Origin of the sequence: Microcoleus sp. AT3-A2, from assembly GCF_036705685.1 — a bacterium.
Taxonomy (GTDB): domain Bacteria; phylum Cyanobacteriota; class Cyanobacteriia; order Cyanobacteriales; family Microcoleaceae; genus Microcoleus.
Window position 1 is genome coordinate 1 of record NZ_JAUBVF010000048.1, and the last position, 49,003, is coordinate 49,003.

The 49,003-nt window shown below is 44.5% G+C and carries 44 protein-coding genes, 1 tRNA gene and 1 pseudogene; 24 read left to right on the top strand and 22 right to left on the bottom strand.

Annotated features, from left to right (window positions below; genetic code table 11):
* Nucleotides 1-74 precede the first annotated feature (74 nt).
* From QUB37_RS21850 to QUB37_RS21860, 3 genes are all read right to left on the bottom strand, one after another.
* Nucleotides 75-1,598: a CHASE domain-containing protein gene (locus QUB37_RS21850; protein ID WP_333166029.1), complete on the bottom strand. Its 1,524-nt coding sequence runs from the start codon at nt 1,596-1,598 to the stop codon at nt 75-77.
* 215 nt (nt 1,599-1,813) lie between these two features.
* Nucleotides 1,814-2,845 carry a sulfate/molybdate ABC transporter ATP-binding protein gene (locus QUB37_RS21855; RefSeq protein ID WP_333166031.1) on the bottom strand — a complete coding sequence of 344 codons (1,032 nt, stop codon included), beginning with the start codon at nt 2,843-2,845 and terminating at the stop codon, nt 1,814-1,816.
* 173 nt (nt 2,846-3,018) lie between these two features.
* The gene (locus tag QUB37_RS21860) at nt 3,019-3,276 is read right to left on the bottom strand and encodes a hypothetical protein (protein WP_333166033.1); all 258 of its coding nucleotides are present in this window, start codon (nt 3,274-3,276) and stop codon (nt 3,019-3,021) included.
* 86 nt (nt 3,277-3,362) lie between these two features.
* Between QUB37_RS21860 and gltD the strand changes: the two genes are divergently transcribed.
* From gltD to QUB37_RS21875, 3 genes are all read left to right on the top strand, one after another.
* The gene (gene gltD / locus QUB37_RS21865) at nt 3,363-4,847 is read left to right on the top strand and encodes a glutamate synthase small subunit (protein ID WP_333166037.1); all 1,485 of its coding nucleotides are present in this window, start codon (nt 3,363-3,365) and stop codon (nt 4,845-4,847) included.
* 471 nt (nt 4,848-5,318) lie between these two features.
* Nucleotides 5,319-6,686: a P-loop NTPase fold protein gene (locus QUB37_RS21870; RefSeq protein ID WP_333166039.1), complete on the top strand. Its 1,368-nt coding sequence runs from the start codon at nt 5,319-5,321 to the stop codon at nt 6,684-6,686.
* Nucleotides 6,622-8,568: a tetratricopeptide repeat protein gene (locus tag QUB37_RS21875; RefSeq protein ID WP_333166041.1), complete on the top strand. Its 1,947-nt coding sequence runs from the start codon at nt 6,622-6,624 to the stop codon at nt 8,566-8,568. The genes QUB37_RS21870 and QUB37_RS21875 overlap by 65 nt, the downstream gene beginning before the upstream one ends.
* 205 nt (nt 8,569-8,773) lie before the next feature.
* Here the strand turns inward: QUB37_RS21875 and priA are convergent, their stop codons facing one another.
* Entirely contained in the window at nt 8,774-11,335 is a 2,562-nt protein-coding gene (gene priA, locus QUB37_RS21880) for a primosomal protein N' (RefSeq protein ID WP_333166043.1), read from the bottom strand.
* Nucleotides 11,336-11,414: 79 nt separating this feature from the next.
* A complete protein-coding gene (locus tag QUB37_RS21885; protein WP_333166045.1) occupies nt 11,415-12,485 on the bottom strand; it encodes an ATP-binding protein in 1,071 nt (356 codons plus the stop codon).
* A 354-nt stretch (nt 12,486-12,839) separates the two neighbouring features.
* Between QUB37_RS21885 and QUB37_RS21890 the strand changes: the two genes are divergently transcribed.
* From QUB37_RS21890 to QUB37_RS21900, 3 genes are read left to right on the top strand one after another with little or no spacing between them, the layout of a single operon-like run.
* Nucleotides 12,840-13,109, top strand: a complete 270-nt coding sequence (locus tag QUB37_RS21890) for a hypothetical protein (protein WP_333166047.1) — start codon at nt 12,840-12,842, stop codon at nt 13,107-13,109.
* Complete coding sequence (locus QUB37_RS21895) at nt 13,099-14,043, top strand: fused MFS/spermidine synthase (RefSeq protein WP_333166049.1); 945 nt, start codon at nt 13,099-13,101, stop codon at nt 14,041-14,043. Before QUB37_RS21890 ends, QUB37_RS21895 begins: the two co-directional genes overlap by 11 nt.
* Before the next feature lie 39 nt (nt 14,044-14,082).
* Nucleotides 14,083-14,253, top strand: a complete 171-nt coding sequence (locus QUB37_RS21900) for a YqaE/Pmp3 family membrane protein (protein WP_333166052.1) — start codon at nt 14,083-14,085, stop codon at nt 14,251-14,253.
* Nucleotides 14,254-14,395: 142 nt separating this feature from the next.
* Here the strand turns inward: QUB37_RS21900 and QUB37_RS21905 are convergent, their stop codons facing one another.
* Nucleotides 14,396-15,682 (bottom strand): lipid-A-disaccharide synthase, encoded by a 1,287-nt coding sequence (locus QUB37_RS21905; RefSeq protein WP_333166054.1) that lies wholly within the window; start codon nt 15,680-15,682, stop codon nt 14,396-14,398.
* Nucleotides 15,683-15,718: 36 nt separating this feature from the next.
* On the opposite strand from QUB37_RS21905, the gene QUB37_RS21910 reads away from it, so the two are divergent.
* Nucleotides 15,719-16,195 carry an ankyrin repeat domain-containing protein gene (locus QUB37_RS21910; protein WP_333166057.1) on the top strand — a complete coding sequence of 159 codons (477 nt, stop codon included), beginning with the start codon at nt 15,719-15,721 and terminating at the stop codon, nt 16,193-16,195.
* A gap of 106 nt (nt 16,196-16,301) precedes the next feature.
* On the opposite strand, the gene QUB37_RS21915 is transcribed toward QUB37_RS21910, so the two are convergent.
* The 4 genes from QUB37_RS21915 to QUB37_RS21930 all read right to left on the bottom strand — a co-directional run bounded on the left by QUB37_RS21915 (nt 16,302) and on the right by QUB37_RS21930 (nt 20,776).
* Entirely contained in the window at nt 16,302-17,351 is a 1,050-nt protein-coding gene (locus tag QUB37_RS21915) for a calcium-binding protein (protein WP_333166060.1), read from the bottom strand.
* A 120-nt stretch (nt 17,352-17,471) separates the two neighbouring features.
* Nucleotides 17,472-18,521 (bottom strand): calcium-binding protein, encoded by a 1,050-nt coding sequence (locus QUB37_RS21920; protein ID WP_333166063.1) that lies wholly within the window; start codon nt 18,519-18,521, stop codon nt 17,472-17,474.
* 130 nt (nt 18,522-18,651) lie between these two features.
* Nucleotides 18,652-19,638: a calcium-binding protein gene (locus QUB37_RS21925; RefSeq protein WP_333166066.1), complete on the bottom strand. Its 987-nt coding sequence runs from the start codon at nt 19,636-19,638 to the stop codon at nt 18,652-18,654.
* Between the two features lie 154 nt (nt 19,639-19,792).
* A complete protein-coding gene (locus tag QUB37_RS21930; protein ID WP_333166069.1) occupies nt 19,793-20,776 on the bottom strand; it encodes a calcium-binding protein in 984 nt (327 codons plus the stop codon).
* 534 nt (nt 20,777-21,310) lie between these two features.
* Between QUB37_RS21930 and QUB37_RS21935 the strand changes: the two genes are divergently transcribed.
* Entirely contained in the window at nt 21,311-25,306 is a 3,996-nt protein-coding gene (locus QUB37_RS21935; RefSeq protein WP_333166071.1) for a magnesium chelatase subunit H, read from the top strand.
* A 53-nt stretch (nt 25,307-25,359) separates the two neighbouring features.
* Here the strand turns inward: QUB37_RS21935 and QUB37_RS21940 are convergent, their stop codons facing one another.
* On the bottom strand, nt 25,360-27,174 hold the full coding sequence (locus QUB37_RS21940; RefSeq protein ID WP_333166074.1) for a DUF262 domain-containing HNH endonuclease family protein: 1,815 nt from the start codon (nt 27,172-27,174) through the stop codon (nt 25,360-25,362).
* A gap of 139 nt (nt 27,175-27,313) precedes the next feature.
* Here QUB37_RS21940 and QUB37_RS21945 point away from each other — a divergent pair, with 139 nt between their 5' ends.
* Together QUB37_RS21945 and QUB37_RS21950 are read left to right on the top strand one after the other, a co-directional pair.
* Nucleotides 27,314-27,517, top strand: coding sequence for a type II toxin-antitoxin system HicB family antitoxin (locus QUB37_RS21945; RefSeq protein WP_333166077.1), 204 nt, complete (start codon nt 27,314-27,316; stop codon nt 27,515-27,517).
* Between the two features lie 18 nt (nt 27,518-27,535).
* Entirely contained in the window at nt 27,536-27,742 is a 207-nt protein-coding gene (locus QUB37_RS21950) for a type II toxin-antitoxin system HicB family antitoxin (RefSeq protein ID WP_333166080.1), read from the top strand.
* 57 nt (nt 27,743-27,799) lie between these two features.
* On the opposite strand, the gene QUB37_RS21955 is transcribed toward QUB37_RS21950, so the two are convergent.
* The 3 genes from QUB37_RS21955 to QUB37_RS21965 all read right to left on the bottom strand — a co-directional run bounded on the left by QUB37_RS21955 (nt 27,800) and on the right by QUB37_RS21965 (nt 28,561).
* On the bottom strand, nt 27,800-28,060 hold the full coding sequence (locus QUB37_RS21955) for a type II toxin-antitoxin system RelE family toxin (protein WP_333054057.1): 261 nt from the start codon (nt 28,058-28,060) through the stop codon (nt 27,800-27,802).
* Nucleotides 28,060-28,275, bottom strand: coding sequence for a hypothetical protein (locus tag QUB37_RS21960; protein WP_333166082.1), 216 nt, complete (start codon nt 28,273-28,275; stop codon nt 28,060-28,062). The genes QUB37_RS21955 and QUB37_RS21960 overlap by 1 nt, the downstream gene beginning before the upstream one ends.
* A gap of 70 nt (nt 28,276-28,345) precedes the next feature.
* A complete protein-coding gene (locus QUB37_RS21965) occupies nt 28,346-28,561 on the bottom strand; it encodes a hypothetical protein (protein ID WP_333166084.1) in 216 nt (71 codons plus the stop codon).
* A gap of 139 nt (nt 28,562-28,700) precedes the next feature.
* On the opposite strand from QUB37_RS21965, the gene QUB37_RS21970 reads away from it, so the two are divergent.
* Nucleotides 28,701-28,985 carry a BrnT family toxin gene (locus QUB37_RS21970; RefSeq protein WP_332945908.1) on the top strand — a complete coding sequence of 95 codons (285 nt, stop codon included), beginning with the start codon at nt 28,701-28,703 and terminating at the stop codon, nt 28,983-28,985.
* Nucleotides 28,960-29,217 (top strand): BrnA antitoxin family protein, encoded by a 258-nt coding sequence (locus QUB37_RS21975; RefSeq protein WP_333166088.1) that lies wholly within the window; start codon nt 28,960-28,962, stop codon nt 29,215-29,217. The genes QUB37_RS21970 and QUB37_RS21975 overlap by 26 nt, the downstream gene beginning before the upstream one ends.
* 38 nt (nt 29,218-29,255) lie before the next feature.
* Here QUB37_RS21975 and QUB37_RS21980 read toward each other — a convergent pair whose 3' ends face one another.
* Genes QUB37_RS21980 through QUB37_RS21995 form a run of 4 tightly spaced genes read right to left on the bottom strand, consistent with a single transcriptional unit; the run spans nt 29,256 to nt 31,183 of the window.
* Nucleotides 29,256-29,552 (bottom strand): type II toxin-antitoxin system RelE family toxin, encoded by a 297-nt coding sequence (locus QUB37_RS21980; RefSeq protein ID WP_242719033.1) that lies wholly within the window; start codon nt 29,550-29,552, stop codon nt 29,256-29,258.
* Nucleotides 29,527-29,757 carry a hypothetical protein gene (locus QUB37_RS21985; protein WP_333166091.1) on the bottom strand — a complete coding sequence of 77 codons (231 nt, stop codon included), beginning with the start codon at nt 29,755-29,757 and terminating at the stop codon, nt 29,527-29,529. Before QUB37_RS21985 ends, QUB37_RS21980 begins: the two co-directional genes overlap by 26 nt.
* A gap of 9 nt (nt 29,758-29,766) precedes the next feature.
* Nucleotides 29,767-29,928: a hypothetical protein gene (locus QUB37_RS21990; RefSeq protein ID WP_333166094.1), complete on the bottom strand. Its 162-nt coding sequence runs from the start codon at nt 29,926-29,928 to the stop codon at nt 29,767-29,769.
* Nucleotides 29,929-29,971: 43 nt separating this feature from the next.
* Entirely contained in the window at nt 29,972-31,183 is a 1,212-nt protein-coding gene (locus QUB37_RS21995; protein WP_333166096.1) for a glycosyltransferase family 2 protein, read from the bottom strand.
* Between the two features lie 123 nt (nt 31,184-31,306).
* On the opposite strand from QUB37_RS21995, the gene QUB37_RS22000 reads away from it, so the two are divergent.
* The 3 genes from QUB37_RS22000 to glcD all read left to right on the top strand — a co-directional run bounded on the left by QUB37_RS22000 (nt 31,307) and on the right by glcD (nt 34,221).
* A complete protein-coding gene (locus tag QUB37_RS22000; RefSeq protein WP_333166099.1) occupies nt 31,307-31,699 on the top strand; it encodes a transporter in 393 nt (130 codons plus the stop codon).
* Nucleotides 31,700-31,791: 92 nt separating this feature from the next.
* A complete protein-coding gene (locus tag QUB37_RS22005; protein WP_333166101.1) occupies nt 31,792-32,676 on the top strand; it encodes a DUF6671 family protein in 885 nt (294 codons plus the stop codon).
* Between the two features lie 69 nt (nt 32,677-32,745).
* On the top strand, nt 32,746-34,221 hold the full coding sequence (gene glcD, locus QUB37_RS22010) for a glycolate oxidase subunit GlcD (RefSeq protein WP_333166104.1): 1,476 nt from the start codon (nt 32,746-32,748) through the stop codon (nt 34,219-34,221).
* A 200-nt stretch (nt 34,222-34,421) separates the two neighbouring features.
* Here the strand turns inward: glcD and QUB37_RS22015 are convergent, their stop codons facing one another.
* A complete protein-coding gene (locus tag QUB37_RS22015; RefSeq protein ID WP_333166107.1) occupies nt 34,422-36,239 on the bottom strand; it encodes a PAS domain S-box protein in 1,818 nt (605 codons plus the stop codon).
* Nucleotides 36,240-36,789: 550 nt separating this feature from the next.
* Here QUB37_RS22015 and purH point away from each other — a divergent pair.
* Together purH and QUB37_RS22025 are read left to right on the top strand one after the other, a co-directional pair.
* Nucleotides 36,790-38,337: a bifunctional phosphoribosylaminoimidazolecarboxamide formyltransferase/IMP cyclohydrolase gene (gene purH / locus QUB37_RS22020; RefSeq protein ID WP_333166109.1), complete on the top strand. Its 1,548-nt coding sequence runs from the start codon at nt 36,790-36,792 to the stop codon at nt 38,335-38,337.
* 300 nt (nt 38,338-38,637) lie between these two features.
* Nucleotides 38,638-39,579, top strand: a complete 942-nt coding sequence (locus QUB37_RS22025) for a 2OG-Fe(II) oxygenase (RefSeq protein WP_333166112.1) — start codon at nt 38,638-38,640, stop codon at nt 39,577-39,579.
* Nucleotides 39,580-39,927: 348 nt separating this feature from the next.
* On the opposite strand, the gene QUB37_RS22030 is transcribed toward QUB37_RS22025, so the two are convergent.
* On the bottom strand, nt 39,928-41,409 hold the full coding sequence (locus QUB37_RS22030; protein ID WP_333166114.1) for an ankyrin repeat domain-containing protein: 1,482 nt from the start codon (nt 41,407-41,409) through the stop codon (nt 39,928-39,930).
* Nucleotides 41,410-41,505: 96 nt separating this feature from the next.
* Here QUB37_RS22030 and QUB37_RS22035 point away from each other — a divergent pair, with 96 nt between their 5' ends.
* From QUB37_RS22035 to QUB37_RS22045, 3 genes are all read left to right on the top strand, one after another.
* Nucleotides 41,506-41,976: a DUF4079 domain-containing protein gene (locus QUB37_RS22035; RefSeq protein ID WP_333166116.1), complete on the top strand. Its 471-nt coding sequence runs from the start codon at nt 41,506-41,508 to the stop codon at nt 41,974-41,976.
* 315 nt (nt 41,977-42,291) lie between these two features.
* The gene (locus QUB37_RS22040; protein ID WP_333166118.1) at nt 42,292-42,765 is read left to right on the top strand and encodes a hypothetical protein; all 474 of its coding nucleotides are present in this window, start codon (nt 42,292-42,294) and stop codon (nt 42,763-42,765) included.
* Nucleotides 42,766-42,778: 13 nt separating this feature from the next.
* Nucleotides 42,779-43,555, top strand: a complete 777-nt coding sequence (locus QUB37_RS22045; protein WP_333166120.1) for a DUF1828 domain-containing protein — start codon at nt 42,779-42,781, stop codon at nt 43,553-43,555.
* Nucleotides 43,556-43,586: 31 nt separating this feature from the next.
* Here QUB37_RS22045 and QUB37_RS22050 read toward each other — a convergent pair.
* Nucleotides 43,587-43,657: transfer RNA gene (locus QUB37_RS22050), tRNA-Cys, on the bottom strand.
* A 201-nt stretch (nt 43,658-43,858) separates the two neighbouring features.
* Between QUB37_RS22050 and cpdA the strand changes: the two genes are divergently transcribed.
* The 3 genes from cpdA to QUB37_RS22065 all read left to right on the top strand — a co-directional run bounded on the left by cpdA (nt 43,859) and on the right by QUB37_RS22065 (nt 47,259).
* On the top strand, nt 43,859-44,638 hold the full coding sequence (gene cpdA / locus QUB37_RS22055; RefSeq protein ID WP_333166122.1) for a 3',5'-cyclic-AMP phosphodiesterase: 780 nt from the start codon (nt 43,859-43,861) through the stop codon (nt 44,636-44,638).
* A 191-nt stretch (nt 44,639-44,829) separates the two neighbouring features.
* Nucleotides 44,830-46,308 carry an alpha-amylase gene (locus QUB37_RS22060; RefSeq protein ID WP_333166124.1) on the top strand — a complete coding sequence of 493 codons (1,479 nt, stop codon included), beginning with the start codon at nt 44,830-44,832 and terminating at the stop codon, nt 46,306-46,308.
* Nucleotides 46,309-46,482: 174 nt separating this feature from the next.
* Nucleotides 46,483-47,259 (top strand): SDR family NAD(P)-dependent oxidoreductase, encoded by a 777-nt coding sequence (locus QUB37_RS22065; protein ID WP_333166126.1) that lies wholly within the window; start codon nt 46,483-46,485, stop codon nt 47,257-47,259.
* 91 nt (nt 47,260-47,350) lie between these two features.
* On the opposite strand, the gene cofG is transcribed toward QUB37_RS22065, so the two are convergent.
* Nucleotides 47,351-48,301 carry a 7,8-didemethyl-8-hydroxy-5-deazariboflavin synthase subunit CofG gene (gene cofG / locus QUB37_RS22070; protein ID WP_333166129.1) on the bottom strand — a complete coding sequence of 317 codons (951 nt, stop codon included), beginning with the start codon at nt 48,299-48,301 and terminating at the stop codon, nt 47,351-47,353.
* 361 nt (nt 48,302-48,662) lie between these two features.
* On the opposite strand from cofG, the pseudogene QUB37_RS22075 reads away from it, so the two are divergent.
* A pseudogene (locus tag QUB37_RS22075) lies at nt 48,663-49,003 on the top strand (photosystem II q(b) protein); the annotation flags it as partial.

Sequence of the window (49,003 nt, forward strand, 5' to 3'; positions counted from 1 at the left end):
TTTAGCAGGCATTCACTTTTTCTGAATATCATTATGTTATATTATACCAATATGCGTTTTAAATGCACAACAGCTTAGCACTCTACTAAAGGTAAATGGCTGTAGTTTTTAACAATTTCGATCGCAGGGCGGTGGGCTGTAGCTTTCAGGCGACTTTGCAGAATTAGCAGAGTGCTGTCAATGCCTTCATGGATGTTGACAGGTTTCATTTCGCTTTCATCTAAGCGAGAGAAATTACGCAAAGATTTGACAATTTGAACAATGCGATCGGCTCCTATTTTCATCGATGACAGCAGTTGCGGCAAATCTTTGCTGAGAAAGTCAAAGTCAATATTTTCTAAATACTTTGAAATTTCCGATGGAGGGTATGAATAGTGTTTTTGGTAGAGTTTTACCAACTCCAACAAATCCCTACTATATGCGCTGGCGTGTTGAATATTGCCGTAAATAAAACTAATAGGATTGTTAACTTCGTGGGCGACACCAGCAACTAATAAACCCAAACTAGACATTTTTTCCTGCTGAATTAGTTGAGTTTGAGTTTGCTGCAACTCTTGCAACGTTTGCTCTAGCTGTTGAGATTTAGCCGTGCGTTCTGCTGCTACTTGTTCAAGTTTATCTGTATAATTCAACAAGCTCATTAGATAAAGTGTCACAGCCAAGCTTAAGATGATCCCTAATATTAAAACAGTCAAAGAACGCCAAAATCTTAGAGGATTAATGTACTCTGGCGTTAGCCGCAGTTGCAGCAGCCACCTGCGATTTTCAATATTGAGAATGCGGGTGCAACTGCTGCCGTCCGGGCAGTAAGCTCTTTCGCCAATATCGAGTGTATTTTTAATGTTTTCGTCAGTAACTATTCTTTTAGTCTTCGCTTCGTAAAAAGCGAGAAATCTTTCGGCTTCAGGAGCCATAGCATCTTGAAGATATACGTTAACAAAGTTAAGTTGAGTTTCCTGTAAAGCCGACTTAAAAATAGCATCAATGAGCAAAATTCCCATAGTAAAACCTTTCAAATTTTCTGTTCTTTTAGCAGGTAAGTTTTCTGAAAATGGTGCGGTGTCGCCAGGAGACGTTTGACTAAAAATTGGCAGAAAGACGAAGAAACTTGGGGGATTTTGTGATGGCAATTTTTGGCGGTCAGTCGCGATAATTTCTTGTCTTTTGGTGGCGTTTTCTAAGGCTACTCGATTGGCAGTTAAATCTAAACTTAAATCTATTTCCTCTGTCAGGAATTGCGGATAGTCAGAAACACGGGGCAGCCAAGCGATCGCCTTCAGGCTCGGATGGCGGTAGAGGGCAGGGCCAACAAATGTCTTCATTTCTGGTTTTTTAACGCCGTCAAATACGCTGTAAAATGCTCCTGCAGCCCGAATTATTTCTAAATTGCCGCTAACATCTCTCTGAATGTCTGTAGCTATTTTGTCCAGCCGATCTTGCAGTTCGGCTTGCATGAATTTGTATTCCCAATTGTACGCAACTGAAGAGGCGATTGCAGACAGTCCAAATCCTGCACAAAGTGTTAATCCTGCTTGGATGTAACGGCGATAAACAAGTAAAGCGCTAGTTGCTAAATTCAATAATTTGTTAGGATTCATATTCTTCGCTGACCTTTTTTTATCGTTCCCACTCAAAATTTCATGAGGAAGCTTTTTCCCCTTCCCAGGCAGAGCCTAGGAATGAATTTCAGGAGGCTCTGCCTCCGATTTAGAGCCACGAGACAGCATTACCAGGCTCGTGCCTGGTAACGATGTGGGAGCAGTGTTTTGCAGAAGCTCCCCGATAGTATTTTGAGTAAGATGCAGTCGCTGATTTAAATTGAATAAGCAGGAAAAGTCATGGCGTGTTTGGGCTTGACGTAAACCTGCTGATCTCGCGTTAACTGTAGAGAATCGAAGCGCTCGCGGCTAACGTAAGCTGTTACTACCTGCTGCGATTCTAATAGTAACTCGGTTTGAATTTCGCGTCCTAAATGAATGATGCGGCTGACTGTTGCTAATGCAAAACCAGACTCCGGCTTAGTTTTAATTTCCACATCGTGGGGGCGCAAAAACACTAAATCAGAATGGGCGGCTCCATTATTGTGAGCCGTTGTGCCGTTGCTGGCGAACAAACCCGCAGCATTCGGCAGCACATTGACAGGCCCAATAAAACTCATCACAAAAGCTGTTGCGGGTTTGTCGTAAATTTCAGCAGGAGTGCCAACTTGTTCGACTCTACCTTTGTTCATCACCACAATTTCATCGGCTACTTCCATAGCTTCTTCTTGGTCGTGAGTCACAAAAACTGTGGTGATGTTAACTTCTTTGTGAAGGTTGTGCAGCCACGATCGCAATTCTTTGCGGACTTTAGCATCTAATGCTCCAAAAGGTTCGTCTAGCAGCAGCACTTTCGGTTGAACTGCGAGAGCTCTGGCCAAAGCAACCCGCTGTCGCTGGCCCCCGGAAAGTTGTGAAGGATAGCGATCGCCCAAACCTGTCAACTGCACTAAATCCAAAAGTTCATCAACCCGCCTACTAATTGAGCCTTTAGGAACTTTGCGAATTTCCATCGCAAAAGCAATATTTTTCCGAATACTCATGTGTTTGAACAAAGCGTAGTGCTGAAACACAAAACCGATATGCCGTTCCTGCACCGACTGATGAGTAGCATCTTCACCGATCAGGTAAATATGACCGCTGTCCGGCGGTTCTAGCCCCGCGATCATCCTCAGCAGAGTCGATTTCCCGGAACCAGAAGGCCCCAACAGCGCGACTAAAGAACCCCTTTTAATTTCCAAATTCACGTTGTCAATTGCGTGGAAGGAGCCGAAGTGTTTCGATACGTTCTGAACTGTAATGCTCATGAGTTTATTTACCTATTTTAGGAGTTAAAAAAGTAAACTCCGCTTATCTGACAGATTTACAGTAGTATATCCTGAAAATATTATTTTGCAAGGTCTGTAACTTTTTGTATAGGATCTCGATGCTCTCCAGATGGGGACTGCGTTTCAAAGTTGAGGCTGGCGGGCCGTCGGAGTTAAGCTGTCAGCGTTTCGAGATGTGGCTGTAGCGGTAAATGCGATCGTCCCAGAGTAAGCAATGCTGAAATTACGCAGAAACCGGGTTTGATGGACGAAAATACTGCATCAAAACCTTTAAAACCTTTAACCCCCGTAAAAAACCCGGTTTCTTGGCTGTCGCTGTATATTTTACGGCTGCCGACAATTCCCCGACTCCCGGCGATATTGAAGATTTCACGTAGGAATTGCTCAATCTGAGGTGCGATCGCACACAATTTAGATCACAATAGTTAATTCAGAAGCCAGCCAGCTTCACCTTTGAGAAACTGACAGAATAGTAAATTCTAACCAGAACACCACTATGGGAAAACCAACAGGCTTTATCGAATTCTTGCGCGAATTGCCCTCCGAACTCTCACCCGTCGAGAGAGTCCACAACTGGGACGAATTTCACCTGCCGATGGATGAGGACAAACTCCGCACCCAAGGCGCGCGCTGCATGGATTGCGGCATTCCGTTTTGCCACACGGGTACCCTCATCAGCGGCATGGCAAGCGGCTGCCCGATTAATAACCTCATCCCCGAATGGAACGACCTCGTATATCGTGGACTGTGGAAAGAAGCCCTAGACAGACTCCACAAAACCAACAACTTCCCTGAATTCACCGGCCGCGTCTGTCCCGCACCCTGCGAAGGCGCTTGCGTACTCGGCATCAACAACCCGCCAGTCACGATTAAAAACATCGAAGCCTCGATTATCGACAAAGGCTGGGATGAAGGCTGGATTACTGCCGAACCACCCGCCAAACGCACCGGCAAAAAAATCGCCGTCATCGGTTCCGGGCCCGCAGGTTTGTCCGCCGCCGCGCAACTAAATAAAGCCGGTCATTGGGTAACAGTATACGAAAGAGCCGATCGACCAGGCGGCCTGCTAATGTATGGCATCCCCAACATGAAGCTAGACAAAGAACAAGTCGTAATGCGCCGCCTGAAAGTCCTCGAAGACGAAGGCGTGACATTCGTCTGCAACACCGAAGTCGGCAAAGACTTACCAGCAGAACAACTGCTAAAAGAATACGACTCCGTTGTGCTCTGTACCGGCGCCACCAAACCCCGCGACTTGGGCATCCCCGGCCGGGAATTAAAAGGCATCCACTTCGCAATGGACTTCCTGACAGCCAACACCAAAGCAGTTTTAGACAAGAGCACAAACGATAACTTCATCTCCGCCGAAGGCAAAGATATCGTGATCATCGGCGGCGGCGACACCGGTACCGACTGCGTGGGCACATCCATCCGCCACGGCTGCAAAAGCCTGGTACAGCTAGAAATCCTGCCCAAACCGCCCTCAGAACGCGCCGCCAACAATCCCTGGCCGGAATGGCCGAAAGTCTACCGCCTCGACTACGGCCAAGAAGAAGCAGCAGCCAAATTCGGCGACGACCCCCGCGGCTATCTCACCACGGCGACAAAGTTCGAGGGCGACGAAAACGGCAATGTCAAAGCTGTGCACACCGTTGAAGTGGAATGGGCGAAAAACGAGAAAGGGCAGTTCATTCCGAACCACATCCCCGGCACCGAAAAAGTGTTGCCCGCACAGCTTGTCTTGCTAGCGATGGGCTTCCTCGGCCCGGAACAGCCCTTGCTGGATGCGCTGGGATTGGAACGCGACGCGCGCAGCAACGTGAAAGCCGAACACGAAAAATATACAACCAGCATTCCGGGAGTTTTCGCGGCTGGTGACTGTCGCCGGGGACAAAGTTTGGTGGTTTGGGCAATTAATGAAGGGCGCGGCGTGGCCCGGGAGTGCGACCTTTATCTCATGGGGAGCACTGATTTGCCTTAGTTGGTAGGATTTACAGTACGGACACGGCGCCGTGCCCATTGGTGTCAACTTAAGCTTTTCGTCCGCCAGTCCTCCCGCCTACCCGGCAGTCCGCCAGGGAATGAATTCCCTGTCTAATAGCGAAAGTCCTCTGAAGAGGACTAATCAGTTTACAAGTCTTTTTGTCAGTCCTCTTAAGAGGACTTTCGCTTTGAGGCAGGGGTTTCAACCCCTGCCGGACTGAGGGTTTAACGCCCTTGTTGACAGCATCGAGGACACGGCAGTGCCGTTTCCCTACCGTTGAATCTATACTTCACTCGGCTGAAAACTGGTATATTACCCATTAGTTTGTAGTAAGGACTTCGATCCTTTCTTTTCTCACGACTAAAGTCCTGACTGCGAACCTATTTTGCTACAATACAAGTACATAAAAAACTTAACTTTGATACATTGTTCAGGTTTCCTGCAACAAATCTACTAAATTAAAAACTTATGACTACTCATCCTATCAACCGCGCAACTACCCTCAAAACTGCCTATCAAGTCTGTAATCCTCTCCAATCCTTAGAAGGTGCAGATCTTGATCGCTATTATGTTGATTTATCGGATGTTCGCAAAACCGAAGCGATCGCAGGTGTCAGTAATATTTTAGACTGTCAAGAACCCGAACAGTTTACCACAATCCTGTTTACCGGACATCGCGGCTCTGGCAAAAGTACCGAATTAAAGCGAATTCAAAAAGAGTGGGAAAAAGATTATCGCGTCATTTATCTGGAAGTCAACGAGGAGACAGATATTAATGATGTCGGTTATACAGATTTCTATTTAATTGCCATTAAGCGAGTTGAGTTTGAAATGCGCAGGCTGGGGCTGAAATTAGATTCTCGGCTGATGGATAATTTTGAGGCTTGGTTTAAGGATGTCACCGAAGAAACAGAACGAACCGTTGAAAGTTCCATCAGCATCGAAGGAGAAGCAACTTTAGGGCCGGAAGCTCCATTTTTAGCGAAGTTGTTGGTAAAATTACTGGCACAAATCAAAGGTTCTGATAAGCAGAAAAAAACAATTCGCCAAACTTTAGAAAAAGATATTTCTAGATTGAAAGCCGATATCAACTTGCTGTTAAATGATGCTGTCAAAAAGCTGCGTAAAAAGTTTCCCAACTATAAAGGTTTTTTAATTATATTTGATAATTTAGACCGCGTTCCTCCCAAGGTGGCAAACCATTTATTTTTTGACTATGCCGCTCAACTTCAAGAACTGAACTGTACGATGATTTATACAGTTCCGCTGGGAGCTCTGTACTCGTCTCAAAATGCCGTCAAGAATTTTGACTGTCCTCACATTGTCCCGATGGTCAATATTTATGAATTTAATCGAGATAGCTGTGACTTAAACTATAATGAACATAGCTTAAAGGCTATGGCTAGTTTAATCGAACGCCGAGTTGAAGTTGACACAATCTTTGAGTCTCGCGAACAATTGCTGGAAGTGGCAAAAGCCAGTGGTGGTCATGTTCGCCAACTCATCCAGATTATGCGAACTGCTTCCATAACAGCTAGAGGTCGCGGTCACGATAAAATAATGGCTGAAGATGTTACCTATGCAATCAAACAAGAACAATTTAATTTTGAACGGATTATCCCGCAAAATCATTATCCACTTTTAGCTCAAGTTTGTTTGACAAAAAATATTAATAAAGATGAAATCAGTGAGTTGATGTTATTCAATCTTTCGGTTTTGGAATACAACGGCAAAAATCGATGGAACTATCCGAATCCGGTGGTGAAGCAAAATGAAGAATTCCAAAAAGCTCTCCGAGATGCCAGAGAATCCAATGTTAACCCAGAACGATCGTAATTCACAAATTGGGCGATTTTTAGCTGTCAATCAGCAAGCATTTACTCAACTTTTGACGTTTGTTGATTTTTCGGAGAATTTGACTATCGGGTTTGCAGAAGTTAATTTTAATGCGGAAGCGGATTTGTTAATTGAGGGATTGAAAAATCATCCTATTTCTCAAGAAACTCAATTTGAAGTTGTGAGTTGTGAGGAAGATTTGCGTTTTCTCCGAGATAAAATTATCAAGATTTTACCTACTATTAAGCGAGAGCCAAATAAAAAATTAGTTTTAATTGTGCGGGGATTGGAAAAGTCGATCGGCAAATTTGACGAATATCCTCCAGTATTACAAGACCTTAATTGGGTGCGAGATGCTTATAAAACCAGCGTTTCACATCCGATCCTGTTTGTTTTGCCGGACTATGCAATTACTCGTTTGGCGAAGTTTGCACCGGATTTTTGGGCGTGGAAATCTGGCGTGTTTCTATTTAAAACGACTCAATTTACTAGAGATGATGCCGTTGCTAGGACTCTGGATTCGGAAAGGAGTTTTAGAACATTAGAAACGCCTGAAAAGCAAGAACGAATTGAACTTTTAGAGTCTTTGTTGATGGAATACAGTCCGAGTCATTCTGGAACTGAAAAAAATCCTAGTGCTTGCAGCAATATTTTACATCAATTAGGAGTTGCTTATCTCAGCCAAGGAAAGCCCGTTAAAGCGAGAGAGTATTTAGAAAAAGCCTTGGAGTTGACAAAGGAAAGTGAAAATTTATCGCTGCAAGCTGATGTTTACAATGAATTGGGTAAGGCTTACAAGCAAGAGCGACAATTTCAGGCGGCAATGAGTGCTTATCAAGCATCGCTGGCAATTGCTCGCCAACAGGGAAACCGTCGCGGGGAAGCTAATGCTTTGTATTATTTGGGGAATGTCTGTCAGGATTTGCGAGAGTGGGAAAAGGCAACTGTTTTTTATCAGGAATGTTTAGAAATTGAACAAGCAATAGGAGATATCTACTCTCAAGCCAGCACCTACCAGCACTTAGGATGGGTGGCGCAGGAAATGTGGAAATTGACTGAAGCTGAGCGTTATTATCGACAAGCTTTGGAGATTTTCAGCGAATACGGCGATCGCTCAGGTATGGCAACGAGTTGGGGAGTATTGGGATATATCGAGCAATGTCGCGGCAATTGGGATGAAGCTGAGAGATTGTACCGGCAATCTTTGGAATTAAGGACAGAATTGGGCGATCGCTCTGGTATGGCAACGAGTTGGGGAGTATTGGGATATATCGAGCAATGTCGCGGCAATTGGGATGAAGCAGAGAGATTGTACCGGCAATCTTTGGAAGTAGAGACAGAATTGGGCGATCGCTCTGGTATGGCAAGTAGTTGGGGAGTATTGGGAGATATCGAGCGAAATCGCGGCAATTGGGATGAAGCTGAGAGATTGTATCGGCAATCTTTGGAATTAAGGACAGAATTGGGCGATCGCTCTGGTATGGCAAGTAGTTGGGGAGTATTGGGAGATATCGAGCGGATGCGTGGTAATTTCGATGCTGCTGAACAGTTTAAGCGACAGTCTTTTCAGTTGCGAGAACAATTAGGCGATCGTGAAGGTATGGCGAGTTCTTTAGGTGCATGGGGAGATATTGAACTAGATCGTGGTAAATTAGATTTTGCTGAACAATTATATGGGCAATGCTTAAAAATAAGCGAAGAACTGGGTATGACGCATAAAATTGCAGACACTCACTACGATTTAGCACGACTTGAACGCAAACGCAAAAACCCAGAGCTTGCCCAACAACATTACAACACAGCCCATCAAATCTTTCAACAATTGGGAGCCGCGAAGGATTTAGAGAGAATCGAGCGAGAGTGGGACAACCCGGATTTTTAAGTAATATCAAATCCGCCCTTCATCGGAATTATTCATCTCTCTCTTCTCTTCCTCTGCGTTCTCTGCGTTCTCTGCGGTTAAATAATTCCGATGCAACCGGAATTGATATAACGGAGGACACCGCAATGCCGTTTCCCTAGCCCAAAATAATCCTAGGGGCCTTGCCCGCCCTCTCCTGTGCCCGATCGCATTTCTGCACAACCAATCAACCAAAATTCAACGGATCGACATCAATAGTTAAACTAACAGAACGCGGCGTGCGATCGCGCAATCCGATCAAATCCGACAAATCCACCGACTCATCCAAAGGCAACTTCAGCAAAATCTGCCATCGATAGCGATTTGCCACCCGCATAATCGCCGCAGGTGCAGGCCCCAACAACTCACACCCCGGTACAGACAATCGCTCAATATACTCCTGACAAACAGACGCCAATTGTACCGCCGTCACCGCCACTTCCGCCGCATCTACACTGCTCAACCGCAACAAAACCAGCCGCCCCGAAGGAGGATAATTCAGCGCCGCTCTTTCTGCTAATTCTGTTTCCACAAAACCTGCATATTCATGCCGCCTAACTGCTTGAATAACCCGGTGTTCGGGAGTGTAAGTTTGAATAATTACCCGCCCCGGATCGTCGCCTCTGCCCGCACGACCCGCGACTTGAGTTAATGTTTGAAAAGCTCGTTCGCTGGCCCGATAATCTGATAAGTTCAGCAACCCGTCAGCAGACACAACTCCCACCAATGTTACTCCAGCTAAATCTAACCCTTTCGTCAGCATTTGCGTACCCAACAAAATGTCAGCTTCCCCATTGGCAAATTGCGTTAACAATCTGCGGTGATCGCCCTTATTTCTAGTCGTATCGCTGTCAAACCGGATTGCCCGCAATTCGGGAAACAATCTCGTTAATTCCTGTTCGACTCGCTGAGTGCCGCTACCAAAGTTTTTGAAGTAAGGAGAACTGCATTCCGGGCAGTTTTGGGGGTGTCGTTCCGTATGGTTGCAGTAGTGACATCGCAATATTTCTGCGGTTCCTTCGCCGACGTGGTGATAAGACAGGGAAACATCGCAATTCGGGCATTCCATCACATAGCCGCAACTCCGACAAGAGACAAAGGTACTGTGTCCTCTTCTGTGAATAAACAGGATACCTTGCTGTTGTCTTGCTTGCAATTGTTCCAGCGCGTTTTGCAGGGAAGCACTGAAAATTGAGCGGTTTCCTTGCCGCAATTCTTGGCGCATATCGACTATTTCCACAGGCGGCATCGGGCGGGAATAAATGCGATCGGGCAATGATAAATAATGGATATTTGGTAAGGAGTAATAATCTCGGCGCGTCCCCACCAAAGTCTCTAATGCTGGAGTTGCGGAACCTAAAATTAAGGGACAATTTTCTAATTCGGCGCGCCATTTGGCAACGGTGCGGGCATGGTAGCAGGGGGCTGGTTGGTCTTGTTTGAAGCTGCTGTCGTGTTCTTCATCGAGGATAATTAAGCCGAGGTGAGGTAAAGGTGCGAAAATGGCCGATCGCGTGCCGATGACAATTTGCGGCGTTCCAGTCAGCATCTGACGCCATGTATCGTAACGTTCGCCGTCGGATAGGGCGCTGTGGTACACGCAAATTTGCTCGCCAAAACGGGCGCGGAATCTGTCTGTAAGTTGCGGTGTGAGGCCGATTTCGGGAACGAGTACGAGGGCGGATTTGCCGCTGGCTAAGATTGGGGCGATCGCCTGCAAATACACTTCGGTTTTCCCGGAACCTGTAACGCCGTGCAGCAGCACTTGACGGAATCCCGAAAAAGAGTTAATAAACGCTAAAGCTTCTGCTTGAAAATGAGTTAAAGTTTTCGGTGAATCGGGCAATTGAGAAATTCCGCGATCGCCCCTGAGAACTTCCCTTTGATCGATGACAACGCTACCTTTTTGTTCCAAATTTTTGACAACAGAAGAACTCGCGCTGCAAATTCTCAGCAAATCGTTCATCCACATTTCACCGCCGCCACGCCGCAAAACTTCCAATACTTCTTGTTGCCGCTTGGTTAAATCTGTGACAAATGCACTAGCAATTAATGTCACTGCCGGTTTTAGTTGTGGTTTGGGAGGATGGGGAGGTTCTAAATAACTTTCTACCCAACCGCGTTTCAATAAATCTTTCAATCCCCGATAACTTCCCTTAACTTGGCGCTGAAGGTATTGCCAAGTGTAATCGCCGTTTTTTTGAGCTTGCAACAATTGCAAAATTTGACTAGCTGCAGGATTGAGAAATGTTTCGGCATTCGGAGAAATTGCGTCCTTAATTAAGCGAATTCGGCGCACGGAACGGCTTAACAAACCGGGCGGCAGCGAGGCTCTAATTACTTGAATTAAAGGTGTGCAATAATAGGTGGCAGTGCGATGGAGTAATTCCCAGTAAGTCGGTGGGAAAAAACCTGTACTGACAACATCTTCGACATCTTTAACCCGCGTCGGATCTAAGTCTGGCGGCAGTTGAGAAATGAACCGAATCGCGATCGCCCCTACCTGCTGACTGCCAAAGGGTACACTCAAAATATCCCCTGGTTGCACAGTAAGTTCCGCAGGTAAACGATAGGTAAATAACTTGTTTTCCTCCCCAGACGAGTCCCCCGCAACCCTGAAAGGAGAGTCCACCAATACCTCGATCCACTCTGCCCGCACGGTGGGGCGCTGTGGCGGTTCGCTGCTGCCGTAGGATGCCCCGGCCTCTGCCGCTATAGGGGTTGACAAACCAAAAGTGACAGTAGACATAGGGTTGCACATCAAACTAGGAGGAGCCGCGGTCAAAGGGAGTTTTCATTATCCCTCAGTTTAGCTCGATCGATCGCTCTTAGCTGCGGGAATTGGCGATCGGAATCTCGATCACGAATTCAGTCCCTTCTCCAATTGCGGATATGCACTCCAACCTCCCGCCGTGTTTGTCCACAACAATCTGATAGCTAATTGATAATCCCAAACCCGTCCCGTGACCAACTTGTTTGGTGGTGAAAAAGGGATCGAAAATTTTGGTTTTTACAGATTCATTCATTCCCAGACCATTATCTTTGATGCTAATTCTTGCCCAATTTTCGGAAATACTAGAAGTAGTAATGGTCATCTCGATAGGGTTAGCTTCTATCTCGTCCAGTGAAGACTTTTGCTCTCGCTCTCGCAGGGCATCAACAGCATTATTAATGATGTTCATAAACACCTGATTTAATTGACCCGCATAACACTCCACCTTTGGCAAATCTCCATAATTCTTAATAAGACTAATAGCCGAATGACCGGGTTTTTCTTTAGTTAAATGTTGCAAGATTAACAAGGTGCTGTCAATTCCTTCGTGAATGTTAACTGGTTTCTTTTCACCTTCATCTACCCGCGCAAAGTTGCGTAAAGTCAGCACTATTTCGCGGATGCGCTCGGAGCCAACTTTCATTGACGAAAGAGTTTTCAACAAATCTTCGCGCAAGAAGTTGATGTCAATTTTTTCCAGGAAAGCTTCAATCTCTGCATCTGTTTCGGGATACCTATCCTGGTACATTGCTAGCAATGTTAAAATGTCGCCAGCGTAGTCATTGACATAGGTAATATTGCCGTAGATGAAGTTGACGGGATTGTTGATTTCGTGGGCGATACCAGCTACCAAAATGCCCAAAGCCGACATTTTTTCGGCTTCGATCAATTTGAGCTGCGTTGTTTGCTGGTTTAAGAGAGCTTTTTCTAGTGTAGACATTCTTGCTTTTAAAATATTTTCGGAATCTCTAAATTCCTCCGTTAGTGTTTTTAGCAAAGATTCTTTTTTTTGATTAATGGCTTGTAATTGGCTGCGTTCGGTTTCCGAAGTTTCAAGTTTTTCCCGCAGGATTCGATTTTCCTTTTCCAGCTCTTTGATTCTGTTGTCCCAGTCTGTTGGTTCCATCGGCTATTATTTTGAACCTAAAAATAGTGTCAGAGCATTTTTATTAGAAAATTTATTTACACCTTTACATAGTTAGAATCTGGGTGTACATCGCCTGGCCAATTTTGTCCGAAAATTTCAACACTTCCTTTATTTGGGTCGATATAAAAATCTTATCTAAGATACATTCACAATGTCAACATATTAATAATAACTTTGGTTAAAACCGATCGCTAGTTTTATTCCCCCCTCTCGCATTTGCGGGTTTTTCATCGGATTGTTGATAAATAAGCTGGCCGATCGCAAACTTATCAAGGCGGGCCCAGTGCGAAAAATTGCCCGATTCAGACAACGTTTGTCCAAAACCCCTAGGTAATGCAAAGCGAAAATATTAAATGTGAGTGCGATCGACCGGGGGCGTCGGGAAAAGTGCGATCGACTGGTCGCGCGATCGCCCACAAGCAATCTCAAGTACCAAGCCACTTGCTCTATCCCAGAACGCAATCACACTATACCATTGCTGAAAAATCTCACTTTAATGTGTCGATCGTACTCACACACCCGCACCATTGTGTGCTAATAACTACTACTTGTGACAACATCGACACAGCAGTTTATATTTGGAGAGTAATTGATGTCAGGTAGCGAAGTTCGTGCAGACTTTTGGATGAGCGAGTACATTACCCCTTGGGATATTTACGTTCACGGCATCATCGCGGTGCTCGCTTACAAGAAAACTGCCTATCAAGAAATGTACGTAGTTCAGACCGGTACCTACGGCAAAGGCTTAGTTTTGGACGGCAAATGGCAATCTTGTACAGGCGACGAGTTTCTGTACCACGAACCCCTGGTGCACCCAGCCATGATTTGTCACGGTTCACCCAAAAAAGTCCTCGTTCTCGGCGGCGGAGAAGGAGCTACAATTAGAGAAGTGCTGCGCTGGAAAACAGTTGAAAAAGTCGTGATGATCGACATTGACGGCGAAGTAGTAGAAGCTTGCCGCGAACACCTGCCTGAAATGCACCAAAACGCCTTTGACGACCCCCGCTGCGAAGTCGTAATCGGCGATGCTTTGGACTATTTAGATAAAACTGACAATGATTGGGATATTGTCATTTCTGACTTGTCCGATCCCATTGAAGAAGGCCCATCTTTCCAGTTGTTTACCAAGGAGTATTTTGAGAAAGTTCGCAAGGTAATGTCGCCTAACGGATATTTCGTAGTGCAAGCGGGCCCAGTTTCTCCAGCAGAAATGAAAATGCACGCTCGCATTGTAAATACCCTGAAATCTGTTTTCCCCAACGTTCAATCCTGCACCAGCTTTATTTCTACTTATGGAGCTCCTTGGGGTTTTGCCGTAGCTTCAACTCAAGAAATAAATACGCGGCCAGAACCCGAAGCTACTGACAAATTACTCGCCGAGAAAACAACTGGCGGGTTGCGGATGTTAGACGGAATTACACTGTTGGGGTTGATGCAGCTTCCCGGTCACTTACGACAGGTAATCGCCGCTGAAACCGAAGTTTACACTATGGCAGCACCGCCTAAATTTTTCGGGAAAGGTTCGGTTGGTCAGTGAAGTTAAATTGGAAGAGAAAACTCATTTGGAGTAACCGAGATGAGCAATTTAATTCGCATACTCGCTGCAATTTTTGTTCCCCCTTTGGGCGTATTTATGACTGTCGGCATCGGTCGGGATTTTTGGATCAACCTGGTTCTAAGCTGTTTTTTCTTGTTCCCCGGTACAATCCACGCTGTTTGGGTGATTGCTAAGCACGATCGAGCTTAACTTGAAAGCAAATCCAGTTTTGGGATAATAAACAGGCAAGAGAAAATAAAATTTCTTTTGCCTGTTTTTACCAATTAATCTGGATTAAATCAGCGTTCATCCGCGTTCATCTGCATACATCTGCGGTTAAAAATAAAAAAATCTAATTCATCTCAGATTTAGATTGCACCTCAATTTCTTCACAAACCAATTCAGCAATTTTTTTCGCCGCCCCTGATTCTCCTCGAACCGCACGCAAACGATCGCCCATTTGTGCTAATTTATCAGGATGGCTCAAATAGTCGATCGCCAATTGAGCAATTACTTCTGGTTCCAGCTTCCCAATCAACTCCGGCACAATCTCCTCCTGTGCCCAAATATTCGGCCAAGCATAAAGTTTTCCCTTCCCCAATTGCCAGATTGCCCAATTAATCGCCGTCGCAAAAACAGAACCGACTAACGGCAAATTTGCCAGCAATCCCGGCAATCCGTCCCAAGCTTTCATCGCATCCAATTGCTGCGTCGGAATCAAAACAATCATCGGTACAGCTAACGAACCCAATTCGGCAGTATTCGCTCCCACAGTAGTTAAACACAGGTTGCATTCTGATAGCAAATCGTAGGCGGGCGTCTGCGTCCAAAGTTCTACCTGCAAGTTATTTGCTGTCTGCAAAAACGGTGGTTCTGTTAACTGAAGTTCGGCGCTAGCGTTCTCAAATAAATGCAGGCAAGGATTTTGTTCAGGGTTGGCAAAACGTGCTAGAGTTTGCACATCTATGGTAGGAGCAACGGGAATTACAAAGCGAGTTTGAGGGCGGAGGCGATGGATAGATTGGGCGATCGACAAACATAACGGTACACCTAAAGCTAATTTGGCGGCTTTAGAACCGGGCAACAATCCAATTAATTCTATTTTTGTACGAGGCAGAGCCTCTGGATATGCGTTTCCAGGCACAGCCTGGGAACGAGCTACTTCCGCAATTAAATCTCCGACAACTGTAAATTTCTTAGCATATTTTTGGGGAATTTTAGCAAAAACTTCTGGTTTCATCGCCGCAAATTTATCAATCCAGCGATACCACCGCGCGTCCCATTCAGCATAAATAACAGTGCGATATTTAAGTCTTTTACCAATAACAACCGTAAAAAATTGATCGCCGCCTAAAAATAAAACAACTCCTATTTCGTGCCAATCCCAATTTTCAGCAGTTTTGCCAGATAATAGGAATGGAAAAAAATGCTCCGGCGCCTGCACTCTGTCAACTTCTGGGTAGGAACAGGCTATTTCTGCTTCTTTCCCGGTGGCGTGCGGACAGGGGGACAGCACCACAGAGATGCGCGCTTGAGTGCCCGCGTTTGCCAATTGCTGGCGCAAAGCTTGCACGGCGGGACGCACCCAAGTTGCTAATTCTCCGGGCCCGTTGGAGAGGATTAAAATATCGACTGCCATAGCATTTAATATTTGAAAGGATACAACGGAGAATTTATGACCGATTTAATTGATGCCGTCAAGATGGGTGATGTTGCGGCTGTAGAATGTGCGATCGAACAACGTGCAGATATCAATGCCAAAGATGCCGAAGGCGCGACGGCTTTGACCGCTGCGGCTGAGGCTGGCAATGCTGAAATTGTCAAAAAAATCCTCGCAGCAAGCGCGGATGCTAACAGTCAGGATAATGACGGGTGGACGCCGTTAATGAGTGCCGCTGCTGCCGGACATACGGAGATTGTACAGCTTTTGCTGGAGGCGGGGGCGGATGTGAATGCTAAAACTAATTTTGGTTTGACGGCTTTGATGAGTGCGGCGGGTAGCGGGCGCGCTGATGTTGTGCAGGTTTTGCTGGAGGCGGGTGCTGATATCAAAGCTAAGGATAATAATACTTGGACTGCTTTAATTTGGGCATCTTCGGAACATCATCAAGATGTGGTTGAGGTTTTGAAGCTGGCGCGCGATCGCCATTAAAGACTTAGCAACCGGGTTTATTAGAGAAACCCGGTTTCTGGAGCGTACAATTAATTATCGTACTCCCCAGTAGCAATCAGGCAAATCCCCAATAGCTTCGATATTTCTACCCAAGTAAAAATCTAGTAACTCTAGATTCTGGTAATAAATTCAACTTGAGATTTCCGCCGCCTTCAATAACAGCGATCGTGTCAAACGGAGCCGTTCCGGGAACAGCCAGGAGTGAAGCATTGTATTGGATAGCTAAATCTCGATTGTTGTTGATGGGCAATATCAAGTATTGATCTGAGAAAGGTAAAAAGCCATCTCCTAGCACGATGCTATCCTGACCTTTTGTAAAATTCCGAATTGTCGCAAAACCCGGCCCGATATAGAATTTTTCGGTTCCGGGCGCAGAACTTTTACCGCCTTCTATAAGGTCTCCGAGTACGAATATATCGCGGCCGCTACCGCCAATGAGAGTATCGAATTCATTGCTGCCGTCACCTTCATACACTCGGCCTTCGCCAAAGCCATTACCTGTACGTAAACCTACTTCAACTCCAATTAATTCGCTATTCCCCACCCCAGGACCGGTAATGATGTCATTCCCAGGAGTTCCGACAAAAGTCGCAGAGCGGCTTGGATCGTTTTTGCCAAAATTGAAGTAGTGTTCGCGACCGGTTTTCAATGCTCCCGATTCGACAAAAGGCCGAACATCGGGATTTTTTTGTAAGTATTCTGTTTCAAAGAATGAAGTCCCAAACTGACCGTCTTTGAGACCGAATTGAATGAAATGCTGGTAGCCGTTTTTAAAAGTTCCATTCTGAATAAACGGCTGCAACTGTTGGTTATTTGCTACATAAAACGCTTCGTCATACTCAGGCGATACGCGAGTGCGACCTTCTTCGTAACCATATTGGATAAAGTGGTCTAGTCCGGTCGCAAAAGGTGCATTTGGGTTGTTGGGGGTGCGGACTAAGGCAGCGATGTCTGGGTTGCCAGCGAGGTAAGTAGCTTCGTCAAAATACCGCGATACTTTAGTTAAGCCGCCGGCTTGACCGTATTTTTCAAAGTGTTCTTGTCCAGATTTGATAACTCCTGTGTCAATTGCTGGCTTGACCCAAGGATATTGAGAAAGGTAGTATTTTTCGTCAAAAATTGCGTAACTAGCCATGTTTTATTCCTGCGGCTTTAATGAGCTGTTTAGGCAATTTATCAATAATCCAGAACTGAGACAATTACCTGATCGGGTGATTTTACCCAACAGTCAAATCTCACTTAAGCTTTATGCTTTCTAGCCGAGGAAAGTGAGACCGACTGGAGGACTAAATGGATTTATCATCCCAGTCGGTTGCAGAGTTAGACTTGCTCCGCCCTGAATTCTGGCAAGTGTATCTCCAGATTTTTGAATTAATAAGTCCGCCCCTGATGGAAATATACTCAGTTCATTAACGGTTTCCACCAACTGAATAAAATCTTTTCCTTTTTCAAAATTGACAATCCTGGCCTCCCCACTGCCCGTATAGAAATCTACCCGGCTGAGCAAACTACGTCGGTTGTTGGGAACACCATCTCCGATCACGAAGTAATCAATGCCAGAAGTGCCAATCAATGTATCGAATTCAGTAGTAGTCAGGAAAGGTTCTCTCGTGATGTCATCCAATTTCAAAGCGTCATACTTATTCTTATTAATGCCAAAAGGTGGATTGGGGCCGGCGAAAGCTACTTGCATTCCGATAATTTGATTTTTTCCCGCTGTAAATCCCGTGACGATATCATTACCGTTGGTTCCTGTAAAAAATCCGTATCGATTTGACTCAAATTGCCCAAATTTTAGATAGTGTTCTCGACCAGTTTTTAAACCTCCAGCCTCCACAACTGCCGCCACATCTGGGTTATCTCCCAAGTAACGTGGTTCAAAGAAACTTGTCCCGTACCTACCTTCTGTTTTTCCGAATTGGATAAAGTGTTGAAAGCCGGATTTAAAAATTCCGTTCTGCACGAAGGGAGTTATTTCCGGGTGGCGCTTTAAATAAAAAACTTCGTCGTAGTCAGGCGATACTCGCGTGCAGCCTTCTTCGTAACCAAACTGGATAAAGTGGTCTAAACCTGAAGCAAAGGGTCGGTTTTGGTTGTTGGCGGTGCGAACAAATGGTGTAATATCTTGATTTTGAGCTAGATATGTATCTTCGTCAAAATACCGCGATATTTTGGTGAGGCCGGCGGCTTGACCAAATTTTTCAAAGTGTTCTCTTCCAGATTTGATGATTCCTGCATCAATGGCTGGTTTCAGCCACGGATATTGCGAAAGGTAGTATTGTTCGTCGAAGATATCGTAATTCATAGTTTGCTGTTTAAAGTAAAGTGCGATCGTACTTTTTTATAGAACCATCGCCCACCACCAATAAAAAATCATTAATCATCAGTATTAGCTCATGACTAATGACTAATGACTAATGACTAATGACCAATGACTATCCAATCAAGAAAGTACCGTTACCGTTAGATTGTTGGAAGCTCAAATTCAAACTAGCTCCTCCTTCAATCACGCCGAGCACAAATTCAAAAGCCTCGATTGATAAATTATTGCCAATGGGAATCAAGTCGTAGCTGGTTAAAGAAGTTCCTTGCAGTAGAATCAAGTCCTGTCCTGCTTTGAAGTTCCGAATAGTAGCTTCACCGTTACCCAAATAGAGCGGGAACGAGCTGAAATTCTCGCCTGTAGGAAGAGGAGGTGTGAGTACGAATGTATCAACTCCCGGGCCACCAATCAAGACATCAAACTCATTGAGTCCAGAGCTTTCAAACTGCCGATTGCCTCGGGGATCGATACCTACATCCACTCCAATCAGTTCCGTATTCCCCACGCCAATGCCTGTGATAACATCGTTGCCGGAAGTTCCGACAAAAGTAGCAGACCGGCTTGGCTCATTTTTACCAAAATTGAAGTAGTGTTCCCGGCCCGTTCTCAAGGCTCCAGAGTTGACAAAGGGTACAATGTCAGGGTTTTTCTTTAAGTATTCGGGTTCAAAAAAAGAAGTCCCAAACCGACCTTCTTTGACGCCGAATTGAATGAAATGCTGGTATCCAGATTTGAAAGTTCCGTTCAGAACGAAAGGACGAAGGTCTGAATTATTTGCTAAATAAAAATTTTCGTTGTACTCAGGCGATACTTGGGTGTGGCGAGTTCCTTCATCGTAACCGAACTGAATAAAGTGATCTAAGCCTGTAGCAAAAGGAGCGTTTGGATTGCTAGGAGTGCGGACAAAGGGTTGGATGTCTGGATTTCCATCAAGGTAAGTATCTTCGTCAAAATACCGCGATATTTTGGTGAGGCCGGCGGCTTGACCAAATTTTTCAAAGTGTTCTCTTCCATATTTGATGATTCCTGCATCAATGGCCGGTTTCAGCCACGGATATTGCGAAAGGTAGTATTGTTCGTCGAAGATATCGTAATTCATCGTTGCTGTTTTAATAATGTAAAGTACGATCGTACTTTTTTATAGAACCATCGCCCACCACCAATAAAAAATCATTAATCATCAGCATTAGCTAATGACTAATGACTAATGACTAATGACTAATGACTAATGACTAATGACCAATGACCAATGACTATCCAATCAAGAAAGTACCGTTACCATTAGATTCTTGGAAAGTCAAACCCAAGGTTGCTCCTCCTTCAATCACGCCGAGCACATCTCCAAAACGCTGGATTGACAAATTGTTGCCAACCGGAGTCAGGCTGTAGCCGTTTAAAGAAGTTCCTTGCAGTTGGATAAAATCGCTTTCGATATCGAAGTTGCGAATCGTAGCTTGACCGTTACCCAAATACAGCGGTGTCGGGGTGACATTCCCGGCTGTAGTAGGAACTCCGAGTACAAATGTATTAGTTCCCGGGGCGCCAATCAGGACATCGAATTCATTGGTGCCAAAGCTTTCATACTGCCGGTTGCCTTGGGGATCTATTCCTACTTCCACTCCCACAAGTTCGACATCGCCCACGCCAACACCAGTTAAAACATCGTTGGTACGGGTGCCGACAAAAGTCGCGTCGCGGGCCGGCTCAAATTGTCCAAAATTGAAGAAGTGTTCGCGGCCGGTTCTCAAGTTTCCAGAGTTGACAAACGGCACGATGTCGGGATTTTCTTTTAAGTATTCCGGCTCAAAAAATGAAGTCCCAAACCGACCTTCTTTGGACCCGAATTGAATGAAATGGTCGAAGCCGGATTTGAAAGTTCCGTTTTGAATAAACGGTTGAAGTTCAGAGTTGTTTGCTAAATAAAAGCTTTCGTTGTATTCGGGTGATACTTGGGTGCGGCGCTGTCCTTCATCGTAACCGAACTGGATAAAGTGATCGAGGCCTGTCGCAAAAGGTGCGTTTGGGTTGACTGTACGGACGAAGGGTGCGAGGTCTGGATTCCCAGCAAGGTAAGCATTTTCGTCAAAATAACGCGATACTTTAGTTAGACCGCCTTCTCGCCCAAATTTTTCAAAGTGCTCTCTCCCAGATGAGATGACTCCTGCGTCAATGGCTGGTTTGACCCAAGGATATGAGGCGAGGTAGAATTGTTCGTCGAAAATTGCGTAGTTAGCCATGTTTTCCCCCTAAAGTTTTGATGAGTTTGAGATTCTATAGCAATTAGTTTTCCATGAACTCGATCGCCGATCAGGAATTTACACAAAACAGACTTTATGAAATGGTTTTAAGTTCCTGGTAAAATATCAATTTTTGTGACTCAGCAATTATCGAAGGCTCGATTCTGCCTTCCGAAATTATGCCTTTTTCCCCTCAGTTAATTGAGCGATAGCCAGTTTGATCAATTATACAAAACTTGGAACTTTTTTCAGGACTTCTTTTTCAATTGTTGATTAATTTTTAATTATTTTTACGCAACCCATTAATCGTATACATACAAACAGACTTATGTCAAGTAAAATTTTGTAAATAAAATATGGAGTATTTGCTCAAGGAATTTATAAAAAAATGTAACGAAAATTTGACCTAAATTTGTCGAATTGTGTCATGTGCAGGCTCAAATCACCTAATGGCAAGCGTTTTCTGGTAAAAATGCTTATGGGATAAAAAAATTCCCGATTCCCGAAAACAGCATCTTAAAGGAGCCTAACCGGATGTTCACTCACGTCAAGCCCACCATTCGCCACGTTGTGCCGGAAAACTTGCAGGGGCGATCGCTCATGAAGGTGGTCTATGTCGTACTGGAACCGCAGTATCAAAGCGCCCTGTCGGCAGCGGTTCGATCGATAAACCAGAAAAATCCGAATTTGGCAATAGAAATCAGCGGCTACCTGATCGAGGAACTCCGCAGCCCGGAAAATTACGAGGCCTTCAAGCGGGATGTGGCGGATGCCAATGTATTTATTGCTTCTCTAATTTTCATTGAAGATTTGGCAGAAAAAGTGGTATCGGCGGTGGAACCGCTGCGCGACAGATTGGATGTCGCCGTCGTCTTCCCGTCGATGCCAGGGGTGATGCGACTCAATAAAATGGGCAGTTTCTCGATGGCACAGTTGGGACAAAGCAAAAGTGCGATCGGCGAATTCATGAAAAAACGGAAGGAAAAATCCGGGAGTTCCTTCCAAGACGGAATGCTGAAACTGCTGCAAACTTTGCCGAAAGTGCTGAAATATTTGCCCATCGACAAAGCCCAAGATGCCCGCAACTTCATGCTGAGTTTCCAGTATTGGCTAGGCGGTTCCCAAGAAAACTTGGAAAACTTCTTGCTGATGCTGTCACATAAATATGTCTTCAAAGGCCAGTCACAGCCGACTTTCCAAGAACCTGTTGTCTACCCAGACATGGGAATTTGGCATCCTTTGGCATCGTCGATGTTTGAAGATGTAAAAGCATATCTGACTTGGTTTAATGCCCGTACAGATATTTCTGCAGATCTCAAAGATCCCCTCGCACCTTGCATTGGTTTAGTGTTGCAACGCACTCACTTAGTCACGGGAGATGACGCGCACTATGTAGCAATGGTGCAGGAATTGGAGGCAATGGGGGCGCGGGTGGTGCCGATTTTTGCCGGCGGTTTGGACTTCTCTAAACCTGTGGAGACTTTTTTCTTGGAAGTCGGGGCAAAAGGTGTGACACCTCTGCCGATTGTTGATGCGGTGGTTTCTCTGACTGGTTTTGCTTTGGTGGGCGGCCCGGCGAAACAAGATCACCCGAAGGCGATCGAATCTTTGAAAAAATTAAATTGCCCTTACATGGTGGCTTTGCCGCTGGTTTTCCAAACGACAGAAGAATGGGAAGATAGCGATTTAGGCTTGCACCCGATTCAAGTTGCCCTGCAAGTTGCGATTCCTGAGTTGGATGGTGCGATCGAACCGATTATTGTGTCGGGACGCGATGGTGCAACTGGCAAGGCGATCGCCCTGCAAGATAGAATCGAAGCAATTTCCCAGCGCGCTATGAAATGGGCAATGCTGCGCCGCAAACCCAAATTAGATAAAAAAGTTGCGATCACAGTTTTCAGTTTTCCTCCTGATAAAGGCAACGTCGGAACAGCCGCTTACTTGGACGTTTTCGGCTCGATTTACGAAGTATTGAAAGCCTTAAAAGGTAACGGTTACGACTTGCCAGAATTGCCGGAGTCCGCCGAAAAACTGATGCAAGAAGTCATTCATGACGCAACAGCCCAATACCAAAGTCCCGAATTAAATATTGCTTACCGGATGTCCGTAGCTGAATACGAAGAATTCACTCCTTATTCGGAACGGTTGCAAGAAAATTGGGGGGCACCTCCGGGACATTTGAACAGCGACGGACAAAATTTGCTGATTTTTGGCAAACATTTTGGCAATGTGTTTATCGGAGTGCAACCTACTTTTGGATACGAAGGCGATCCGATGCGGTTGTTATTCTCTCGTTCTGCTAGCCCGCACCACGGTTTTGCTGCTTACTATACATATTTGGAGCGCATTTGGGGTGCGGATGCGGTGCTGCACTTTGGCACTCACGGTTCCCTGGAATTCATGCCCGGTAAGCAGATGGGAATGTCTGTCGATTGTTATCCTGACAGTTTGATCGGCAAGATTCCTAACCTCTATTATTACGCTGCTAATAATCCTAGTGAGGCAACAATTGCTAAGCGCCGCAGTTATGCTGAAACAATCAGTTATCTGACTCCTCCGGCTGAAAATGCTGGGTTGTACAAAGGTTTGCAGGAACTCAGCGAGTTAATTGCTTCTTATCAAACTTTGAAAGAGACTGGGCGCGGTGTGCCGATTGTGGATGCGATCGTCGAAAAATGCCGTTTGGTGAATTTGGATAAGGATATCGCCTTACCTCCCGAACAAGAACGAGGGGTTGCTGCGGATATGACTGCCGAGGAACGGGATAATTTAGTTGGCTTGGTTTACCGCAAGTTGATGGAGATTGAGTCGCGGTTGTTACCTTGCGGTTTGCACGTTATCGGTAAGCCGCCGACTGCGGAAGAGGCGATCGCAACTTTGGTTAACATTGCCAATTTAGACCGGGAAGAAGACGGATTAATCAGTTTGTCGCGGATTATTGCTCAAAGTCTCGATCGCAATATTGACGAGATCTACACCAATAACGACAAAGGCATTTTAGCAGATGTTGAATTGTTACAAAACATCACTTTAGCCTGTCGGGATGCTGTTGGCGCTTTGGTGAAGGAACAAACCGATGCTGAGGGTCGAGTTTCCCTGGTTTCCAAGTTGAATTTCTTCAACATGGGCAAGAAAACACCTTGGATTGAATCCTTACACGCAGCGGGTTACAAAAAGGTCGATCCAGAGCTCATTAAACCGCTGTTTGAGTATCTAGAATTCTGCTTGCAGCAAGTTTGCGCCGATAACGAATTGGGCGCATTATTGCGCGCCCTAGAGGGCGAATACATTATCCCCGGCCCTGGTGGCGATCCGATTCGCAACCCGGATGTGTTGCCGACTGGCAAGAATATGCACGCTTTAGACCCGCAGTCAATCCCTACAACGGGGGCGGTTAAGTCTGCTAAGGTTGTGGTTGACAGACTATTAGAAAGACAGCGCACCGATAACGGCGGAAACTATCCCGAAACCATCGCCGTTGTGCTCTGGGGAACCGACAACATCAAAACCTACGGCGAATCCCTCGCCCAAGTAATGTGGATGGTGGGAGTTAAGCCAGTTCCTGATGCTTTGGGCCGGGTAAACAAACTGGAATTGCTGTCTTTAGAAGAGTTGGGACGGCCTCGGATCGACGTAGTAATTAACTGTTCCGGCGTATTCCGCGACTTGTTCATCAACCAAATGAATTTGTTAGATAAAGCCGTGAAAATGGCAGCGGAAGCCGACGAACCTTTAGAAATGAACTTCGTCCGCAAACACGCATTGAAGCAAGCGGAAGAAATGGGAATCAACCTGCGACAAGCAGCAACCCGCGTCTTTTCCAACGCTTCCGGTTCCTATTCATCTAACGTCAACTTGGCGGTGGAAAACAGCACTTGGGAAACCGAAGCCGAGTTGCAGGAAATGTATTTAACCCGCAAATCCTTCGCCTTTTCTTCCGACAATCCGGGAACTATGGAACAAGACAGGCAGATTTTTGAGTCATCCTTAAAAACTGCTGATGTCACCTTCCAAAACTTAGATTCTGCGGAGATTTCGCTAACTGACGTGTCGCACTATTTCGATTCCGATCCGACTAAATTGATCGGCAGTTTGCGCGCAGATGGAAAGAAACCGACATCCTTTGTTGCTGATACCACCACAGCCAACGCGCAGGTGCGGACGCTATCAGAAACCGTGCGTTTAGATTCGCGGACTAAGCTGCTGAATCCGAAGTGGTACGAGGGGATGTTGTCGCACGGTTATGAAGGCGTGCGGGAGATTTCTAAGCGTCTGGTGAATACGACTGGATGGAGTGCGACTGCGGGCGCTGTGGATAATTGGGTGTATGAGGATGTCAACACTACGTTTATCCAAGATGAGGAGATGCAGAAGCGTTTGCTTAACTTAAATCCTCATTCGTTCCGCAAGATTGTCAGCACTTTGCTTGAGGTGAATGGCCGGGGTTATTGGGAGACTTCGGAGAGTAATTTGGATCGCTTGCGTGAACTTTATCAGGAGGTGGAAGACCGGATTGAGGGGGTAGAGTAGGATAGTTTGGGGCAGGCTTTTGGGCCTGCCTCTAAATTCTCGATAACTTGCTACTATTTTTCAAAACCCCATACTCGCCTAGCTAAGTTAATGAGCATTTCTTGACGCTTGTCTATGGCTTGGGAATCCCAAACATCAAACTGATCGAGATTAAGGTGATTTACAGTGCGGTTTAATTGCGTGTTATTCCCCACAGCAGGCTTTTCAACTAGCGAACGAGTGAGCAAAAGCTGTGACTGCTTATAACCGCTTTTCTTAGCATCATACATCGAGTCAGAGAGAGAACTATTGATTGTCTTTTCTAAAAGAACTAAGTTACCAAGCTTTTCAACATAAGAACCATACTCATTCGGTTTATCAAATTTACTTCTGGACTCAGGCTTGACAGATTTAGGTAATATGTGTTCAATAGTTATCGATTTATCTAAGTATCGATCTAACTGGCTAGTATTACTGTAAGCTTGGTTATCCACAAATTGAGTTATTTTAGCTAGTACATAGCGAATACGATATGTAGCTATTTTAGATTCTGTTAATTCACGGAAAGCCGAATTAAACTCATTAGATAAAGATGCCAACTTTTCTGTGAAATACAATTCAATAAAAGCTTCAAAATCTTCTCGTTTTCTTACTTCCAGGAGGTTTTGACTCGACTGGGAAAAATCACGAATCATATTGATGTCCTTACGAGTCGAACGAGTAATAGTGTAAGTAAATAAAAGATTTTCAATGTGACAGCATAATTCTATGAATAAATCCTTTGGCAGTTCTCTTGCGGCAAGAAGTAAAATGAAGTGTTGGCTATATCTTCCTTGTAGCTTTTTAATATTCTTCAAGGATTGATTGTCTGAACCATCTACATTTTTACATCTAGTAAAGTTGCTGAAGTCTTCACTTGCTTTGATCAAAGTATCCACGAATTTCAAAGGATATGTATCTATTTTATATCTGCTACCTTCGTTAGTAAACCAATCATAGATAGCTTCTTCTGGAAAGTTATTCTGCAAATTAACTTGATAGTGAGACATAATATAATAACGCAAGAATCGCATAGGATCTTCCTTGCAATCATGAATAATATTAATCATTTTATCCCATCGTTTTTTTAACTCTTTCCAATGAGATTTTAAATCTTTACTTCCTTGTTTAGATGTATTGATAAATAAGTAATTTTTAAGTAAATCCATAGAGTTTAACCCAACTCCACGATGGTTGATTGTCTCAAAAACCTTAAGGGCACTCTTTAAGTTTAACGTTCCAATTCTAATTAATTTAACTCGACTGGTAAAAATTCCCGAAAACTGTAATCTTTTTTCGACACTAGAGCCAAAGCGAGACAACAAGAATTCTCTAATTGTTTCATAAGCCTCTACCAACTTAGTAGCTGATTCAGAGGCTGTTTTATCAATTTTTGAAATATCAGTTTTACTATCAGCAATAGTTTCTAAAACTTTTGCCCCATCTCCATATTGAAGAGTTAGTCGATATCTATCTATGTCTAGACCTGTTTTAGTATCTTGATCGACTCCTGCTATTAAACCTTCTATCGCTTTTGATTTATTTCCTGATTTAATCACAAAATCTCGAATAGCACAGAAAAGTAAATATATTGTTGTTAGCCTTTGCTGACCATCAATTAATTGAAAAGTCCCATTATCTGGGTAGACAACAAGAGAACCTAAAAAATATTCGCTATCCTCTAGTGGTTCGTCATTATCATATAATTCATCAATAATATCTACAAGCAATTTATCAACATTTTCCTCAGCCCATACATATTCTCGCTGAAAGTCAGGTACTGCATAAAACTCTTTAAAGAGATCGGCTATGCTTAAATTGTGAGATTCTATTCTGGGTGCAGTTGCCATAATAATTTTTGGTTAACCTGTGAAGGAATAACCACTATCTTAGCATAGAGTAGCCTCATGTTTGCTTGTATAGGGATCGCTCCTCGGCTTTCCCCGTAATCGGACTTTAGGGATTATTCTAGAAAAAACAGGTACAGCCATGATTACTTACAAAGGTTACACTGCTAGCATTGAAGTAGATTCTGAAGCGAAAATTCTTTTTGGCCGAGTGCTTGATATTAATGACCTAGTGACTTTCAAAGCACAAACTATTGAAGAAGCTCGCCAAGAATTTCAAAACTCGATAGATGATTATCTAGAGTTTTGCAAAGAATTAGGACAGGAACCAGATCGACATTTTTGAGTGAGTTAAAATTCGTTAATGAAGTACGAAGTCATCATTTACTGGAATGAGGAAGACCAGGCATTTATTGCCGAAGTACCAGAATTGCCGGGATGTGCTGCGGATGGGGAAAATTATCAAGAAGCACTGCAAAATCTAGAGATTATTATGCAGGAGTGGATAGAAACGGCTAACGCACTGGGTCGTCCTATTCCTCAACCGAAAGGTCGCTTGATGTTTGCGTAGTTGAAATAGAATCACAGGCGATCGCCCTTTTCTTCCTAAAGTACGATCGCACTTCAGTTAATCATAAATTTCTCTCCTGTGTCCAATCTGGTGAATAGTAATCACCTTTAAATCATCATCAAAAGAATAAATTACCCGATAATCACCCACTCTTAACTTAAAGAAACCTGCCAGATTAGCCGACAACGGCATAGGAGTAATTTGTTCAAAATTTTCAGCCAACCAATTGATTTTATTACCTATACGCTCCTGCACAGCCTGAGTCAATCTTTCTTGGTTAACCAGAGCTTCTGCAGTCAACTCAACCGAATAGCTCATTACGATTTCATGCCAAGTTTTTGATAAACTTCCCCAGGTTCGACGCTACTTTTTCCTGCTTGTTTGCGCTTCATTGACTCTAACAATTTCTGCTTGACTTCTTCCTTAACTTCTAAACCTGCATCAGGATCGCCCAAATATTCTTCTAAGCACTGTTCAACGGTATGTCGAATCAAGTCCCGCAGTTGCTCAACTGTCATGTCTTTGACTTGCATCTTAATCTCCTAGTCGGTGGGATTATCAATAAATTATAGCAACTTTAGTAGAGTTTTCCCTGTAACTGAGCTATCCATTCCATGAATCTCGTTCCTGATTCACATAATCTTGAGCATCAATTCCATTCCAAATTTCCTCACCCAACCCTTCTAATTCTAAAATGCTCCGCCTAGGTTTAGCCTGAACCCGGTGACGAACATATACTAATAATTCAGAGATGAGTCGCAGTTGCTCATCTGGTGCAAGTTTTAGAACCTGAGTCAGTACCTCGCTATAAGTAGACATAGGCTTTATGTGGAGACTTTTTGGGCTGATTGTGATTATAGCAATTTAGGATCTAAGGAAGTACGATCGCCCTTATCTTCCCAAAGTACGATCCGGTTATGCTATATTATAAGTAGATACGTTTTGTATATACACAATCATGCAGTTTGAATGGGATGAAAATAAAAACGCCCAAAACCTCAAAAAACATGGCATTAGCTTTGAAGAAGCTCAAGAAATCTTTGACGGAATCGTTTTTAATGCCATTGATGAGCGTTTCGACTACGGAGAAATCCGAGAAATCAGTATTGGTGCCATACAAGGTGTCGTTATCGTTACCGTAGCGCATACTGAAAGAAATGGAGCTATCCGCATCATCTCTGCAAGAAAAGCCACTCGTCAAGAAAAAAATACCTACTATGACTATCTCGCGCAAACGACTTGAAGAATTAGAAAATATTCCAGAATCTGCGATCGATACCTCTGATATTCCTGAGTTAGATGCGAATTTTTGGGCAAAAGCAAAACTCGTAACACCACTGACAAAACAAGCTATTTCTTTAAGAGTTGATAGCGATGTATTAGATTGGTTTAAAAGCCAAGGAAAAGGTTATCAATCTCTAATGAATGCTGTGCTGCGCTCTTATGTTGAACATCACATAAAAAGCAGTGAATAAATAAATGTACGATCGCCCTTATCTTCCCAAAGTGCGCCCTAATACACTTCACGACGATGAGCAATAACAGTCACAACCACACGCTTTTGCTCATCATCAATGTCATAAACTACCCGATAATCTCCAACGCGATAGCGATAGTATCCAGCTAATTCGCCTTTGAGTTGCTTAATATTTGGATGACTGCGAGGGTCAGTTTTCAACATCTCAAAACATCTATCTAGCTTGCGTTGTAAAGAAGCTGATGCTTCTTCAAAAAACTCCTGAGCATCAAAGCTAAGAACGACTGAATAAAACTTTAGACTTTCATCAGTATTTTCGTTTGAGTTGCTCAACTGAAGTCACCTTACCTGCTGCTACATCTTTTTGGGCTTTATTAAATACTTCAATAAAACCGGGAATTTTTAATAATTCCACCGTAGCTTCATTGCTTTCACGTTCTGCTAAATAAGCTAAGAAATCAGCCACAACGATCAGCCGTTCAGGAGATAAGCGATCTATGGATTGCTTAAGATTCTGGCGAAGTTCTTGAGTTTTCATAGTTCATAGCTATTGAAAATTATTAGAGCTGGCTGTTTGATTATACCAGATAGTCTGAAATTTGGCTCCTGCGGCCCCGATATTGCCTGGATTGCGATCGCCCCGATATTGCCTGGATTGCGATCGCCCCGATATTGCCTGCATTGCGATCGCCCTGAACTTCCTCTGCATGGCAATTTAGTTTTGAGGAATGTTGGCAGTAAATTTAATGTTATTACCTACGCTTCAACCCCAGCACGCTGAGAAAAAAGCTCGACAAAACCATCTGCAAACCAACAGTCAGGCAAGTGAGCGAGGGAATAACCAAACGCAGAGTTTTAGAAGGATCGAGAGAACCGAAAGCAGTTTTGCTCCAGATAGTTAATGATAGGAACGAGCCAAATATTCCGATTAAAATCAGCGTGACTCCGACAATCAATCCTGTCTCTAGGGTGACATAGCGAAATATTTTGTTGAGTTTGGGGTCTTCTGGCAGGAATTTCTCGCTGATGGCAAAAATCTTGGTGAAAAAAGCAAAAGTTATTGCTTGAAAACCGATGATAATTGCGATCGCACCATACAGCAGCGTGTGTACATCAAAGCTGATGTTACCAATCTTTTGAGTACCGGGTAACAGCCAAATGCTAACAATTACACCCCAAATCATCAGCGCAGTACCCGGATACAAAAACAGCCACCGAGGACTGTAAAGCAGCAAAAATCGCAGGTGCCGCCAGCCATCTCGCCAAGTTCGCAAGTGTGGCGGGCGGCTGCGGCCGTCGGGAGAAAGTACCGTTGGGATTTCAGTTATCCGCAGCTTGTACACAGAGGCCTTGACCACCATTTCGCTAGCAAATTCCATCCCCGTCGTTTGCAAGTCGAGTTTCAAAATTGAGTCTCTCCTAAAACCCCTGAGTCCGCAGTGAAAATCGCCGACGGGACTTGCAAAAAAGAGTCGCCCAACCCATGTCAGCACCGGATTTCCTAAATATTTGTGCAGCGGCGGCATTGCACCCGGTTTGATTCCCCCTTGAAAGCGGTTTCCCATTACTAAGTCGAAACCTTCTCGCAATTTGTTGACAAAAAAGCCGAGGTTGGAAAAATTGTAGCTGTCGTCAGCATCGCCCATGATAATATAAACTCCGCGCGCTGCAATGATGCCTCCCATCAGGGCGCTGCCGTAGCCTTTGGCTGCTACGGGCACAACTCTCGCTCCCATTCTGGTAGCGATAGCTTGAGAACCGTCAGTGCTGCCGTTGTCTGCTATGATGACCTCGCCTGCAATATCAAGTTCGCGCAGGGACTTCTGTGCCTTCTCGATGCAGATTTCTAAAGTTTCTGCTTCGTTCAGACAAGGCATGAGTATTGATAGTTCTAGAGTATATTCTCCGTTTGGGTTGGTCTGCTCTGCCATATATTTGTTCGACTCTCGATCGCGATCGACCATACTTGATTTTCCCGTATCTCTGCTTAAAATATTAGTGGTGAATAAAATCTAACAAAACTTAATTAAAGTTTTTCAGGTTTGTGGGAACGGCAATTTTTGATTGTACTATAGGTTAGTAAATTTATGAATAGAAGCGTTTTTATGTTATTGCTTGCTGCAATATTGTGCGGCGTCGCAGGTCAATTTAGTCTGAAGGCAGGAGCTAAAATATTAGGGCCCATTGGCGCTGCTAATTTAATAGAAAAAATTCTAGCAATGGCTACTCAGCCGTTGATTGTAGGCGGTCTTTCTTTGTATGCAATTTCTTCGATCGGCTTTATTGTAGTTTTGTCGCGGGCAAACCTTAGCATAGTCTCGCCTTTACTGTCAATTAGTTATCTGTTTACTGTTTTAGGCGGCAAACTTATATTTCACGAGCCTTTGCCGCCGCTGCGGTTGGTAGGCGTGGGGCTAATTATGACAGGAGTAATTTTTGTACTCAGAGGTCAAGCTGGGGGGGTGACTGGAGGCAACTAGCGATCGCTTTTAAGATTGACGCTTGAGTGCTGAATTGATAACTTAGGTCAAAGGGTATATTTGAGCCTTCTGTTATGAAATGATACTGCTGTATGTCTAATATTTCTGAGCCTGTGAATCCCAATCAATTATTGAGCGATCGTACCGCAGTTCTTGCTACCATGCACCAAAAAGAACGGGTGATGGCTCCCGTTTTGGAACGAGAATTAGGCGTAAACATTATAGTACCTGCGGAGCTTGACACTGACACTTTCGGCACCTTCACCAGAGAAGTTAAACGCTTAGGAACACAAATAGAAGCGGCTCGCCAGAAAGCACAAAAAGCCCTAGAAATTGCGGGCGAAACTCTTGCCTTTGCCAGCGAAGGTACTTTCGGCCCTCACCCAATGATGCCGTATATTCCTGCTAACAGAGAAATCGTACTTTTATTAGATCTAGCCAACAATCTAGAACTAATCGGCGAATCTTTGTCGGTAGAAACTAACTACAGTCACCAGTTAATTTCCAGTATAGAAGAAGCAGATGATTTTGCGAAAAAAGCAGGATTTCCCGATCACGCACTGGTAGTTATAGTTGGCGATGCTGCGCTCGGTAACGGCGAAATTGTCAAGGGCATTAGGACAGAAAAACAACTTTTTGACGCTGTGACAGCAGGCTTAAAAAAATCGTCAACCGGCCGAGTTCACATCGAAACAGATATGCGGGCGATGTACAATCCAACTCGGATGAAAAACATTGAAAATGCAACTCTCGATTTAGTTAAAAAATTTAAGCAATTCTGCCCGGAGTGCGGTTGGCCGGGATTCGATATTGCTGAGACGAAAATCGGATTGCCCTGCGGACTTTGCTATTTTCCGACTCAGCTAGTGCGATCGGCAATCTATAAATGCAAAAACTGCGGTTATACTAAAGAAAAACTATTTCCCGACGGTCGAGAGACTGCCGATCCTTCCCTGTGTCAATATTGTAACCCTTAGAAAAATAATTGCCTAAACTTAGTAAAATTTGCAACAATATTATTGATAGTTCCCTAATAAAAATCACTAATGATAGCCATAGAAACAGAACGCAACTGGAAACCCGTTATTAAAGAATTCGAGGCTGTAGTCGGCAAAAATGGTGTCGTGCAGCGCCGCGAAGAATTGATTGTCTACGAGTGCGACGGACTCGCCAGCTACCGCCAGCGCCCCGCCCTGGTGGTATTGCCTCGAACTACCGAGGAAGTGGCGCAATTGGTCAAAATATGCGATCGCAACTCAATTCCCTGGGTAGCTAGAGGCGCAGGCACCGGCCTTTCCGGCGGCGCTTTGCCTGTAGAAAACTGCGTGCTGATTGTCACTGCCCTGATGCGAAAAATCCTGAAAGTAGACTTAGAAAATCAGCAAGTAGTCGTACAACCGGGAGTAATTAATAACTGGGTAACGCAAGCAGTTAGCGGCGCCGGTTTCTACTACGCGCCAGATCCTTCCAGTCAAATTGTTTGCTCGATTGGCGGCAACGTTGCCGAAAATTCTGGCGGCGTTCACTGCCTCAAATACGGAGTCACAACGAATCACGTTTTAGGATTAAAATTGGTACTTCCCGACGGTTCTATTGTCGATGTCGGTGGCGAAATTCCCGAAATGCCCGGTTACGATTTAACTGGTGTATTTGTCGGTTCCGAAGGCACTTTAGGAATCGCCACAGAAGTTACTTTGCGAATTCTCAAAGCGCCGGAATCGATTTGCGTTCTCCTAGCGGATTTTTCCAGTATAGAAGCTGCGGGCGAATCAGTTTCCGATATTATCAGCGCTGGTATTATTCCTGGTGGCATGGAAATCATGGACAACATCAGCATCAATGCTGTAGAAGATGTGGTTGCAACTGGATGTTATCCCCGCGATGCCGCAGCAATTCTCCTCGTAGAAATCGACGGTTTAGAAGTGGAAGTAGCCACAAACAAACAGCGGATAGCTGATATTTGCAAGCATAACGGAGCACGAAATATCACGACAGCAAGCGACCCGGAAACGCGCCTAAAAATTTGGAAAGGGCGGAAAGCTGCTTTTGCGGCGGCGGGTCATTTGAGCCCCGATTATTACGTGCAAGACGGCGTAATTCCGCGCACGCAAATGGCTTATGTTTTGAAAGAAATTGAGGGTTTGAGCGAGAAATACGGTTATCGAATTGCCAATGTATTTCACGCGGGAGACGGTAACTTGCACCCGCTGATTCTGTACGATAACTCCGTAAAAGGTGCGCTGGAAAAGGTGGAAGAATTGGGCGGAGAAATTCTCAGGCTTTGCGTGAAAGTTGGGGGAAGTCTTTCGGGGGAACACGGCATCGGCGCTGACAAGAAGTGTTTTATGCCGGATATGTTTTCGGAGGTAGATTTGGAGACGATGCAGTGGGTGCGTCAGGTGTTTAATCCGAAAGGTTTGGCTAATCCTGGGAAGATGTTTCCGACGCCGAAGACTTGCGGAGAAGCGGCGAGGGCTAAGGTTGAAACTTTTAAGAAGTTGGAAGGTGCGGAGGTTTTTTAATTCGCTTTTTATGCGCTTAAAGTGAATCGAAAAGCCCCCTAGAATTGTCTCTACAATGGGGAGGCAGAGCCTCGAATTATGCGTTATTAACCAGAGTCGGGGAACGATAAAAAACGAGAAACATCGTTTTTTAATAATGCGATCTTCCGGCTCGCTTGCTTATAGAGCAAGTTGGTAAAGCCCGCAATGGGGACGCCGTGCTAATGTGCGATCGGAATTCTGATAGTAAATTCTGTGCCCTTGCCCAATTCCGAAGTACAATTTAATTCGCCTTTGTGTCTTTCTACAATGATTTGATAGCTAATTGACAAACCCATTCCCGTGCCTTTGCCAATGGGCTTGGTAGTAAAAAATGTATCGAATATCTGCTGTTTGACTTGCTCAGTTATTCCCGGGCCGTTGTCGGCAATTTTAATTGCTACAAGATTGCCGACAACTTCCGTACCAATCCTAATTTGGCTGGGATTTTTTAGCATTTCTTGACAGTTTTGCCTACTGTTCGCATCTTCTAAAGCATCGATCGCATTGCTGAGAATATTCATAAAAACTTGATTGATCGGCCCAGCAAAACACTCAACAGTCGGCAATTCTCCGTATTCTTTTACAATTTGAATTGGCGGCTTTTCTCCGTTCCCTTTCAAACGGTGATTGAGAATTAACAGCGTGCTGTCAATACCTTCGTGGAGGTTAACGGGTTTCATCTGTGAATCGTCATGCCGCGAAAAGTTCCGCAGCGACTGCACAATCTGGCAAATGCGATCGACACCAACGCTCATTGAAGACAGTATTTTAGGTAAATCTTCAGCTAAAAAATCGAGATCATTTTTTTCTCTTTGCTCTTGAATTTCGGCTACTGGATTAGGATAGTGCTGTTGATAAAGTTCGAGGTGCTCAAACAAGTCTTGAGTATAATTTGTGAGATGAGCGAGATTGCCATAAATGAAGCTGACTGGGTTGTTAATTTCGTGAGCTACTCCAGCCAGTAGCAATCCCAAACTAGACATTTTTTCGCTTTGAACTAATTGGGAATTAGTGGCTTTGAGTTCGTTAAGTGTGGCTGCTAGTTGAGCGGCTTGTTCTCTGCTTTGTGCTTCGGAATTATGCAAGGCTTCTTCGGCTTGTTTGCGCTCAGTGATGTCTCTCTGTACACCAATAAAATGAGTTAATTTGCCCATTCGATCGCGCACAGGAGATATTGAGAAACAATTCCAGAACGCGGTTCCGTCTTTGCGGTAATTCTTTAATATTACCTTGCATTCGCTTTCTGTTTGCAAGGCTTGGCGAATTATTTCTACTGCCGCCGCATCGGTATCGCTTCCGTGCAAAAATCGGCCGTTTTTTCCGATAATTTCCTGCCGCCGATAACCTGTCATGATTTCAAATGCGGGATTGCAATAAATAATTGGATTTTCGGGGTCAGTGGCGTCAGAAATCGTAACTCCGGTGCTAGTAGCTGCTATAGCTCGATCGTACAACCAAAGCATTTCTTCTGCGCGCTTGCGATCGGTAATGTCCCGTAGCGTAGCTAAATAAGCTATTTCTCCATCCCATTCCGTTTCCACCACCCGCATTTCTACTACAGCATTTGCTTTTTGCTTGCGAATAGCTTCAACTTCTGTTTGCACGACGCGAGTTCCTGGTGCTTCTGTTTTTCCAACTTGGGGAATAATATCCGTCGCCATCTCAAGGTCGCAAGCTGAAACTTCTACTACTAAATTGCCAAAAAATGCTTGACCTAGAAGTTCCTGTGCCGTGCAGTTAAACAGCGCTTCTGCTGACTGGTTGGCAAAACAAACAAGTCCTCGCTTGTTAACGATTGCGATGCCGTCGGCATTTTTTTCTATCACATTCCGAAACCGAGATTCGCTAGCTTTTAAATCCTGCTTTAGCTGTTCCATTGCTCGCTCCATCTGTTGCATTTCGCACAGACTAAGACTATAAGCTTCGGAAATGTTGGCCTGTGCCCAATTCTCTGCTCTTTTTTTGGGCATCTCTTGGTAGTCTGTTCTATTGGTCATACTTTGAGCAGTTTTTTTATGGTTCCTGCTAATATTACTGAGCTTATTTTCTGGATCGGCTTCTTGAAAAAACATATTTCTACCCTACTCACTTATTTTTTACATTAAGGTATTGCGATCGCCCAATTTTCCGGGAAATTTAGGGAGATAGCAATTTACAGCCGATGCTAGCACATTACTTTTAGAATTCATCCTAAAACATCGTTAAAATTCCTGAGTAATCGCCAGAGAATTATCTATTAAGTTTTATTAAGTAATTTCAACAACATAGACACTTACGTAGCGACATGAACTGTGCAATCTGGATATGGCTTCAATCCCCCTCGCACTCACAAAATAACCAATTCCACGCGCAAGTTCTACATATTTAGAAGCCACTGGTCAGTATAAAATATTATATAAGTTTGACAAAAAATATGGTCAAAAATGAGCGGACTCATCCTTAGTTGCTCAAAAATAATCATAATTAGCCATTACCAAATCATCTCCCTGCAGGCAGATGTGATATAGAATATAACCTATCTATTTTTGCGATCGCAACTTCAAACCAATGGCACGTCTAGCACTTTTGAGCACATCCAATAAAACCGGACTAATCGACTTAGCGCGCAGTCTAGTAGAAGAATTTGAATTTGACATAATTAGTAGTGGCGGGACAGCAACGGCCCTCAAAGAAGCAGGCATCCCAGTCACCAAAGTTGCGGAATATACTGGTTCCCCCGAAATTTTGGGAGGGCGAGTCAAAACACTTCACCCGCGAATCCACGGTGGCATTTTAGCACGCCGCGATGTACCGGAAGACCTCGCAGATTTAACCGCAAATCAAATTCGGGCGATCGATCTAGTTGTAGTCAATTTGTATCCATTTGAAGAGACAATTTCTAAACCAGGAGTTACTCTAGCAGACGCAATTGAGCAGATAGATATCGGCGGGCCGGCAATGTTGAGAGCTTCCGCCAAAAACCACGCTCATTTGACAGTTTTGTGCGATCCAGAACAGTACAATACTTATTTAAAAGAACTGCGGGAAAATGGTGGCGAAGCATCCTTAGAGTTTCGGCAAAAATGCGCCTTAGAAACCTTCAAACATACAGCCAACTACGATCGCGCGATCGCAACTTATCTCAGCAGCAGCCAATCCGCTGAAAAATCTTCGCTACCAGACGAGTTTAATTTATCAGGAAAAGAGTTGCAAACTCTCCGCTACGGCGAAAATCCCCATCAAGCCGCCACCTGGTATCAAAGCGGAACTACACCGACAGGCTGGACAACTAGCACCATCCTGCAAGGCAAAGAATTAAGCTACAATAATTTAGTAGATTTAGAAGCAGCAAGGCGGCTAATCGTAGAATTCCCGGACACACCAGCCGCCGCTATTCTGAAGCATACAAACCCTTGCGGCACAGCCTTGGGAAAAACTATTTCTGAAGCGTATCAAAAAGCCTTCGACACTGATTCAGTCTCAGCTTTCGGCGGAATTGTCGCCCTCAATCGCCCGATTGATGCTGCTACCGCCACGGCCTTAACTCAAACATTTTTAGAATGTATCGTCGCGCCGGGGTGCGAACCAGAAGCCGAAGAAATTATCAAGAAAAAGGCGAAAGTTAGAGTATTAATTTTGCCTGATTTGACTCAAGGGCCGCCACAAACTGTTAAAATTATTGCAGGCGGTTTGCTGGTGCAAGACTCAGATAATATAGTAGAAGAAACTAGCAAATGGCGGATGGTTACTGAGAAACAGCCGACGGCGGGAGAGTTGGAAGAATTGCTGTTTGCTTGGAAAGTAGCGAAACACGTCAAATCAAATGCGATCGTTGTGACGCGCGATCGCACTACAATCGGTGTCGGCGCCGGACAAATGAATCGCGTCGGTTCGGTTAAACTAGCATTAGAACAAGCAGGAGAGAAGAGCAAAGGAGCGATTTTGGCTAGCGATGGTTTCTTCCCCTTCGACGATTCAGTCAAAACTGCGGCTGAGGCGGGCATAATTGCGATCGTCCAACCGGGAGGAAGTATGCGCGATCAAGATTCCATTCAAGCCGCCAACCAACTCGGAATCACAATGGTTTTCACTGATATCCGCCACTTCTTGCATTAGGAATCATACCTAAAGCAATTCTCAATTGTGTATTTTATTGTAGGGATACAATAGTGTTTATTGGTCTTAACTTAAGTCGGAAATTCTTTGTATCTCTGGTTTTACTCTAAGTTTCGATCCCCCTAAATCCCCCTTAAGAAGGGGGACTTTGAGAAAACCCCTGTCCCCCCCTTCTTAATGGGAATTTAGACACTCTTGTCCCCCCCTTTTTTAAGGGGGGTTAGGGGGGATCTGGAAGGCTATGACACCAATCAACACTGTTATGTCGTACCAAATTCCCAGTTGCGTCCTTCAAAAATTATGACTTACACTCAACCGCAAATTAAACCCCAAGACATAAAAGTCAAAATCCTGCTAACCGGGGGACATCAATGCACCGTCACCCTCAAATCTGATACACCATTATTGCACAGCCTGATCAAAACATTAGTCGATCGCACCCAACAAACACTCAGTTTTTCGCCCTTATTTCAAATCCCCATAGACGACGGGCGTTCCACCCTTTTTTTTCCCGGCGAACACCTAGTCGGATTAGTCACAGAACCCCCAATTTACTTGCAGCAACTGGAATCGCAGCAGCCTGCAACTCCTGTAGAAATCCCCGCACAAATTCCCGCAGAAATTCCTGCCCCTGCGCCACCTGTAAATGACGATTTAATATCTCGCTACGCCCAAATAGACAACTTTTTGACCCCCGCAGAAAAGAACAAACTCCTTAAATATGTCTTAGCAAAAGAATCAGAATTTGTGAGTACCAGCACCTCAACCAATGCCGAAGATTACCGCCGTTCGATGGTACTCCACTCGTTCCCCGAATTTTCGGAACTGATGGTTAATCGCATCAAAGCAATTCTCCCCGACGTGCTGAAAAGTTTAAATATTCCGTCATTTCCCCTGGGTGAGATAGAAGCTCAGCTAACCATGCACAATGACAACAACTTTTATAAACTTCACAACGACAGCGGCTCGCCAGATACCGCCAGCCGATTTTTTACTTACGTTTACTATTTCTATCGAGAACCCAAGGCTTTTTCAGGTGGCGAGTTGCAGATTTATGACAGCAAAATTGAGAACAATTTTTATGTTGCAGACAAGACATTCAGAACTGTTGAACCTCGCAATAACAGCATAGTATTTTTTCTGAGTCGCTATATGCACGAAGTTTTGCGAGTTAGCTGTCCCTCAAAAGCTTTTGCTGATAGCCGCTTTACTATTAACGGCTGGGTACGTAAAGCAAATTGAGGTTAATATCGATTCCGGTTGCACCGGAATGCTTGTTGACTGTTCACTGTTGACTGTTGACTGTGAGTCCAAAAAATGAAAATTGCGCGAATTTTTTGTTGGCATCGGGATTTGACTTTACGCCCGACGATGAAGCGCGCATTTGATATCCTTGTGGCGCAGCCGAAATTGATATAATTCATTGTCCGGGACGCACTAATCACGTAATTTGGTCATTCTGAGTGAAGCGAAGAATCTCAAACTATTGGCACACCGTTACAATGCGTAAGTCCCGATATCTGAGATTCTTCACTTCCCAAAGCCTACCCTCAGAATGACAGAATTACTTTAGTCAAAACTCTTTCATTCTTACTCCAGTGCTCCAGCACTTTTGAGCAAATTCACCACGCTGGAATAACCCTTAAACTCAGCCAGCATTAAAGCTGTATAATTTCCCGGATTTTTGTGGTTTAGTTCTGCACCAGCATCAATTAAAACCTGTACAGCACCGACACAGCCCCGATGTGCAGCCCACATTACAGCCGTTGCGCCCGAATCATCGAGCAAGTTGACATCTGCACCTTTTTCGATTAATAATTGGACGATCGCCACATAACCTCGATCGCACGCCTTCATTAATGCAGTTTTCCCCAAATCCGCCGGGACATTGGGATCAGCACCGCCGTCAAGCAAAGCCTTCACAGTCTCGGTATGTCCGTGAAAAGCAGCCAGCGTCAAAGCCGTCTCCCCAAAGTTTTTCGCATTCAGAAACTCATCCCGATTTGAGTTTACTTTTTGCAGCAAAGCCGATACGATCGCACTATGGCCGTGAACAGCCGCCACCAGTAAAGGCGTATCGCCCAACCGATTTCTCGAACCGACACTAGCGCCTCGGTTTAAGAGCAATTCCACCACATCTTCGCAGCCTTCAACCACGGCAAAATTCAAAGCAGTTTCATCATCTTTATCCTTAGCGTTGATATCAGCGCCCGCATCGAGTAAGATATGGGCGATCGACAAATTTCCTCCAGCAGCAGCGGCCATCAAAGCCGTGCCCCCATCTCCATTTTTCACATTCGCATCAGCACCCGCACCAAGCAAAGTTTGCACCACATCAGTATTGCCGGCATCTGCAGCCAAAGTTAAAGCAGTTTCTCCGTTTTTGTCGGGAATTTCGACATCAGGACCAGCAGCCAACAGCGCCTCGACAACAGCCAAATTTCCCGCCGTCGCAGCCAGCATCAAAGCAGTTTTGCTTTCTAGATTTTTAACATTAGCATCCGCCCCACAATTGAGCAAAATTCGCACAATTTCTGCGCTACCTTGACGGACAGCTAAAAACAGCATAGAATTGTCAGCAACAGCACCCGCATCCACTAAAGCTTTAACAACAGCTAAATGACCCGATAAAGCAGCTATTTTCAAAGCCGAATCTCCATCTTTATCTCGGACATTTACATCAGCATTAGCATCAAGTAACATCCGCACAACATTGATATCACCCTTCAGAGAAGCCGCCATCAAAGCTGTACTTCCATCATCATTTTTAGCATTAACATCAGCACCCGCCGCCAGCAACAGCCGCACAGAGTCAGCCTGTTTGTGAGCCGCCGCCAGCATCAAAGCCGTTAGCCCAAAACGCCTGCTCACCTGGTTGACATTAGCGTCATTGTTTAGTAGAGTACGCACGATTTCTGTATAGCCCTTTTGGGCAGCAAACATCAAAGCCGTCGTCCCCTCAGAGTCTTTGGCGTTAGCGTTAACATTCTTAGCGAGTAAAGCTTGAACGTGAATAATGTTGCCAGTCTTGGCGGCTTGAATCAATACAGCGTCTTGTTTAGTGGCAGCCATAATAGTCTCTCATACCGTATATTTTTACCGTCGCACGAGACGGCCTGACTGGTATGCTAAGTTTTATGAAGTATGTTTGCTAATCCTCAGAACACTATGAATCTCGAAATTCCCCAGTCAGTGAAAGTTTGGAGCCAATTCTTCCACCCAGTTTTAATGTGGGTATTGCTGGCCATCTCATTTTATGCTTTGTATCTCGGCCTGCAAATCCGCCGTACCAGAAGTGCGGAAGGCGAAGTCAAAAAAGAGTTAATTAAGGGTAAATTCAACATCAAGCATCACCAGATGGGTTCTTTGCTGCTAGCCTTGATGGTAACGGGTGCAGTCGGCGGAATGGCCGTCACCTACATCAACAACGGCAAACTATTTGTCGGCCCGCACTTGCTAGCAGGATTGGGAATGACGGCAATAATTGCGATCGCAGCCTCGCTGACTCCTTTGATGCAAAAAGGCAATGATTGGGCGAGAAACGCTCACATTTTTCTGAATGTTGTGCTCTTGGGGCTGTTTGGCTGGCAAGCGGTATCAGGCGTGGAAATCCTGCAAAGAATTATCAGCAAAATGTGAGGATTTGGGCAAGATTGCTAATCACTAATTGCCTTGGGGCGATTAGTGATTAGCAATTTAATTGTCAGATTATCCTGAGCCTCCTTGTTATACAATAGAGTGGCAGTTTAAAACAGCGACGGGGTGCGATCGCCATCAGTTGCGCTTGCTGTCGGATTGTCCCAACTGTGGGGCAAGGTTTAAGGTTCCGGCTTTGTGGGTGGATAGGTGGTATCAAAGGTGTTTTATATTCTCTCCACAATAGGTAAATTGGCAAAGACCTATGGAAAATCAACTTGAAAACTAAAGTTTTAACTTGTTTAATGCTGTAATGTAGTGGCTAAATATTCAGACCTAGAAATTAATAATCTCATAGCTGAATCCAAGCCTTTACCTTTAGATTGGCGCTCCCAGATTCGGATGAGAGAGGCAGGTGTTAGCAAAAGCGGTGCTTTTGATATTGAGGGTGTTAATAACAATAAATACCGCCTAATCTTACGTCAAAGCCGTCTGAATTTATTAGACTTTTCTATAATTATTGGAGTTTACCCTCCAGGTTCTAATAAACTTTTCCACTTAAGGCGGTATGATGGAAAAAGCCACGAACACACTAATCCGATAGAAAAGCAAAAATTTTATGGCTTCCACATACATAAGGCAACAGAGAGGTATCAAAACTATGGAACTTGTGAAGAGGACAAATATGCTGAACCTACTGATAGGTTTTCTAATTTCGGAGAAGCTCTTGACTGTTTATTAAATGATTGTGGCTTTGAGTTACCTGATGATTCTCAACTTAGCCTCTTTTAAATAGGTGAAGAAAATGACTGCTGACGCTATCGAAAGGGAGTTTAAACAAAAAGTATGTGAAGAGTTGCGCCTTGCTGAAGAGGGGAAGGATAGATTTCGCGTATTTACGCCCTTCCGATTTGATGACGGCGACCATTTGGCTATTGTTTTAAAAAAAGAAAAAGATCAATGGTTGCTATCTGATGAAGGTCATACATATATGCACCTAACATATAGATTTAATGAGTCTGATTTAGAAAACGGTACGCGCAGAGAAATCATTACAAATTCGCTGTCTGAATTTCAGGTAGAAGATAGATATGGAGAATTTATAATAAAAATCGAACAGGGGGAGTATGGAGAGGCTTTATACAGATTTGCTCAAGCCTTATTAAGAATTTCTGATATTAGTTACTTGTCAAGAGAAAGAGTTAAGTCAACTTTTTATGAAGATTTCCGAGCATTGATAGCCGAGAATGTTCCTGAAGACAGATATGTATTTGACTGGCACGATACGCAATATGACCCAGAAGGTGTTTATGAAGTGAATTGTCATATTAATAAGATGGCAAATCCTTTGTATATTTATGCACTACAAAATGACAATCAGGTGCGTGATGCAACTATTTCTCTACTTCAATTTGAGAAATGGGGAAACTCTTTTTATCCAATTGCCATTTTTCAGGATGCGGACAAAGTAAGCAAAAAAGTTTTAAAGAAGTTTTCTAAAGTATGTGAAAAACAATTTCCTAGCTTACAAGAAAATCGCCGGGAAATTGTTCACTATCTCCGGGAAACTTTCTCGCGTTGAATATTTTTTTGGTTTCTTTAGAAATTAAAAAAGGCGGCACCCAGATTTGAACTGGGGGTGGAGGTTTTGCAGACCTCTGCCTTACCACTTGGCTATGCCGCCGTTACGTCTGAAAATTGACGTTTTCTTATAGTACACCAAATCTCGAAAATTTTAACATACCTGTCAAAAATTTCGTAAAGCGCAGCTATCCCGATCGCGCGTGGGTTCCCCAATGGTAGGGAATCGCCCTTTTTTCCCATATCCCCAAAACCCTTGTGGGAAGGTAATCTAGAACTATAGCAACGACCCGCAACACCAGCCATGACACCAGTTTCTCCCCTACTCGTCGCCCAAATCACGGACACTCACTTGTTTGCAGAGATCGATCGAGAATGGAAAGGCCTCTCAACAGCCCGCACCCTCCAAGCAGTTCTCGATCGCTTGCAACAGATACAGCCGCCGCCCGACTTACTCCTACTCACAGGCGACTTGTCCCAAGACGAAACACCAGAATCCTACCAGCGCCTCGTATCCCTCATCGCCCCCCTAGGAATACCCGCCTACTGGATACCTGGGAACCACGACAACATCCCAGTCATGGCAGAAATCTTAAATCAACCGCCCCTTTCCCCAGAAAAATCATGGATGCTAGGAAACTGGCAATTTCTATTACTTTCGAGTGTGGAAGCCGGATGCGACGGCGGGCGGCTTTCCCCAGAAAGCTTGCATTGGCTCGACTCTCAACTGCAACAAACGGGCGATCGACCTGTGATGATTGCCTTGCACCATCATCCTTTGCCGATCGACTCTGAAATAATGGATGGAATGATGCTGCACAATGCCGATGAATTTTTGGCAATTGTCGATCGATATCCTCAAATCAAAATTGTCCTCTGCGGCCACATTCACCAAGAATTTCAACAACAGCGGGACTCAGTTACCTACTTGGGGACACCCAGCACCTGCCTCCAACTTTTACCCAAAAGCCATCCGATTATAGTTGACGAAATCCCGCCGGGATTTAGATTGCTTGAATTGGCGATCGACGGCACTTGGAACACCAGAGTTGAGCGAGTTGCCGAAGCATCGCCACCCTTTTAATAATTTTCTATAGCCTGAAAATAATTATTATCAAATTTACATTTTTTTGTCAATCCATCAACAGATAGATTGTGGTGAGCAACCCCATCTATTATGATATTTATTAACGATAGATTGCAGACCTACGTAAACTAGCAAGCTACGAACAAAAATCTATCTGGCAACATTACAAAATAGCAAAAACTAAATATATGTCTGAAGCCAATGGCGTCATGATGCAGTATTTCCACTGGTACAGCCCCGACGACGGCAGCCTGTGGAATCAGCTAGCGAAATCTGCAAAAGATTTAGCGAAAATCGGCGTTACATCTCTGTGGTTGCCACCCGCCTATAAAGGAACGGGCGGCGGTATGGATGTAGGTTACGGCGTCTACGACTTATTCGATTTAGGCGAGTTCGACCAAAAAGGGTCGGTACGCACGAAATACGGGACAAAAGATGAGTATTTGGCCGCGATAAAAGCTGCCCAAGATGCAGGAATTCGGATTTATGCCGATGTTGTCTTCAACCACAAATTAGGTGCCGACGCAGAAGAAGAAGCCGAAGCCACACCCTTCAATCCCGACAACCGGAATGACACCGTAGGCGAATATCAAAAAATCAAAGCTTGGACGAATTTTACCTTCCCCGGCCGCGATAAAAAATATTCCAGCATGGAGTGGCATTGGTGGCATTTTGACGCCATTGATTACAACGTTTACAACACAGAAACCCATGCGGTTTACCTGCTAAAAGGTAAAGAATTTGATCAAGGAGTAGACTTAGAAAAAGGTAATTATGACTACCTGATGGGTTGCGATTTAGATATGGACAACCCAGAAGTCAGCGGCGAATTAAAATACTGGGGTGAGTGGTATGTCGATACAACAAACGTTGACGGCTTTCGCTTCGATGCCGTCAAACACGTTAAAGCAGAATTTTTCCAAGAATGGTTGGAACACGTCCGCCACTATGCCCAACGCGACCTATTTGCCGTCGGCGAATATTGGTCTTACGAAGTGGAAGCTTTGCACTACTTCCTAGAAGCAACCAACGGTAAAGTAGCCTTATTTGACGCACCCCTCCACTACAACTTCCACGCTGCTAGCAAAGCCGGTAATAGCTACGATTTGCGAACAATTTTTGATAACACTCTCGTCCAACAGCAACCCGCCCTCGCCGTTACCTTGGTTGACAACCACGATTCTCAACCATTACAATCCCTAGAATCTGTTGTCGAGGCTTGGTTTAAACCTCTTGCCTACGCTTTAATCCTGCTGCGAAGCGAAGGATATCCGTGTATTTTTTACCCGGATTATTACGGCGCTAACTATAAGGATACAGCAAACGATGGTAACGAATACGAGATTTGGTTAGACAAACATCAGTTTATTCTCGATCAATTCTTGTTAGCGCGTCAAACTTATTCCTACGGCAATCAGTACGATTACTTCGACCACGCCAATACCATTGGCTGGACGCGACTCGGAGATGAAGAACATCCGGGCGGCATGGCTGTGGTACTCAGCAACGGAGGCGATGGCACTAAGTTTATGGAAGTCGGACAGCCGAATCGAACTTATATTGACATCACCGAACACATCCAAGAAGCGATCACAACTAATGACGATGGTTGGGCTGATTTTAGGTGTAACGCCGGTTCAGTTTCTGTCTGGGTCCCGCAGCCGTAAGGACTGTGTTAAAAGTAAAAAGTAAAAAGCAAGATATCTTTTTACTTTTTGCTTTCATATTTTTGATAACTAACATCTATCTATAGTTAGGACTAAAGCTCTCTCTCTAGTCCTATTTTTAGGATATGCGATCGCGTATAATATTTAATATTATTTTATCTTACATAAAAACTTATGAAACTTTCACAAAAAGTTGCAGTTATTACCGGCGGTGGGTCGGGAATTGGTCGTTCAGCAGCAATTTTAATGGCTAAGGAAGGAGCAAAAGTTGCTATTATCGATCACATTTTAGAAACGGCGCAAGAAACCGTCCGCCAGTTGGCAAATGAAGGAGGTTGCGGGCTGGCTATTGCCGCAGATGTTGGAGATTCTCAGCAAATGCAAAAAGCGTTTCAAACAATTTTTGATGAATATCAAAGAATTGATATTTTGTTTGCAAATGCCGGTATTAACGGTGTATGGTCGCCTATAGAGGAGATAGAACCCGATGAGTGGGATCGGACAATTAACACCAACCTCAGAGGAACATTTTTGGCTGTTAAGTATGCTGTTCCTCATCTGAAAAAACAAGGAGGTTCAATTGTAATTACATCATCGATTAATGGCACCAGAAGTTTCAGGAAAGTTGGTGCCACGGCCTACGCTTGTTCAAAAGCTGCCCAAGTAGCCTTTGCAAAAATGCTGGCGCTAGAACTCGCAGCCTGCCAAATCAGAGTCAATGTGATATGTCCGGGCGGGGTGCTAACTGCAATTGAAGAAAGCACCGTTAAGCGCCATCTCGATCGCATTCCAGTCGCGCCTGATTCCATTGAAGACATGATTCCTTTGACGGATAATACGGCAGGTTCTAGCGAAGAAGTCGCCGAATTAGTGTTATTTCTGGTATCACATTCCTCCAGCTTCATTACAGGTACTGAAGTCTGGATTGATGGGGGCGGTTCTTTGATTTAAAATCTCAATAGTTTATTTTTATCACTCGGCGGTTGAAACCGCTTCTACAAAAACGAAGTCGCAGCAGAGGGACACTAATAAATAAGAATTTCTAATGACTAAATCTCCTTTGTTTAACAGCCGTTTGCAATGTCTGCGGCAGCCACTTATCGTACTGAGGATAAACAGGCAAACGCTTTACGAGTTGCCATCCCGATGTTGCTAAAATTTCTGTTAAAGTTTGGTGTTGCAAGTGAGGATAATCGGGATTAACTTCATCTCGCGGCCCAATCCCTCCTAAATCTCTAGCACCTGCTTCTAAACAAGCCAGCAAGATGTCTGGTTGTGCAACTAAATTGGGCGGAATTTGTAGGGCAATTTCATCAGGTAAAATGCTGCGGGCGATCGCAATTACTTCGGGCATTTTTGTAGCATCAAAAACTTCACCGTCCCAACTTTGCTGATTTCCTGGACTGTGTGGCTGGAGGATAACTTCTTGAATGTGATGGTAACGCGAATGAATCCGGGCGATCGCCTCCAGCGTCTCAATCCAATCGGCCTCACTTTCCCCAATTCCCAGCAGCAAACCAGTTGTAAACGGAATCTTTAATTCCCCAGCCCATTCTAACTGTTGCAGCCGCAGCGCCGGCACTTTACTCGGTGCGTGTCGGTGAACAGTTTGTAACAAATCTGGGGCAAGCTGTTCTAGCATCAGCCCCATCGATACATTTACCTCTTTTAACAGTGCCATCTCCTCAAAGCTGAGCGGCCCCACATTAGTATGCGGCAAAAATCCCAGAGCAAGCGCCAGTTCGCACAAATCGTAAATCCGCTGCAACCAAGCTTTTCGCCGTTGACTGTGAGGATGTACCTCGCCGCTGAGGATGAGAATTTCAATTACACCTTGAGTTTGCAGGAACTTGAGCTGTTTTTCGGCTTCTGCGAGTGTCAGCCAAGGACTTTGCAGCGGTTCTGCCCGAAAATTGCAATAGGTGCAGCGGTTATAACACTCGTAAGTGGGAACCAGAGTATAAGCAGGGCTGTAGGTGACGGTGCGGGACATTCCTTGGGACTTTTATCGATCAATATACGCAACAACATATATCTGTGCAGTGCGAGTTTTGCGGTTGGCGATCGCAACACTTCATCTATCTTAACACTGACGCCCGTCCCGAATCTCGTTGCCTCGGTAGATTATGAGTATTCTTCATTGGTGGGCGATCGTCCAAAAATTCCGCACTCTGCTTTTTAAAACACCATACAGCAAGCATTCTGGCTTATTATCAGCGCAGCTTATGACATTCATAATAAAAACTGTGCTTAAAAGGCCTTTACAAACTGAAATAAAAGCTTTATGTTTATTTACATGGCGGAACACAAAGCCGTCACGAACATTGAAAACCAAATAAAGCAATCATAAACAGATGACAACAACCTTACAGCAGCGCGAAAGCGCCAACGTCTGGGAACGCTTCTGCGAGTGGGTCACAAGCACAGACAACCGGATTTACATCGGTTGGTTCGGCGTCTTGATGATTCCTACCTTGCTCAGCGCCACCATTTGCTACATCATCGCCTTCATCGCTGCTCCTCCAGTGGACATCGATGGTATCCGCGAACCAGTAGCAGGTTCCTTGATGTACGGTAACAACATCATCACAGGTGCTGTTGTTCCTTCATCCAACGCAATTGGTCTTCACTTCTACCCAATCTGGGAAGCAGCTTCCTTAGACGAGTGGTTGTACAACGGCGGCCCTTACCAATT

Bases quoted from the DNA above. Each gene is read 5' to 3' on its own strand.
- QUB37_RS21850 (WP_333166029.1), bottom strand. From the start codon at position 1,598: ATGAATCCTAACAAATTATTGAATTTAGCAACTAGCGCTTTACTTGTT.
- QUB37_RS21920 (WP_333166063.1), bottom strand. From the start codon at position 18,521: ATGAATTACGATATCTTCGACGAACAATACTACCTTTCGCAATATCCG.
- QUB37_RS22025 (WP_333166112.1), top strand. From the start codon at position 38,638: ATGACTTACACTCAACCGCAAATTAAACCCCAAGACATAAAAGTCAAA.
- QUB37_RS21910 (WP_333166057.1), top strand. From the start codon at position 15,719: ATGACCGATTTAATTGATGCCGTCAAGATGGGTGATGTTGCGGCTGTA.
- priA (WP_333166043.1), bottom strand. From the start codon at position 11,335: ATGTCTACTGTCACTTTTGGTTTGTCAACCCCTATAGCGGCAGAGGCC.
- QUB37_RS21900 (WP_333166052.1), top strand. From the start codon at position 14,083: ATGAGCAATTTAATTCGCATACTCGCTGCAATTTTTGTTCCCCCTTTG.
- cofG (WP_333166129.1), bottom strand. From the start codon at position 48,301: ATGTCCCGCACCGTCACCTACAGCCCTGCTTATACTCTGGTTCCCACT.
- QUB37_RS21930 (WP_333166069.1), bottom strand. From the start codon at position 20,776: ATGGCTAACTACGCAATTTTCGACGAACAATTCTACCTCGCCTCATAT.
- QUB37_RS21855 (WP_333166031.1), bottom strand. From the start codon at position 2,845: ATGAGCATTACAGTTCAGAACGTATCGAAACACTTCGGCTCCTTCCAC.
- QUB37_RS21870 (WP_333166039.1), top strand. From the start codon at position 5,319: ATGACTACTCATCCTATCAACCGCGCAACTACCCTCAAAACTGCCTAT.
- QUB37_RS22015 (WP_333166107.1), bottom strand. From the start codon at position 36,239: ATGACCAATAGAACAGACTACCAAGAGATGCCCAAAAAAAGAGCAGAG.
- cpdA (WP_333166122.1), top strand. From the start codon at position 43,859: ATGACACCAGTTTCTCCCCTACTCGTCGCCCAAATCACGGACACTCAC.
- QUB37_RS21990 (WP_333166094.1), bottom strand. From the start codon at position 29,928: ATGCAGAGGAAGTTCAGGGCGATCGCAATGCAGGCAATATCGGGGCGA.
- QUB37_RS21955 (WP_333054057.1), bottom strand. From the start codon at position 28,060: ATGAGCTATTCGGTTGAGTTGACTGCAGAAGCTCTGGTTAACCAAGAA.
- QUB37_RS21925 (WP_333166066.1), bottom strand. From the start codon at position 19,638: ATGAATTACGATATCTTCGACGAACAATACTACCTTTCGCAATATCCG.
- QUB37_RS21940 (WP_333166074.1), bottom strand. From the start codon at position 27,174: ATGGCAACTGCACCCAGAATAGAATCTCACAATTTAAGCATAGCCGAT.
- QUB37_RS21945 (WP_333166077.1), top strand. From the start codon at position 27,314: ATGATTACTTACAAAGGTTACACTGCTAGCATTGAAGTAGATTCTGAA.
- QUB37_RS21995 (WP_333166096.1), bottom strand. From the start codon at position 31,183: ATGGTCGATCGCGATCGAGAGTCGAACAAATATATGGCAGAGCAGACC.
- QUB37_RS22005 (WP_333166101.1), top strand. From the start codon at position 31,792: ATGTCTAATATTTCTGAGCCTGTGAATCCCAATCAATTATTGAGCGAT.
- glcD (WP_333166104.1), top strand. From the start codon at position 32,746: ATGATAGCCATAGAAACAGAACGCAACTGGAAACCCGTTATTAAAGAA.
- QUB37_RS21905 (WP_333166054.1), bottom strand. From the start codon at position 15,682: ATGGCAGTCGATATTTTAATCCTCTCCAACGGGCCCGGAGAATTAGCA.
- QUB37_RS22065 (WP_333166126.1), top strand. From the start codon at position 46,483: ATGAAACTTTCACAAAAAGTTGCAGTTATTACCGGCGGTGGGTCGGGA.
- QUB37_RS22000 (WP_333166099.1), top strand. From the start codon at position 31,307: ATGAATAGAAGCGTTTTTATGTTATTGCTTGCTGCAATATTGTGCGGC.
- QUB37_RS21915 (WP_333166060.1), bottom strand. From the start codon at position 17,351: ATGGCTAGTTACGCAATTTTTGACGAAAAATACTACCTTTCTCAATAT.
- QUB37_RS21950 (WP_333166080.1), top strand. From the start codon at position 27,536: ATGAAGTACGAAGTCATCATTTACTGGAATGAGGAAGACCAGGCATTT.
- QUB37_RS21965 (WP_333166084.1), bottom strand. From the start codon at position 28,561: ATGTCTACTTATAGCGAGGTACTGACTCAGGTTCTAAAACTTGCACCA.
- gltD (WP_333166037.1), top strand. From the start codon at position 3,363: ATGGGAAAACCAACAGGCTTTATCGAATTCTTGCGCGAATTGCCCTCC.
- QUB37_RS21985 (WP_333166091.1), bottom strand. From the start codon at position 29,757: ATGAAAACTCAAGAACTTCGCCAGAATCTTAAGCAATCCATAGATCGC.
- QUB37_RS22035 (WP_333166116.1), top strand. From the start codon at position 41,506: ATGAATCTCGAAATTCCCCAGTCAGTGAAAGTTTGGAGCCAATTCTTC.
- QUB37_RS21935 (WP_333166071.1), top strand. From the start codon at position 21,311: ATGTTCACTCACGTCAAGCCCACCATTCGCCACGTTGTGCCGGAAAAC.
- QUB37_RS22060 (WP_333166124.1), top strand. From the start codon at position 44,830: ATGTCTGAAGCCAATGGCGTCATGATGCAGTATTTCCACTGGTACAGC.
- QUB37_RS21875 (WP_333166041.1), top strand. From the start codon at position 6,622: ATGAAGAATTCCAAAAAGCTCTCCGAGATGCCAGAGAATCCAATGTTA.
- QUB37_RS21970 (WP_332945908.1), top strand. From the start codon at position 28,701: ATGCAGTTTGAATGGGATGAAAATAAAAACGCCCAAAACCTCAAAAAA.
- QUB37_RS21890 (WP_333166047.1), top strand. From the start codon at position 12,840: ATGCAAAGCGAAAATATTAAATGTGAGTGCGATCGACCGGGGGCGTCG.
- QUB37_RS22030 (WP_333166114.1), bottom strand. From the start codon at position 41,409: ATGGCTGCCACTAAACAAGACGCTGTATTGATTCAAGCCGCCAAGACT.
- QUB37_RS22045 (WP_333166120.1), top strand. From the start codon at position 42,779: ATGACTGCTGACGCTATCGAAAGGGAGTTTAAACAAAAAGTATGTGAA.
- purH (WP_333166109.1), top strand. From the start codon at position 36,790: ATGGCACGTCTAGCACTTTTGAGCACATCCAATAAAACCGGACTAATC.
- QUB37_RS21885 (WP_333166045.1), bottom strand. From the start codon at position 12,485: ATGGAACCAACAGACTGGGACAACAGAATCAAAGAGCTGGAAAAGGAA.
- QUB37_RS21975 (WP_333166088.1), top strand. From the start codon at position 28,960: ATGACTATCTCGCGCAAACGACTTGAAGAATTAGAAAATATTCCAGAA.
- QUB37_RS21895 (WP_333166049.1), top strand. From the start codon at position 13,099: ATGTCAGGTAGCGAAGTTCGTGCAGACTTTTGGATGAGCGAGTACATT.
- QUB37_RS21960 (WP_333166082.1), bottom strand. From the start codon at position 28,275: ATGCAAGTCAAAGACATGACAGTTGAGCAACTGCGGGACTTGATTCGA.